Raw genomic sequence first — 57,235 nt, 5'->3', positions numbered from 1 at the left:
GCAGACGCAACTGGTCGACCTGGCCGCCGGCCAGCCGACCTCGGACAAGGCCGGTGCGGCGCTGCATGCCTCGGCCGATGGCAAGTTCCTCTACGTCAGCAACCGCGGTACCGCCAACCAACTGGTGGTGTTCGCGATCGATCCGGCTACCGGTCAGCTCAAAGAGTTGCAAAAGCGTTCGGTGGACGGCGATCACCCGCGCGAGTTCAGCCTCGACCCGAGTGGCAAATTCCTGCTGATCGCCAACCAGAAAAGCAACGAAATCGTCGTCGTCGAGCGCGATGGCAAGACCGGTCTGCTCGGAAAAACCGTGCAGAAACTGTCGATGGACGCCCCCAGCGACCTCAAGTTCATAGTGCGACAATAAGCCACAGGCCCCGGTTTTCGGGGCCTGTCTCTTTGTATTAATCGCGCTGATATCCGGTAATGCTACAAAGCATTTCAAGCGATCAACCCTCGAGCGTTAAGTTTGCTTCACAGCCCAATCGGGCAAACAAGCCAACCGCACACGAGGGTTACCGCCATGAACTTCAATCTCTTCTCCGTAATTGCCGCTTCCGCCATCTCTGCCACCGTGGTACTGCCAGCCGGTGCCAACGTTGAAATCGCCAGCAAAAAATCCCACACCCAGAGCTACACCCAGAAATACCTGCAACAAAGCGCCAACTTCTACGCCGCCCTGGATCACAAAGCCCAACACTGAAAGTCTGCAGACAAAACTCCCTTGTAGGAGCTGCCGAAGGCTGCGATCTTTTGATCTTGTTTGATCGTTCCCACGCAGAGCGTGGGAACGATCGGCAAAAGCAAAATCAAAAGATCGCAGCCTTCGGCAGCTCCTACACGTGTGAGTGTGTTTTTCGCAAACCGATAGGTTTCTTCAAACACGCAAATAGACTGGCTAAATAATCAACGAAGCTGATGTTTACTATGGAAAACCCTGAGTGGTTGCCACGGCTTTTTTGATCGATTCTGTGGACATCGAAACATGCCCACGGGAGAACACCATGGCCAGCGCAATCATTCATTCAGCCAAACGCGGCGCCTATCTGGCCATCGGTCTTTACCTGGCCGTAGTGTTGGTCGTCAGCATCGCCTCGCAGATGGAACACAGCTTCGAAGCGCCGATTCAAGTCGCCCACCCCGGCGTCCAGTTCGAAGTCAGCTCGCAAAGCGTGATGGTCGACCGGGCCGAACTCGCGGGAGTCGGCGGAGCATGAAAGGCTACAGACTTTGGGTAGTCGCCGGTTTGGCGTTTTTCACCAACGGCGCTTCATTATTGGGTATCGGTCAAGGCTCGGTGGGGGCATTGGCCCGGGCCATAGAGGCTAATCACACGATCGCGCACAACATCGAACGGGCGAATACCTTAGGGCTGATGGCAGGCAATCCGCCGGTAAAGGTTTCGGCGGATTTTCTCGGGCCTTTCGAAGTCGATTGCATGGCACTCGGCATGTGCCATGCGCTGGCTTGACCTCTGTAGGAGCTGCCGAAGGCTGCGATCTTTTGATCTTGTTTTTAAAAGATCAGAATCAAAAGATCGCAGCCTCCGGCAGCTCCTACAGTGAGTTACTTCTTCATGATCGAAGTGAAGAGCTCGGATTCGAGGAAGCGCTGCAACCAGGCCTGTAAGCGAACATAAGGCGTCTGTGCAAACCACTCGCGATCCACATGGGCAAACTGCCGAACGAAGGGCAGCAGGGCGATATCTGCCAGGCTCGGATGGTCGGCCAGAAGATAATCGCGATCGTTGAGCAGCGCTTCCAACCGCTGCAAATACACCGCGCCTTCAGCCCGATAAACCTCCATTGGCTGCTCGGGATAACGCTCGGCATACTTGTAGCGATTCAACTGCACCTTGAACCCCTGATCATTCGCCTCGATCAATTCAGCAATCCGCGAGTCGCCATCAAGCAACCAACCCTGCGGATCATTCTGCGCCAACGCCCAGCGCATGATCTCCAGGCTCTCATCAATCACCCGCCCACCCGCATCCAGCACCGGCACCGTACCCTTGGGCGAGATCGCCAGCATCTCGGCCGGTTTGGCCTTGAGGCTGACTTCAACGATCTCCACGGGCACACCCGAATAGCGCAGCGCCATTCGCGCGCGCATCGCGTACGGGCAGCGGCGGAAGGAGTACAGCGTGTTCATTTCACCTCCAGTGTGCTCAAACCATTGCCCTGACGCTGCACCTGAATCTGCACCGGAATCCGCTCGTGCATTTCCTGCACATGGGAAATCACTGCCACTTTGCGGCCCTGCGCTTGCAAGCCATCGAGCGCATCCATGGCCAGTTGCAGCGACTCCGGATCAAGGCTGCCAAAGCCTTCATCGATAAACAGCGATTCGATTTTCAGCGTGCTCGACGCCATCGATGCCAGGCCCAGCGCCAAGGCCAGCGACACCAGGAACGTCTCGCCGCCGGACAACGAATGCACCGAGCGCAGTTCGTCACCCATTTCCGTGTCCATCACCAGCAAACCGAGCATGCTGCCGCCACGTTTCAGGCGGTAGCGTTTGACCAGTTGGCGCAGTTGCACGTTGGCGTGATGCACCAGCAAGTCGAGGTTGTAAGCCTGGGCGATCTTGCGGAAGGTGTCGCCGGTGGCCGAGCCGATCAAGGCACTGAGTCGCGCCCAGCGTTGATACTCGGCATATGCCGAGGCAATCTGCTGCGCCAGTGCCTGATTGGCGTTCTGCCGGCGCTGGTCTTCGACCTGTTCGGCGCGCAATTCGGCGCACTGCTGTTCGCTGACGGTGAACTGGTTTTGCAGGTCCGCGAGGGCGCTGGCCAGTTGTTCGGCATCCAGATTGCCGTTGTGCTGCGCCTGATGATCGAGCAGACGCTGGTCACGCTCCTGCAACAGCACCTTGGCCTGTTCGATGGCTTTTTCGATGTGCTGCAAGCGCTGGCGCAGTTCGGCGACTTGCCCGTCGTCGACCCGCAACAGGTCTTCGAGGCCGCCGTCATCCAGTTCAGGATGGCGAGCGCGCCAGTCGGCAATCTTGCTGGCCAGATCCTGGTCTTCGCTTTGCAGCGCCTGCAAACGTTCCTGCTGCGCCTTGAGTTCGGCGGCGATCTGCACGAGTTGCGTGCGCACGTTCTGCAGTTCCTGCGCGGTACCGGTTTCGGCATTGCGCGCCTGCTCAACCGCTTGCTCAAGCTGCTGCTGCCAGTGTTCGGCGCTGCTGTGCTCGCCGAGCAACTGTGCAAGTTTTTGCTGGCAGGCTTGCTGTTGCTCAGTGAGCGCAGCGAATTGCTGTTCGGCGCTGAGCAACTGCTGTGCGCGGGTCTGCTGGCGATCCTGCTCCTTCTCCAGCGTCTGCTGACGTTGTTGCTGTTCGGTCTGCTCCTCCTTCTGCTGATCGACCTGCGCCAGGCGCTCGGCAATCTGCCGGTCGAGCTGCATGAAGGTCGCCGCCGGTTCCTGGCGCAAGGCCTCAAGGGTGTCGGCCGGCAGTAGACTGCCGAACGCAGTGAGTTCTTCGTCGAGGCGCTGACGGTCGCTGCTCAGCTCGCGCTGCTGATTGCTCAGGTGCTGCGCCGCTTGTTGATGCGTAGTTTCGGCCTGACGCAATTGCTGGGTCAGACGCGCGGCATCCTGTTGCAGGGTGAGCAGGGCGCTCTGGCGTTGTTCGTCCTGAGTGATGCTCTGGTTCAGTTGCTCGTTTTGCCGGGCGAGCCAGCCATCGCGCTTGTCGGCGTCCTGATTGAACAACTGCGCGGACAGCGGATGCGCGTCGAGGCTTGGCGCCAACGCTTGTTGCTGAGTGGCCAGTTGTTCCTGCTGTTGCAGTAATTCTTTTTGCTGAGCTATCACGCCACCGACTTCGGCGCGCAGTTCGATGAGTTTTTCCTTGAGCTGATCGACTACTTGCTGAGCGTTGGCCTGTTCGCTTTCGTCGTGGCGGCCGAGGCTTTGCAACAGCGCTTCGGGCTGATGATACGGATGCTCGTTGCTGCCGCAGACCGGACACGGCTGATCATCCTGCAACTGCGCGCGCAACTCTTCGACGCTGGCACTGCGCGCCAGCCGCTGACGTTCAAGCAGCTCGCGAGTGACGTTGAGGGTTTGCTCGGCAACGGTCAGCTCGGCCTTGGTTTTTATGCCGTCCTGAGTCAGCCGCTCGCGTTCCAGCTGGGCGCTGAGCTGGCGTTGTTGCAGTTCGCTGCTGCGCTTGTCGAGATCTTGCTGCGTGGCCCACAGACGCGACAGGTCTTCGAAGGCGCGCAGTTGTTTGCGGTTGTCCTGCAACAGCGTGCCGAGGAGGCCGATCTGTTCGGCGACGGCATCAGGTTCGGCGCCGGCCTCCTTGAATAGCACTTCCAGTTGCTGCTTTTGCGTGGTCAGCTCTGCGGCGCTGCGAGTGGCGTTTTCTTCGAGGCTCGCCAGTTCCGCCTGACCCTTGTTCAAGCGATTGCCGATCAACATCAACTGTTGCAGGCGATCGCGGTAGGCATTCCACGCATCACTCAGCGGTGCCAGATGGGTACTTTGCTCCAGCTCAGCGGCGATGCGTTGTAGGCGTTCGGCGACTTGGGTCTGTTTATCCAGCAAGGCTTGAATGGCATTCTGGCCCTCGGTGCAAGCCTGCTGCGCATTGAGCTTGGCTTCGGTACTTTGCGCGACATCCTTGGCCAGACGGGCGAGGGTGCTTTGCTCATCAAAGGCCTGACGCAACAGCGGCGCGTTTTCACTTTGCCGTTGCTGCGCTTCGCTCAGGGCAACTTTCGCCGCTTCCAGAGTTTGCTCCAGTTGCGTCTGGCGCTCAGTCAGTTCGGCATGTTGCCGGGTGTGCGCGGCAATTTGCGCGGCCAGTGGCGTCAGCAGGGCATCGAGTTCGCTTTTGCGGGCGAACTGATGCCGCTGCGGGCCGAGCTGCTCCAGCCGCGTCAGTTTCACCCGTTCGCCGGCCAGACTGTCCGATTGCTGCTGTGCGCTGTGCAATTGCTCGGTGGCAGCTTGCTGCGCGTCCTGCAACACACGCAAATCCTTGAGCCAGCTGTGTTGTTGCTCAAGTTGTTTGAGCTGCGCCTGCTGCAACTTCATTTGCTGTTGTGCAGCATTGAAACGCTCATCCAGCTCGGCCCGGGCTTCAGGTGCCAACGGGGTCACGCCGGTGGCCTGATCCTGCAACAGCTTGTGCGCTTCGCGGGCCTCTTTGGTCTTGTCGAAGGCGCGGCGGCCGAGGCGGGTGTACAGCGCGGTGTCGGTGAGCTTTTCCAGCAGCTCGCTGCGGTCGTTGTCGTCAGCCTTGAGGAATGCGCTGAACTCGCTCTGGGCCAGCAGCACGGCGCGGGTGAACTGTTCGAAGTTCAGGCCGAGCGCAGCTTCCAGTTGAGTTTTGTATTCGCCTTTTTGGCTGGCGAGCAGTTGATCCTGATCGATGTCGCGCAGGCTCTGACGGCTGGCCTGCAGCTTGCCGCCGGCCTTCTCGCGGGCACGGTTGGCTTCCCAGCGCGCACGGTAGCGACGGCCATCGACACCGACGAAATCCACTTCGGCATAACCTTCGCCGGTACCGCGACGCAGCAGAGTGCGCGGGTCGCCGGTGGCGATTTCACCGTCGGCATCCGGGACTTTGGCGTCACGTCCGGTGTTGTTCAGACGCGGCACAGCGCCAAACAACGCCAGGCACAACGCGTCGAGCAGGGTGCTTTTACCGGCGCCGGTCGGGCCGGTGATCGCGAACAAACCGGCGCTGGCCAATGGTTCAGCGGTGAAATCGATTTCGAACGGGCCGGCCAGCGAGGCCAGGTTCTTCAAGCGAATGGCGAGAATCTTCATGGCTGCTCGCCCTCCAGTTGTACGTCCTGCAGCAATTCGGCAAAGTCCTTCAGCGTCTGCTCATCGACCTCGTTGCCGTAGTTGTCGAGCCAGGCGCGGCTGAACAGTTCTTGCGGAGTAAGTTGGTCGAGTTCGATCAGTGCGGCGCCGTCTTCGGTACCGTCAGCTCCACGATTGCCGGCGTATTCGGCGGCGATGCGCACCAGGCGCACGGCTTTGCCTTGCAGGGCGCTTTCGACTTGATGGCGCAAATCCGGCTGCGGCTCGTCGAGGGTTACCCGTACTTCCAGCCACGGTTGACGCTGGGTTTCGGCGAGCAGGTCGATGTTCGGCAGATCGGCCAGTTGCAGCAGAATCTCGGCCAACGGTCCCGGGCCGATGCGTTGCAGATTGACCGAGCGCGGGATCAGTTTCGGCTCGACGCTGACCAGGGTTTCACCGTCGAGAATGACGTCGAGGATCTGGTGCTGATAGCCAATCTCCGAAAACGACAACGGAATCGGCGAGCCGCTATAACGAATGCGTTCTTCACCGTTGACCTTCTGCGGCTTGTGCAAATGGCCGAGGGCGACATAGCTGATGCTCGGCCCGAACAGGCTGGCGGGCAGGGCTTCGGCGTTGCCGATGATCAGGCTGCGCTCGGAGTCTTCCGACACCGAACCGCCGGCCATGTGCGCGTGGCTGATGGCGATCAGCGCCTGACCGGGTTTGCGCTTGGCGTTGGCCGCTTCGATCAGCCATTCATGCACCTGACCGATGCCGCGCAGATAGTTGTCGCCCAGATGCGCGCCAGTCACCTCCGCCGGACGCAGGAACGGCAGCGCCAGACACCACGCAGCAATTTCGCCTTGGGCATTGGGCAACGGCAGCAGCAGACGCTCGGCATCGAGTTGACCGTCATCCAGCCACAGCACCCGACCCAGCGCATGGGTGCGCAAACGGCGCATCAGCGGCGCGGGCAGTTCGATCCGCGAGCCGGAATCGTGGTTGCCGGCAATCATCACGATGGTCAGCAACGGCTGCTGTTCGTGGGCGCTGACGATGAAATCGTAGAGGCGTTCCTGGGCTTTGACCGGCGGATTGACCGTGTCGAAGATGTCCCCGGCAATCAGCAGCACATCCGGCTGCGCCAGTTGCAGTTGGCGCAGCAGCCATTCGAGGAAGCACGCATGCTCGAAATCGCGCTCCTGGCCGTGCAGGTTTTGCCCAAGGTGCCAGTCGGAGGTGTGGAACAGACGCAAGGTGGACTCCGCAACAATTAAAGAGGTGATGGCCGCGAAGAAATGAAGGGCGGCGAAAGAGGGGAGAGTTTACAGATTATTGCGGTGGGAGGGCTTGTCCGGACGGCACGCGGCCGGGCATTTCGATGAATCCCTTGATTGACGCCCAAACAGCAGCTATCTAGTATCTGGCCATCATATTGATATCACCTCGGATGCATGGAGCAAACGCAGTGCAACTGATCAACTCTATACCCCCGGTCATCGACACTGAACAATATGACGCCTGGAAGAAACAGTGGGCGAATCAGGAAGGCCTGGATATCCATTCTTACATCCATGATCAATGCCACCCGGAACAGATGCTGGTGTTTTCGACATTGTTCTTCCCGACGTTCGTCATGTCTCAAGGGGGCGTTTTTCTAGAGCGAAATTTTTCAGTAGAAACGTTCGCGCGCTGCTTGAGTCTGGCCTCTCACGACATGGCAGAGGCTGAGCGACTGTTGAATTATGTGAAGCTCTACGATGTTTTTGGTCAATACGGGGATGGCGTATCAGCCAGCATATTTCTGCAGTTGTGCGAGGTCATTGGTTTTGCCTGGCGCATGGTGCTGAAGGAAAAATTCCCGGACAAATCATTTAGTGTCGAGGTCTCGAACTCCGACGAAAATTACGGTCCGGTGATTACGTTTTATCAGGTGAAGCAATTATTGATAGTGGGTCGGCAGGCTTTCCGCCCGGAGAATCCGGACAGTGAAGATACTTTGCCCGAGGTGTGAGCAGGACCACATTGTCGGTGCCAGTATCAGGGCTACCGGGACTGAGTTATTTATATGCCCAGAGTGTGACGCCATCTGGTTTTCAATTGAGAAAATCGGCGTTGGACCTTTTATGGATTATGGTACTTACATGCAAAGCATGGGGCTTTCAATGCTGTGGGACGAGTTGGACGTCATTTCCGAAGAGCCATAGGTGGTGAATGGGATAGACCACGTTTAAATAAACGTTGTCATTCCCCGGTTCTCCAGCCTTTCCGGGGGGGGTGGAATTGCTGTTGATGAGAAATGGAAGGAAGAGTCGTTGGGCGCAAAAGACGCATTGTTTTCCGGTGAGAAGAATACTGGTTTGCTTGAGGTTTTGAGGTCTTGCTTTCCTGCTATCAACCTTGCGTTCGTGCTGGATTGGGTTCCTGAACAAGGGGAAGATATCTATTGGGTGCTGGTTGATAACTCAAGAGTAGCCATGATTGAAAGATTTGAACTGGGTGAAGGATTAGCTAATGAGTTTTGAAATCCTGCTGGAAAAAGAGCCTTTCGAGCACTTTGGAACCCAGGCCTTACGTGGATTGATACGACTGGGTGACGAAGAGGAAAACTTCTTTGCTCCGATCTCCTTCTGGGGCAGGCAGGAATACGTGAGTAGCTGGTACTCATCGCTTTGTCTCGGTCTCGAAAGGAGACAGCATTCTGTATTAGTCACTTCAATGCTTGATCCAGACTCCGCAAATTTTCTGATGGTCTGGGTTTTATACTTTGTTGGAGAGTCTGTTCACATTCAGAATAATGTGGTTTTTCTAGACTACGTTGTTTCCGGGTTCAATCTGGATGATGTTAATTCTTACGTCGGTGCACGAGAGGTCGTTAACGAAGATGGCGACAGGATTTCCGAGTGGGTCGTGCCTCTGTCGGAGGTGCTCAGTTTCAAAGAAAAGTTGAAGATGGAAGTCGATGCTTGAGCGCCGAAGAGCTACTAAACAGTCGCTTCGCGAAACGTAACAGTCAGAGTCGTACTGGAGATAAGGTTGAAGATTGAGATGAATGATTTCGAGGCGGTGAAAGACCTGATCATCCAGTTGGTGAAAGAAAAAACCGGTGATTTTGATGCCGACAGTTGGGAGGCTGATTACAAGCTGAATTGGGAGTCCGAGTTGGCGGAAAGGCTTGAGAGCGCTCTTTTCAGTATGTCTAAAATGGCCTCCGCGAGGGAGAGTGGCGATGGTGTCATGTTGACGGCGGCGCTGGTGCATTCCCGGATGAATTTCATGGACCTCGCAAATTTTTTCAGGGACATCTTTGACGATCTCGATGCACTGCTGGTAAAACCAGTCTGGCCGGATATTCCTGAAGGGTTTGATTACGGAAAAAGCGCAAATTAACGGGTCGTGCGGTTTTACCCTGATGGAATCCTGGCACAACGTTTTTCCCGTCTATGAATCCTAAATATCGGGCACATTCATGGAGCTGAAGTTTTTTTATCACTCGGCCGGTCCTCACCCTGTTTTGGGCGAGGTCTTTTATGAAATGGCGCAAGTGAGCTCGGGGCAGGAGGGGGCTCAACGCTATGAGCTTTATGTCTGCAGCGTGCTGGGCGCCGTTGCGCAAACCCCGGCCAGTTGTGATCGAATGCTTGGGTATCTGGCGGCTGTACTGGATGGCACAGAGCGATCAATTTGTGCGGGTGGAAACGACGTTGTTTTGAATATTGATACAGCGGGTGTGCAGGTTGACATTTCGATCAATGACGACTGGATCGGTCAGCCAGAAAGCAAATTCACCTTGCAGGAATGGCAAAAAATTCTTGAGGGCTGGAAACACCTTTTGGAGTTGCCCCAGGGGTCAGATGAGGTTGTGTTAGTCCAACTGCCATAGAAAATTTTGACCCTCAGCACACGCGCTGAGGAGTAGTCGTAAATTCCAAGGCATTTATGGAACTGAAATTTTATCAAACCGCCGGCGGTATCTACCCCGAAGGACAGTTGTTTCACGCGATCGTTGAAGTGAATTCTGATCAGGAAGACGCGCAACGCTACCAGCTTTATGTATGCAGTGTTCTTGATGCCATCGCACAAGTTCCGGAGGATTGTGATCGTCTGCTGGCAGCTATTTCAACAGTAGAGCGGGGCGCGCAAACCTCAGTCACTGAAGGGGGAAACGATGTTCTGCTGAATATGAGCTCCGAGGGAGTACAGGTGGATATTCTGATCAACGATGACTGGACTGGTCAGCCGCAAAGCTGGTTTACGTTGGAGGAGTGGCGCAAGATCCTGAAACAATGGAAGCATACTTTAGAGCTGCCAAAAGCTTCCGATGAGGTTGTGATACTGAAATTGCCATAGTTGAAAAATGAATCAGGGGAGAGCGGCACAGAGAGTTCTTACCGTTGAATCGAGTGACAATTTCTTGAGACATACGAGTAAATGATGGGGACAGACCACTTTTAGAAAGTACTCCGAAAACGTAGTCTGTCCCCGTTTTACTATGAGAGAAAATTGAGATGAATGATTTTGAGTCGGTGAAACAGCTGATCATCGAGCTGATGAAAGAAAAGGCGGGTAGCTTTGATGGCAATAGTTTGGAGGCCGATTACAAGCTGGACTGGGAGGTTGAACTTTCCGAAAGGTTGGGAAACGCTCTCTACAATATGTCCAGAGCGGCATCCGCCAAGGAAAATGCAGACGATGTCATGTTGAAAGTTGCGCTGATGAATTCACGTGTGGACTTCATGGATCTGGCTAATTTTTTCCGCGATATTTATGACGATCTCGATGCGCTGGTAAAAAAACCTATTTGGCCGGAAATCCCCAAAGGTTTTGTTTACGAAAAAGTTTCGGATTAAGAGGCCGCTGGCTGGGGTGTAAACGGGGGGGGTAGGATGAGTGAAGACGAAATTTATCGCCAGATCGGCCAAATTCTGATTAACACTGCTCCTGATACAGCGAGTGCGGTTATCGTTGAGGCTGAACTTTCACCCGAGGATGATCATTGTAAGTTGTTGTTTGACTATATTGATGAGAATGGAGAGAAAGATTGGTTCAGCCCAGGCAGCCCAGAGGTCGATGTTGGTATTCATGAAAACCTGATAGCGCTGAGGAATCTCTATAAAGCGCAAAACATGACATCCGGGCTACCGGTTTGGAACAGCTGTGTTATCACGTTGGATACCGTGCTGGGGAAGTTGAAAATTGATTTCAACTACATTGCGCCAGAAGAAGGTTGAGTGTTTTTTTCCTGTAAAGCCCTGGGAGATTTACTCAACGTAAATCTCCCAGGTTCAGCGCTATCTCCATGAAGTGGTGGAATCTTTTATCGTTCATGGCATCCGCAGGATTTTGTCTCATTATCATACCGATCATGATGCCGCACCCACTCCATGATCTCGTCCTCATTTCTGCCCTTGGGCGTGAGGTCGAGGTAGTTGTAGGCGCCGACCAGCATGTCCAGACTACGGGCATAGGTTGAATAGGCGGAGGATAACGGGACAGACCTCTTTTAAAAAAAACGTGGACTGTCCATGAGGGATCTTTCGTGGGTGTGACTCCAAAATCGCCATAAGGCAACTTGAACAGAAAAAGGACACTTCAGTAGCCATGCCAAAATTTGCTTGTGTATGCGGTCACGTCATTAACCTGTCTCAAGGGACGTCCGAGTGTGAAATGTCTCTGGTCGCTGAACAGAAGATAGATGAAATTGGCTATGCGCTATCAAATCGCTGGCTGTCTGAAGACGAATTCTACGAAGCGATAGACCATGGGGCTGTTACGGTTTATCGATGCCAGCAGTGCGGGCGGCTGCACGTGGACCAAGGTGGTGGACAGTTTTCTTCCTATATAAAGGAAGTGAATTAGTTGCTTGGGATTGGGCGATTGAAGTTGACAGGATGTCGAGGCCAACTGTGTCGAGCTTTTCCGCGCACACTTAAAAGAGGGGATGATTGGAACAATAAATTTCCGGAGGTCAGAGAGTGATTGCTGAAGATTTTGAACTTGTGACAGCCATTTTTCAGCTGGTTGAGGCCGGAATTGTTCACGGTTATGACGCCTTTCGATACCGCGTTGAATGGGGGGGGAACTATATGGAGGCAGACCTCGCCGTTGAAAAAAATGGCTCAGAAATCTGGGACGCTGAAACTGATTTCAACCATTCGAAAATCTATGCGCTTGTAGAAAAATTACACGAGCGTGCGGTCGCTCGCGGTGAACCCTGGAAGGCATTTGTTCTCTCCTATCGCGAAGGCGAACAAGTGAAAACGAAATTCGACTATTGATTCCGATTGTTTTCAGCCTTTTTTCCCTAAAGTAGAATCGAAAGATCGCAGCCTTCGGCAGCGCCTACACATACCCTCTGTAGGAGTTGCCGAAGGCTGCGATCTTTTGCTTTTACTTCGGATAAAGCGGCGGTAACCCGCTATCACCCACCGGATCCTGCACCCGTTCCGCCGCTGGAATCGTGCGGATCGCCCGCCACAAATCCTCACCCTGCCAATGCTGCCCCGTCTCGCTGTACAGCGCACCATTAAGCCCATCCAGCGCATCCGACAACGGCACAAACCGCGCCGCCATGTCCGCCAGTGTCTCCGGCTGCTGACGCGCCCACGCATCCAGCGCCTGCCGCGTTGCCTGTGGATCATTGGCCTGGCTCGCCCGCTTGATGTCATCCATCAACGTGCGCGGGCTCGGGCCGGTTTGGGCAGCGCGATGCACTGCCGGTTGCCAGCGCGCGCGCCACCACAGGCCGAAGCCGAGCAGGGTGGTGCAGGCGAGGATCAGCGTGCTGAGTTTCCACCACCACAACACATCGTTATCGACGGCGCTCACTTGCAGATTGCCGGCCGGGGTGTCGACTTGCAGGCTCGGGTTGTTGGCCACTTGCAGGGTGCGTGCGGGCAGGCTGCTGTGTTCCAGATGGTCTTCGAAGGTGTTCCACCAGACCACGTCCACCGTCGGCAAGTCGATGGCGCCGCTGCGACTTGGTACCAGCGCTTCGCGTTCTTCGCGGCTGCCGACAATACCGCGGTCGGTGCTCTGGTTACTCAGCACCGGTTGATCGGGGTAGCGGCGCAGGCCGTTGACGTCGGTGGCGGGCAGCGCTGGCAGTTGCGAGCTGGCGAGGCCTTCGACTTTCAACGTCAGGCTGCGTGTCAGGGAATCACCGACCTGGGTGTGCTCCGGCTCCGGGTTCCAGCTTTCGCTCAGGCTCAGGCTGCGCGCGGGCAGCCAAGGCGCGTCGACGGGATAGGTCAGCGGTTTGGGTTTGACCGTCAGGGGGATTTCGGACGAACTGACGCGCATCAGTTTGCCCGGCTTGGGGCCCTGCGCATTCGCGTCCTGAGACGGCTGCGTGTCGACCAGCGTCGCGCTGAACGTTTGCGGCGCAATGGTCAGCAAACCGCTGTGCTGCGGGTAGATCGCATAGCGCATCTCGATCACGCCGTGGCGCACACCGTTGAGGTCTTTTTCGTAGGTGCGCGTGTCGCCGAGTTGTTCGATGCGCGCATCGGCGATTTGCAGCGGCGTCAGGCTGCTGTCGTCGTAAAGCGACACCGAATGGTAGATACGCAGGGTCAGAATTGCCTGTGCCTGCACATACACGCTGGACTGATCGAGGCTGGCCTCGATGAACACCGGATCAAGGCTGTTCTTATTCTCGCGGGTGTCGCTTTCGACCACTTGTACGGTGATCGGCTGGCTCTGCGCGTCGCCCAATTGCAGCGGCGGGATCACCACGCTGCCGTTCTCTTTGGGCAGCAGGGTGATGATCCAGCGCGTGGTCGCGGGGTTGTCACCATTGAGGGTGTTGAGCTGGTTGACCTGCCGCGTGCCGCGCACTTCGAACAACGCTTCCAGCGCAGTCAGGTCGGGTTTGCCGAACTGGGTGACGTCGTTGGTTTCGAGGGTGAGTTCGACCGTCTCGCCGGAGTTCAGGCGACTGCGATCCACACTGGCGGTCAGCTCGGCCGCCTGGGCGGTGGCCGTGCAGAGCAGCAGGGGCAGCAAGAGAGCGGTGAAGCGGGTCATCGAGTGTTTTCCTGATCCTGATGTTGTTGCTGTTCGTACCAGAATTTGCGTCGCAGCAATTCGCCCGGATCATCCGGGATCTTGCCCAGCCATTGTTCCAGCGCCTGGCGTTGCTCGCCTTCGAGGTTGTCTTCACTCTGGCGCAGCGTCGGCACGGTGTCCGTCTGTTCTTCCTCGTCGCTGCCCGGCACTTCGTTGGGGCCTGGCTGCGGCGGCGTGGTCGGTGGCGGTTCGCTGGCCGATTCGCTCGGTTGCGCTTCGCTGTGGGTTTCACTTTTTACCGCCGGTGGTGGTGCGGTTGCAGGCGGTGGTTCGTCGCCGGGCAGGCTCTGTTCGGTCGATTTGTTGTCCGGTTCGGCGGGCGGCGGCGTGTTTTTCTGTTTGAGCAGGTTTTCCACCAACGCCTTGTTGGTCTGCGCCGGGCGCAAATCCGGTTGCAGTTCCAGTGCCTGTTCATAGGCGTCGATTGCCGCTTCCAGCTCACCGCTTTTCGCTAAAGCGTTGCCACGATTGTAGTGGGCGCGGGCATCGCTGCCTTCGGCGAAACGCTGAGCGGCGCCACTGTAGTCGCCGGCCTCGTACAACGCCACCCCTTGCCATTGGTGATCGTCAAAATGCTGCGCGGCTTCGGCCGGACGCTTCTGTTTGAGCAAGTGCAGGCCCTGTTGATCGGGGCGCAGCCACAAGTCCTCAAAATCAAAAGCGTAGCTCGGCTGTGGCAAGCACAGCAGCAACGGCAGGCAGAACAACCAGCCACGACGCCCGGCACACGCGGCGAGCAACAACAGCGGCAACAGCAGCCAGTAACCCTGATCTGCCCAGGTATCGAGGCGCACGGTCTGGCCATCATCGCGCAGACTGCGCGGGCCGTTGAGCAGGCCGAGCGCGCCAAGATCCGCTTCGTCGAGGCGCGCAGGGTGGTATTCGCCACCGACGCTGTTGAGGAAAGCGCTCAGGCCCGGACTGTCGAGTTGCGGCACGCGAATCGCGCCTTGTTCGTCCTTGAGGAAACTGCCGTCCTCTTGAGCGATTGGCGCACCTTCGGCGGTGCCGACGCCGAGCATCAATAACTGCGCCGATTGTCCGCTGAGTGCGCGGCGAATGCCTTGGCGTTCTTCTTCATCGAGCGATGAGCCGATCAGCAAAATCCGCCCCTGACCGAGTGCACCCTGTTTCAGCAGCGCCAGCGCTTTACTCACGGCGAGATCGGCACGGTGGCCGCTTTCCGGCATCAGCGAAGGCTTGAGCGCATCGAGCAAATTGCGACTGGTCGCCAGGTCATCCGACAGCGGCACCAGCGTGTGCGCGCTACCGGCGTAGACGACGATCGCGGTCTGCGCATCGCTGCGCGCCTGCAACAGGTCGAAGAGCTTGCGCCGCGCCTGTTCCAGTCGCGTTGGCGGCGAGTCGGTGGCGAGCATTTCCGGGGTCAGTTCCAGCACCACCACCAACGGATCGGCGGGTTTCTGGCTGGTCTGTTCGACGCGTTCCCAGCTCGGCCCGAGCAGCGCCAGGACCGTCAGCAACCACGCCACGCCGAGGGCGACCCACGGCAGTTTGCTGTCGCGACCATTGCCGCCGCTGAGCAGGGTGGCATGAAACGCTGGCGGCAAGATCATCTGCCAGCGCCCGGCACGTTTCTGTCGGTGCCAGAGTTGCCAGATCAGCCAGCCGAGCAGTGGCAGCAACAGCAGCCACCACGGACGAAACCAGTGCGGCCAGAGCGCGATCATCGGCGCCTCCGCAGACGCAGGCGCTTGAGGCGCTCGCGCCAGTCAGGCAGCGGACTTTGCAGATACAGCTCCTTGCTGAACAGGCGTTGCAGCGGGTTGTCCGGCCACAATTCCCGGGCGACCAGCAACAGGCTCAGCCATAACGCCAGCGCCAGAGGCCAGTGATACAAGGCTTGCGCCGGGCGGGCCTGGGTCGGTTGCTGGGTGACCGGCTCGAGTTGATCGAGGGTGTCCTTGATCGCTTGCAGTTCCTTGCCGTCGTGGGCGCGGAAATACTGGCCGCCGGTGACTTCGGCGATGGCTTTGAGCGCCGGTTCGTCGAGGTCCAGGCTCGGATTGACGCCGAGCAGGCCGGTTGAACCGCTGTCCTCCGGATTGGCGCCGATGCCGATCGGGTAAATCTTCACGCCTTCGCTAGCGGCCAGTTTTGCCGCCGTCAGCGGATCGATTTCGCCGCCGTTGTTCGCGCCGTCAGTGACCAGAATCAGCACGCGACTTTGCGCCGGGCGCATGCGCAGGCGTTTCAGCGCCAGACCGATGGCATCGCCGATGGCGGTGTTTTTGCCGGCAATGCCGATGCGCGCTTCGTCGAGCCAGACGCGCACGGTGTGGCGATCAAAGGTCAGCGGCGCTTGCAGATAAGCCTGACTGCCGAACAGGATCAGGCCGACACGGTCGCCATCGCGGCTTTCAAGGAAATCACCGAGCAGATGCTGCACCAGCGTCAGGCGACTGACCTCTTCGTCCTGCCACTGCATATCGGGGAAATCCATCGAGCCGGACACATCCACCGCCACCAGCAGATCACGCCCACTGGCAGCAATCGGCAGTGGTTCGCCGAGCCATTGCGGGCGCGCGGCGGCGGTCAGCAGCAACAGCCACAACAGCATGAACGGTGCTTGTTGGCGCCATGCGGGGAGATTGGCGCGAGCGCGACGGCGGGCAAGGCCTTCGAGGTCGGACAAGAAACTGACTTTCAGTGCCGGTTCGCCGCTGTCGGCCACTGGCAATACGAGGCGCATCAGCCACGGCAGCGGCACCAGCACGAAGATCCACGGCCAGGCGAACTCAAACATGTTTGCGAATCCACGTGTCGACAGCCTGGGTCAGGCCGGCGATGGCTTTGTCGTCGAGTTTGCATTCTGGTTTGTACGCGCCTTCGACCAGCACCATCCAGCGCGTCAGGCCCGCCGCCGGGCAGCGGTTGTCGAGGAACGCCAGCCATTTGCGCCCGTTGAGGGTATGGCTCTGGCTGTAGGGATAGTGGTTGCGGCACAGGCGTTTGAGCAGGCCGTTGAGTTGCTGCAGCCACGCGCCAGCCGGAGCGCCGTCGTAGGGTTTGGGCATTTGCGCCAGTTCGGCGAGGGCGGCGATGCGCACGGGGTCGAGCGGCTGTTCGGCGCGCACGATCGGGCGCTTTTTCATCGGAAAGAAACGGCGCAGACGCCACGCGGCATAACCGAGCAGCGGCAGCAACAGAAGCAGCAGCCACCAACCCGGCGCCGGCGGCCAGAAGGCGATCGGTGGCGGCGAGATCAGTGGTTGCAGTTGTTCGAGGCCGCTCATCGACCTTTCCCCGGTCGCTGCGGATTGAGGAATTCGCGCATCTGCTCGACCATTTCGCTTTGCGTGCTTAGCGGCATCAGCAGCACCCGCAGCTTTTGCGCGAGCAGTTCCCAGCGAGCGATGCGCGCTTCGGCCTGGGCGCGATAGGTCTGGCGCAGGTCGAAGTTGAGGGTGTCGAGTTCAAGCTGTGCGCCACGTTCGGCGAACCGTAGAAGGCCGGCGGCGGGCAGGGCGTGATCAAGGGGATCGGACAGCGGCAACATCAGCAGATCGCAATGGCGCGACAGGAGGCTCAGTTGCTGTTCGGCGCTGTCGGACAGCGCGCGCTCATCGCAGATGACGATCACCAGACTGCCCGGGCGCAGCACTTCACGGGCGCGGCGCAAGGCCACGCCGAACGCATCGCGATCCGGTTCACGCTCGCTGTGCAGCGACTGATTGACCTTGACCAGACGATTGAGCAATTGCAGCAGGCTCTGTTTGCTGCGCCGTGGCTTGATTTCGTAGTGCTCGTTGTCGCCGAACACCAGCCCGCCAACGCGATCGTTGTGGCCGAGCGCGGCCCAGCCGATCAACGCCGCAACTTGCGCCGCGAGCACCGATTTGAACATCAGCCCGGAACCGAAAAACAGCCGCGTGCTTTGCTCGACCATGATGAAAATCGGCCGTTCGCGTTCTTCATGGAACAGCTTGGTGTGCGGCTCTTGCGTGCGCGCCGTCACGCGCCAGTCGATGGTGCGCACGTCGTCGCCGGCCTGATAGACCCGCACTTGATCGAAGTCGACGCCGCGGCCACGGAATTTCGAGTGATGCAGGCCGATCAGCGGGCTGCGCTGACTCGGCGTGGAAAACAGCTGCACTTCACGTACGCGGTGACGCATCTCGATCAGCTCGGCGAGGCTGACGCGGATGCCCGGTTCGGACGGCAGGGAAGCGTTCATGGGGGTCAAGCGACGGCTACGACGTCGAGAATCCGCTGCACCACCCGATCCTGATCGATGCCGGCGGCTTCGGCTTCAAACGACAAAATGATGCGGTGACGCAACACATCGAACAGCACCGCCTGAATGTCTTCCGGGCTGACGAAGTCGCGACCGGCCAGCCAGGCATGAGCGCGGGCGCAGCGGTCGAGGGCAATCGAACCGCGCGGGCTGGCGCCGTAAGCGATCCACTCGGCCATTTCCGGGTCGAACTTGGCCGGGTTGCGCGTGGCCATGACCAGTTGCACGAGGTATTCCTCCACGGCGTCGGCCATGTACAGACCGAGGATTTCCTTGCGCGCGGCGAAGATTGCCTGCTGGCTGACGCGGCGCTCGGGTTTTGTTTCGCCGTTCAACGCTTCGCCACGGGCCTGCTGGAGGATGCGGCGCTCGACGGCGGCGTCCGGGAAACCGATTTTTACGTGCATCAGGAAACGATCGAGCTGGGCCTCCGGCAGCGGATACGTGCCTTCCTGCTCGATCGGGTTCTGCGTGGCCATCACCAGAAACAGCGGCGACAGCTCGTAAGTGCTGCGGCCGACACTGACCTGACGCTCGGCCATGGCTTCGAGCAGCGCCGATTGCACCTTGGCCGGGGCGCGGTTGATTTCGTCCGCCAGCACCAGGTTGTGGAAGATCGGCCCTTGCTGGAACACGAAACTGCCGGTTTCCGGGCGATAGATCTCGGTGCCGGTGATGTCGGCCGGCAGCAGGTCAGGGGTGAACTGAATGCGATGGAACTGGGCTTCGATGCCCTCGGCGAGTTCTTTGATCGCTTTGGTTTTGGCCAGACCCGGAGCGCCCTCGACCAGCATGTGACCGTCGGCGAGCAGGGCGATGAGCAAACGCTCGATGAGTTTTTCCTGGCCGAGAATCTGCGTTGAAAGAAAGGTTCGCAGCGCCAGCAGCGCTTCACGATGTTCCATCGGTGACTGTTCCTGGAAAGGGGTGGCCACGCGCGTTCGGATAACGCCGGGGCTGGGGGCGTTACTTTAATCCATCGCGGGGGGTGGCGACTAACGGCATTTTGCGCAAAGTGCGGGAAATGACTGGGGGAATTGTTGGGTTTTTGTAGTGCCGGGGGAGGGGCTGTGTTCTTCAGGGTCCCTTCGCGAGCAAGCTCGCTCCCACATTGACGGTGTACACGCAGTTCAAATGTGGGAGCGAGCTTGCTCGCGAAGAGGCCTATTCAGAAACCATCAAACTTCGTTAATGAAGGTGCCAGTCCCGTCGAGGATATTCGTCAAGGTCTCGACAACCTCATCCATATCCACCATATCCGGGTTAAAGCTGATCTCCAGTACATCATCCCCATTCAACGCATCAGCATCCGCCGCCGCAATCTCGATCTTCAGCAGCGTCGAGGTCAAAGTAATTTTTACGCCGTCGAGCGTCGAAGGCTCGCCATCCAGGGTGATCTCCAGCTCATCCTCATCCGGATAGCGGCTCATCAGGAACATGTCGCCCTTGTCGCTGTGGCAGCAGAGCATGGCCATGTTGTCTTCTTCGTCATCGCACGGGTTGACGATCAGTAGGGCGGTGGTCATTTGCATCGGGGTATTCCTAGTCGGCGCGGACAAAATGTAATTTTGCCACCCTAAAAAAGTTTTTGCTGCTATTGCTTCACGCTTTTTCTCTAGAGTTCCACCACCTTTTTAGAATGCGACATGGGATGTAATACAAGCAGCGTTGCACCATAAATGGTACAACGAGAAATGGAAATAAAGACATGGCCACGTTGTGGGCGGAAAAGAAAAAGACATTAAGTCCGAACAAATTTCCGTATTTGCCTTTGGTTGTTCCGAGGTCTGTTGATGTCAAATAAAAACACCAGATAAAAAGTGCTGAGAGAGCTACGCCTGCGAAAAGCAAGGTCAGATATCGTCTAAGTGTCATTTGATCGAACTGCGTTGAGTCGAACTTTTCCGTGAAGGCATAAAAAGTTGAGACAGCAGCGAGCAGGGGGGCAAAAAGCGCAATATAATTTGCAGTCGCTTTTGAGCTGAAAGGAAATAAGGATGACCAGAAACCAATCAGTCCGAATAGCTGATTGTCCAGAAAGTGATCAATCGCCATATCCAAGTTGGACTGAGGGTGGGCGGGAAGGATCAGGTTAATTAGAAAAATGGGCGTCGCGAACAGTCCGAATGCAATCAAAGGTAAAGGTTGATCTGGTTTTTTACTCGTCATGAACTGCACTCTTTGGAATCGAGGTTTATGCCGCTTTGGTAATCGGGGTCTGGCTAGGCGTGCTCGACCCCGACAGTGACTTTAGCGCTGATCTTTCAGTGCAGTTTCTAGGTGGTCAGAGATGAAAGCGTTTATTTTTTCTACATTATTGGCATTTAAAAGAGATGCGATTGTGGCAATCGCTACGCCAACGGCAACGATACCTATTGCGCTAGCGGCGAAACCCGGGCTGAACACTGCGAGCAATGTCGCCACCGCCGCGCCAGCACCCACGCCGAGCGCGATACTCTCAAGCTCCAGAATCAAGGGCTTCCAGTTACCGTCCCGGAAGCCAATGACCGTCTTTTCGATCACCGAATGGGCCTGAACGATTTTTCCGGTCACGCCAAACCCCTTGGCGAGCTTATTGACACTGTCCATATAGGTCGCTTTATCCAGCGCATTGAGCGCGTCCACAACCGCACGCGTATCCTGCGGACTGAGCCGCGCATTGGGATTGGTCCGCACTGTCTCGAAAGTCTGCATCGCCTCCGCATAGCTTCTGATCTTCTTCCCCGAAATATCCTTTTGAAGATCCATGACCACCTGGTGCAGATTGGCGCCATATTTCTCGAAGATGTATTTGTTCGCGTCGGCGACGAAAGCCACCGCGCGTTTGTAGTCATCAATGCGTTTGGCTTCTGCTTCGGCCGCAATTCGCTTTTTTTCGTCGTCCTGTCGTTGAGCTTCCGCCAGAGCGGCCAAATGAGCTTGTTCTGCCGCGTGTCTCTGAGCTTCTTCAGCACGTCGCGCCGCTTCGGCAGCCTGTTGTTGCGCAAGCGCCTCGGCCTGTCGACGGGCTATCTCGGCATACAGTTGTGCTTGTCTTGATTGAAGGCTGGAAATTTGCGCATTCAACAGCATCGCATCATAAGTCGCTTGCAATTTTGCATGCTGCCGAGAGGTCTGCACGTCTCTCAGCTTTTGCTGCAGTGCCGTGTTTTTCTGAAAGAGTAACTCGTTGACTGTATTGGTCGCTCTCTCCAACCATGTTTTCGGTGTTACGTCAGCCAATGGTGGCTGTCGGCTGTCTGCCAGATTGAGCTCTATTTGCAAGTTGTGCTCAAGGTTTTGTTGTTGCGCGAGATAGTCGCTTTCGATGGCCAGTGTAAATCCATGCATTGGATTACCAAGCGGATAATTCTTTAGAATGTCACCGCGAATGGAGCCTGGGTTCAGATTGATTATTTCCCATGTGCCGTCGCCATAAAATACAGTTGTCGGAAGTTCCAGTTGTCTCATGTGTTGACTCCTTTTCCTGATACAGAACCTGTTCCGTGGTTCGGTCTCATATTAATAGCGCTGCTGGCAGAAATATTCTGTAGGGTCCGGTCTTTTAGTTTTGTGAGACAATTCTTGTCGGGTTGTAAGTTTTTATAAAAGCTTTTTGGTGGTCGTTATTTTTGGTGTTTTTTTGATTTAAAAAGAGCTGCGGTAGAAATATCCTGCGATATTTTCTTATTGTTGGAGATGAAATTGCTGACGCGAAGGTAGGATTTTTTACGTGGCGGGACTGATCCGCGTCAACCGCTCGCGCTGAACCCGATGCCACGCTCAAGGTCGATAGAACGGCCTTGGGCGTTTTCGTTTCTGGATATGTAGAGGGAAAAGGTCTGCACTTGGGACGGATGTCCCGTAAATACGGGCATGTAGCCCGGCGTTTTCCGCCACGACTGCTAGTGTTTACCGGTGCCAAACCCTTGGTTTACGTGCCAATGACCGAATATGTCGCAGCACCGCAAGCAGACACATTGTCGCACCCTTTAAGCTGCGCAACGGATGAGCACCCGTAAAGGCATTGTCGGCACCGCTGGCAGTCGCTTTTGCAGATGCCCATTCAATGGAAGGTGAATGTGACCTGAGTGTCCCGTCCAGCTTCACCCACCTGTCCCCCTGTTTCCTCTGCCCGAGAATCAGGAACAGGGCGACACAAGCCCCGAAAGGGGTGTTGCACGCGACGCTTTCCATCAATAACAAGCTTAAGCGGAGTACCACAGATGGCGTTCTTCACCGCAGCCAGCAAAGCCGACTTCCAGCACCAACTGCAAGCGGCACTGGCGCAGCACATCAGTGAACAGGCACTGCCACAAGTGGCGCTGTTCGCTGAACAATTCTTCGGCATCATTTCCCTGGACGAGCTGACTCAACGTCGCCTCTCCGACCTCGCTGGCTGTACTCTTTCCGCGTGGCGCTTGCTTGAGCGCTTCGATCACGCGCAACCGCAAGTGCGCGTCTACAACCCCGATTACGAGCGTCATGGCTGGCAGTCGACCCACACCGCGGTCGAAGTCCTGCACCATGACCTGCCATTTCTGGTCGACTCGGTTCGTACCGAGCTGAACCGTCGCGGCTACAGCATCCACACCCTGCAAACCACCGTGCTCAGCGTGCGTCGTGGCAGCAAGGGCGAGTTGCTGGAAATCCTGCCGAAGGGCAGCACCGGCGAAGGCGTTCTGCATGAATCGCTGATGTATCTGGAAATCGACCGCTGCGCCAACGCGGCCGAACTGAATGTGCTGAGCAAAGAGCTGGAACAGGTTCTCGGTGAAGTCCGCGTCGCGGTCGCCGATTTCGAACCGATGAAAGCCAAGGTGCAGGACATCCTCACCCAGCTCGATAACAGCGCGTTCGCCGTTGATGCCGACGAAAAGAACGAAATCAAAAGCTTCCTGGAATGGCTGGTTGGCAACCACTTCACCTTCCTCGGCTACGAAGAATTCGTGGTCACCGATCAGGCCGATGGCGGCCACATCGAGTACGACCAGAACTCCTTCCTTGGCCTGACCAAACTGCTGCGCACCGGCCTGACCTACGAAGACCTGCGCATCGAAGACTACGCCGTTGCCTACCTGCGCGAACCGACCCTGCTGTCATTCGCCAAGGCTGCGCACCCGAGCCGTGTCCACCGTCCGGCGTACCCGGACTACGTGTCGATCCGTGAAATCGACGCTGACGGCAAAGTCATCAAGGAACACCGTTTCATGGGCCTGTACACCTCGTCGGTGTATGGCGAGAGCGTGCGGGTCATCCCGTTCATCCGCCGCAAGGTCGAAGAAATCGAAACGCGCTCCGGCTTCCAGTCCAAGGCTCACCTGGGCAAGGAACTGGCGCAGGTTCTCGAAGTGCTGCCGCGTGATGACCTGTTCCAGACCCCGGTCGACGAACTGTTCACCACCGTGATGTCGATCGTGCAGATCCAGGAACGCAACAAGATCCGCGTGTTCCTGCGCAAAGACCCGTACGGGCGTTTCTGCTACTGCCTGGCCTACGTGCCGCGCGACATCTACTCCACCGAAGTTCGTCAGAAGATCCAGCAAGTGCTGATGGAGCGCCTGAAGGCTTCCGATTGCGAATTCTGGACGTTCTTCTCCGAATCCGTGCTGGCGCGCGTGCAGTTGATCCTGCGTGTCGACCCGAAAAACCGTCTCGACATCGACCCGGTGCTGCTGGAAAAAGAAGTCGTGCAAGCCTGCCGCAGCTGGCAGGACGATTACGCCGCACTGACCGTCGAAAGCTTCGGGGAAGCCCACGGCACCAACGTGCTGGCCGACTTCCCGAAAGGCTTCCCGGCTGGCTACCGCGAGCGTTTTGCTGCGCATTCGGCCGTGGTCGACATGCAGCACCTGCTGAGCCTCAACGAAAAAAATCCGTTGGTGATGAGCTTCTACCAGCCGCTCGGTCAGGTCTCCGGCCAGCGCGAGCTGCATTGCAAGCTGTATCACGCCGACACGCCGCTGGCGCTGTCCGACGTGTTGCCGATTCTGGAAAACCTCGGCCTGCGCGTACTGGGTGAATTCCCGTACCGTCTGCGTCACACCAATGGCCGCGAGTTCTGGATTCACGACTTCGCGTTCACTGCCGCTGAAGGCCTCGACCTCGACATTCAGCAACTCAACGACACCCTGCAGGACGCGTTCGTCCACATCGTTCGCGGCGACGCCGAAAACGATGCGTTCAACCGTCTGGTACTGACCGCCGGCCTGCCATGGCGCGACGTGGCGCTGCTGCGTGCTTACGCGCGTTACCTGAAGCAGATTCGTCTGGGCTTCGACCTCGGTTATATCGCCAGCACCCTGAACAACCACACCGACATCGCTCGCGAGCTGACCCGGTTGTTCAAGACCCGCTTCTATCTGGCGCGCAAACTCAGCGACGACGATCTGGAAGACAAGCAACTGCGTCTGGAACAAGCGATTCTGACCGCACTGGACGACGTCCAGGTGCTCAACGAAGACCGCATCCTGCGTCGTTACCTCGACCTGATCAAAGCCACCCTGCGGACCAACTTCTATCAGACTGACGCCAACGGCCAGAACAAGTCGTACTTCAGCTTCAAGTTCAACCCGCACGCGATCCCTGAACTGCCGAAGCCAGTGCCGAAGTTCGAAATTTTCGTTTACTCGCCACGCGTTGAAGGCGTGCACCTGCGCTTCGGTAACGTCGCCCGTGGTGGTCTGCGCTGGTCCGACCGTGAAGAAGACTTCCGTACTGAAGTCCTCGGCCTGGTAAAAGCCCAGCAAGTGAAGAACTCGGTCATCGTGCCAGTGGGCGCGAAGGGCGGCTTCCTGCCGCGTCGCCTGCCATTGGGCGGCAGCCGTGACGAGATCGCAGCCGAGGGCATCGCCTGCTATCGCATCTTCATTTCCGGTCTGTTGGACATCACCGACAACCTGAAAGACGGCGCGCTGGTACCGCCATTGAACGTGGTTCGCCACGACGATGACGACCCGTACCTGGTGGTCGCAGCGGACAAGGGCACTGCAACCTTCTCCGACATCGCCAACGGCATCGCCATCGATTACGGCTTCTGGCTGGGTGACGCGTTTGCGTCCGGTGGTTCGGCCGGTTACGACCACAAGAAAATGGGCATTACCGCCAAAGGCGCGTGGGTCGGCGTACAACGCCACTTCCGCGAGCGCGGCATCAATGTTCAGGAAGACAGCATCACCGTAGTGGGCGTCGGCGACATGGCCGGTGACGTGTTCGGTAACGGCCTGTTGATGTCGGACAAGCTGCAACTGGTCGCGGCCTTCAACCACATGCACATCTTCATCGACCCGAACCCGAATCCGGCGACCAGCTTCGTCGAGCGTCAGCGCATGTTCGACCTGCCGCGTTCGGCCTGGACCGACTACGACACCAGCATCATGTCCGAAGGTGGCGGTATCTTCTCGCGCAGCGCGAAGAGCATCGCGATCTCCCCGCAAATGCAGGAACGCTTCGACATCAAGGCTGACAAGCTGACCCCGACCGAACTGCTGAACGCCTTGCTCAAGGCGCCGGTGGATCTGCTGTGGAACGGCGGTATCGGTACTTACGTCAAGGCCAGCACCGAAAGCCACGCCGATGTCGGCGACAAGGCCAACGACGCGCTGCGCGTGAACGGTAACGAACTGCGCTGCAAAGTCGTTGGCGAGGGCGGTAACCTCGGCATGACCCAACTGGGTCGTGTGGAGTTCGGTCTGAATGGCGGCGGTTCCAACACCGACTTCATCGACAACGCCGGTGGCGTGGACTGCTCCGACCACGAAGTGAACATCAAGATCCTGCTGAACGAAGTGGTTCAGGCCGGTGACATGACCGACAAGCAACGCAACCAGTTGCTGGCGAGCATGACCGACGAAGTCGGTAATCTGGTGCTGGGCAACAACTACAAGCAGACTCAGGCCCTGTCCCTGGCGGCGCGCCGTGCCTATGCGCGCATCGCTGAGTACAAGCGTCTGATGGGCGATCTGGAAGGCCGTGGCAAGCTGGACCGTGCCATCGAGTTCCTGCCGACCGAAGAGCAACTGGCCGAGCGTATTGCTGAAGGCCACGGTCTGACCCGTCCTGAGCTGTCCGTGCTGATCTCCTACAGCAAGATCGACCTCAAAGAGCAGCTGTTGGGCTCGCTGGTTCCGGACGACGATTACCTGACCCGCGACATGGAAACGGCGTTCCCGCCGACCCTGGTCAGCAAGTTCTCCGAAGCCATGCGTCGTCACCGTCTGAAGCGCGAAATCGTCAGCACCCAGATCGCCAACGACCTGGTCAACCACATGGGCATCACCTTCGTTCAACGACTCAAAGAGTCGACCGGCATGAGCCCGGCGAACGTCGCTGGCGCTTACGTGATCGTGCGCGACATTTTCCACCTCCCGCACTGGTTCCGTCAGATCGAAGCGCTGGACTACCAAGTCAGCGCTGACGTTCAGTTGGAACTGATGGACGAACTGATGCGTCTGGGCCGTCGCGCTACGCGCTGGTTCCTGCGTGCCCGTCGCAACGAGCAGAACGCTGCCCGTGACGTCGCGCACTTCGGTCCGCACCTGAAAGAGCTGGGTCTTAAGCTCGACGAACTGCTGAGCGGCGAAATCCGTGAAAACTGGCAGGCGCGTTATCAGGCTTACGTCGAAGCCGGTGTACCGGAATTGCTGGCGCGTATGGTCGCGGGCACCTCGCACCTGTACACGCTGCTGCCGATCATCGAAGCCTCCGACGTGACTGGCCAGAACCCTGCTGAAGTGGCCAAGGCCTACTTCGCTGTGGGCAGTGCGCTGGACATCACCTGGTACCTGCAACAGATCAGCGCGCTGCCGGTTGAAAACAACTGGCAAGCCCTGGCTCGTGAAGCGTTCCGTGACGATGTCGACTGGCAGCAACGTGCGATCACCATCTCCGTCCTGCAACAGGGCGACGGCACGCTGGATGTGGAAGCACGCCTGGCGCTGTGGATGGAACAGCACGAAAGCATGATCTCGCGCTGGCGCGCCATGTTGGTGGAAATCCGTGCGGCGAGCGGTACGGACTACGCCATGTATGCCGTGGCCAACCGGGAACTGCTGGATCTGGCGTTGAGTGGGCAGGCGGTAGTGCCTGCTGTTGCTGCGAATGCCGAGCTTGAACTGGCGTAAGTAGTGCTTGAATGAGAAAGCCCCGGCGTCGAGAGATGCTGGGGCTTTTTTATGTCTGAGGGGTTTGTAGTGTTAGGTCTGGCCCCTTCGCGAGCAGGCTCGCTCCCACATTTGGAATGCGTTCCCCTGTGGGAGCGAGCTTGCTCGCGAAGAGGCCCTTACTGTCAATACAACTTCTGACCTTGTTTACTATCAAGCATCGACACTTTATCCGCAGGCCGCGCGACTAAATTGTTGAGCGACTGGTCAAACTTCTGCAGCGCCCGAACTTGCACATCCTGCTGCTGATTAATGTCGGCAACTATCTCTTCCGACCGTTTGAAGTCCGCCCATACTGGCGTCAACTCTCTCGCCTCGGAACCTTTCGCCGTACCGATATAGTTCAACTGCGCATCATAAAAGTCGGCACTGACATCGGCCTTGATATCGGAACTGCGCGAAGTGATCAACTGACTGTGGGTGTCGACGATTGCTACCACATCCGGCCTGGCCGCACGCAGGCTTTGCATATTCGGATACACCGTCACCGAGCCGAACTGGCGTTGCAAGGATGCGTTGACCCATTCCACCGCCATGTCTGGTTTCGAGCTGGCGACGTAGGCGTCATGGATCGGTTGCACCAGCAGGCTCTGGCCAAAACCGGTGCCAGCGTTGGCCTGATAGTCGCGCAGGTATTCGCGGTTGGTCTGGGTGCTTGGGCTGTAGATCACGCCCAAGGACACGCCGGGACCGCTTTTCACTTGCGCGGCGCTGCTGCGGCCGGTGGGATGGGGGAGCAGGGTATCCAGTGAGGAAACGGCTTGCGGCGCGGTGGGTACCGAACAGGCGGACAGAGCCAAAACCGATATCGCCAGTACACTGGTGAACGCAAGTTTCATGGTGTTTCTCCCGTGAAACAACATCAGTCGGAAAGTTTGAAATGCCGTCGGCGACGACAGTTAATTCAGACTAAACCCGCCAAGCTGACAATTTGCTGTAATAAAACCAGAGCAATAGTTTGATTGGCTTTAACCCGTAGCGGCTAATTGCGCAGGGAAATAAAAAGGCGCTAATCGTCGATTTGCGCCCGTTTATTTATGGCTGATTAAACAGCCATCAGTTTTTCAGCGGGATCAACACCTGTTCATCCGGGGACAGCACCAAGAACACCAGCAACTTGGCAGGTTTGCTTTTGCTGGCATTTTTTGACACCAGATGTTCGGAGCCGGCGGGCTCGTACCAGAACTGGCCTTTCTTGTAGGTGATCGCCTGTTCACCTTTGACCTGGGAAATCACTTCACCTTCGAGCACGTAAGCCATGGCGGTGCCGTCGTGTTTGTGGGCAATGGAAGACTGGCCGGGTTTGTAGTCGACCTCGATCATCATGGCTTTTTTGCTCGGGGCGTTTTTCAGCATCTGGTCTTGCAGGACCGTGACTTTTTCCGAGGGATCGTGAGCGAAAGCGGCCGAGGTGCAAAGGCTCAGGGCGAGGGCGGCGGCGAAGAAGGGCAGGGCTTTCATGGCAGGCTACCTGTGAGGGTTGGGAGTGCAATCACAGTAGTCCGCAGGGTGGCGCATTCAAACGGCCAATATTCGGAAAGATCAGGTGACCAATCGGCGGCGCGTCAGAAAGGTTATCGGTGTGGCGGAATACGTCTTCGCGAGCAAGCTCGCTCCCACAGGGGACAGTGTTTCGGCCAATAAAAAACCCGCCTGAAAAGGCGGGTTTTTTATTGGCTAAGCGAAGATCACTCTTCGATGTTGCCCATGGCGGTGGTGTTGAAGCCACCGTCGACGTACATGATTTCACCGCTGATGCCCGACGCCAGGTCGGAGCACAGGAAGGCGCCGGCGTTGCCGACTTCGTCGATGGTGACGTTGCGACGCAGCGGGGTTTGCGCTTCGTTGGCGGCCAGCATCTTGCGGAAGTTCTTGATGCCGGAGGCTGCCAGGGTACGGATCGGGCCAGCCGATACGCAGTTGACGCGGGTGCCGTCCGGGCCCAGAGAGCCGGCCAGGTAACGCACGCCAGCTTCCAGCGAAGCCTTGGCCATGCCCATGACGTTGTAGTTCGGCATGGTGCGCTCGGCGCCCAGGTACGACAGGGTCAGCAGGCTGCCGTTGCGACCTTTCATCATTTCGCGGCCGGCTTTGGCCAGGGCCACGAAGCTGTAGGCGCTGATGTCGTGAGCGATGCGGAAACCGTCACGGGTGGTGGCTTCGGTGAAGTCGCCGTCCAGTTGGTCGCCCGGGGCGAAACCAACGGAGTGAACGATGCAGTCCAGGCCGTCCCACTTCTTGCTCAGTGCTTCGAAGACCTTGGCGATTTCTTCATCGCTGGCCACGTCGCACGGGAAGCACAGCTCAGGGCTCGAACCCCAGCCTTGGGCGAATTCTTCAACACGACCTTTCAGTTTGTCGTTCTGATAAGTGAAGGCAAGCTCAGCGCCCTCGCGATGCATGGCGGCAGCAATGCCGGATGCGATGGACAGCTTGCTGGCGACACCGACGATCAGTACGCGCTTACCGGCGAGAAAACCCATGTGTTGCTCCTCTTTCAGGTTATTGCGCAGTGGCTGGTGCCAAAAAAGCGGCTTCCAGCAACTGCTGTGTATACGGATGTTGGGGGGCGGCAAAAATACTTTGCGCGTCTCCCTGTTCGACCACTTGGCCATGCTTGACCACCATCAACTGGTGGCTCAGCGCTTTGACGACAGCCAGGTCATGGCTGATGAACAAATACGTCAGGTTGTACTTGGCTTGCAGTGAACGCAACAGCTCCACCACTTGCCGCTGCACCGTCCGGTCGAGCGCCGAAGTCGGCTCGTCCAGCAGGATCAGCGCCGGTTTCAGCACCAAGGCCCGGGCAATGGCGATTCGTTGCCGTTGCCCACCGGAAAATTCGTGGGGGTAGCGGTGCCGGGTTTCCGGATCCAGACCTACCTCCTTCAATGCCGCAATAATCGCCGCTTCTTGCTCCTCGGCGCTGCCCATCTTGTGAATCCGCAGGCCTTCGCCAACGATATCGCTGACGCACATGCGCGGGCTCAGGCTGCCAAACGGGTCCTGAAACACGACCTGCATCTCCCGCCGCAACGGGCGAACCTCGTTCTGCGTCAGGCAGTCTAGCTGCTTGCCCTCAAAGCGGATCGCGCCTTTGCTACCGATCAGCCGCAAAATCGCCAGACCCAGCGTGGATTTGCCGGAACCGCTTTCCCCCACAATCCCCAGGGTCTGACCCTGGGGCAGGCTGAAATTGATGCCGTCCACTGCCTTGACGTGATCCACCGTACGCTTGAGCAGGCCTTTCTTGATCGGGAACCAGACTTTCAGGTCCTCGACTTCAAGCAGCGGCGCGCCGATTTTATTGCTCGCCGGGCCTCCGCTGGGCTCCGCGCCGAGCAATTCGCGAGTGTACGGATGCTGCGGCGAACGGAACAGCTCTGCGCACGATGCCTGTTCGACGATGCAACCGCGCTGCATGACACATACGCGATGCGCAATTCTTCGCACGAGGTTCAAATCGTGACTGATCAGTAACAGCGACATGCCCAATCGGGCCTGCAATTGCTTGAGCAAATCGAGGATTTTCAGCTGAACGGTCACGTCCAGCGCCGTGGTCGGTTCGTCGGCAATCAGCAGTTCCGGTTCATTGGCCAAAGCCATGGCGATCATCACCCGCTGACGCTGGCCGCCGGACAATTCGTGGGGCAGGGCCTTGAGGCGCTTGTGCGGCTCGGGAATGCCGACCATCTCCAGCAGCTCCAGCGTGCGCTTGGTCGCGACTTTACCGGTCAGGCCTTTGTGGATGCCGAGCACTTCGTTGATCTGCTTCTCGATCGAGTGCAGCGGGTTCAGCGAAGTCATCGGCTCCTGAAAGATCATCGCGATGCGGTTGCCGCGAATATGCCGGATGGTCTTTTCGCTGAGGCCCAGCAGGTTTTGCCCGGCATAGTTGATGCTGCCGGCGGGATGACGGGCCATCGGGTAGGGCAGCAGGCGCAGGATCGAGTGCGCGGTCACCGATTTGCCCGAGCCGGATTCGCCCACCAGCGCCAGGGTTTCACCGCGCTTGATGTCGAAACTCACGCCTTCGACGACCCGGTGCACGCGCTCGCCGAAACCGAATTCGACGGCGAGGTCACGCACTTCGATCAGATTGTCCTGATTCATTTCACTTCCTCGGGTCGAAGGCATCGCGAGCGGACTCGCCGATAAACACCAGCAAACTCAACATCAGCGCCAGCACGGCAAAGGCACTCATGCCCAGCCACGGCGCTTGCAGGTTGGATTTGCCCTGCGCGACCAGTTCACCCAGCGACGGACTGCCGGCCGGCAAGCCGAAACCAAGGAAGTCCAGCGCGGTGAGGGTGCCGATGGCGCCGGTGAGGATGAACGGCATAAACGTCATGGTCGAGACCATCGCGTTGGGCAGGATATGGCGGAACATGATCGCGCCGTTCTGCATGCCCAGCGCCCGCGCCGCACGCACGTATTCAAGGTTACGTCCACGGAGGAACTCGGCGCGCACCACGTCGACCAGGCTCATCCACGAGAACAGCAGCATGATCCCCAGCAACCACCAGAAATTGGGCTGGACGAAACTGGCGAGAATGATCAGCAGATACAGCACCGGCAGCCCCGACCAAATCTCCAGAAAACGCTGCCCGGCCAGATCGACCCAGCCGCCATAGAAGCCCTGCAACGCACCGGCAATCACGCCGATGATCGAACTCAACACAGTCAAGGTCAGCGCAAACAGCACGGAAATGCGGAAGCCGTAAATCACCCGCGCCAGTACGTCGCGGCCCTGATCGTCGGTACCGAGCAGGTTGTCCGCCGAGGGCGGGGCCGGGGCCGGGACTTTCAGGTCGTAGTTGATGCTCTGGTAGCTGTAGGGAATCGGCGCCCACAGCACCCACGCGTCCTTGGCCTTGAGCAATTCGCGGATGTACGGGCTCTTGTAGTTGGCTTCCAGCGGGAATTCGCCGCCGAAGGTGGTTTCCGGGTAGCGTTTGATCGCCGGGAAGTACCAGTTGTTGTCGTAATGCACCACCAATGGCTTGTCGTTGGCGATCAGCTCGGCGCCGAGGCTCAGGCCGAACAGGATCAGAAACAGCCACAGCGACCACCAGCCACGCTTGTTGGCCTTGAACAGTTCGAAGCGGCGGCGGTTGAGAGGGGACAGGTTCATCTCAATGCTCCCGGCTTTCGAAGTCGATGCGCGGATCGACCAGGGTGTAGGTGAGGTCGCCGATCAGTTTCACCACCAGCCCGAGCAGGGTGAAGATGAACAGGGTACCGAACACCACCGGGTAGTCGCGGTTGATCGCCGCTTCGAAACTCATCAGCCCGAGGCCGTCGAGGGAGAAAATCACTTCCACCAGCAGAGAGCCTGTGAAGAAAATGCCGATGAACGCCGACGGGAACCCGGCAATTACCAGCAGCATGGCGTTGCGGAACACGTGGCCGTAGAGCACGCGATGACGGGTCAGGCCTTTGGCCTTGGCGGTGACCACGTATTGTTTGTTGATCTCGTCGAGGAAGCTGTTTTTCGTCAGTAGGGTCATGGTCGCAAAGTTGCCGATCACCAGTGCCGTCACCGGCAGCGCCAAGTGCCAGAAGTAATCGAGGATCTTGCCGCCCATGCTCAGTTCATCGAAGTTGTTCGAGGTCAGGCCCCTTAGCGGGAACCAGTCGAGATAACTGCCGCCGGCAAACACCACGATCAGCAGGATCGCGAAGAGGAACGCCGGGATCGCATAACCGACGATGATCGCCGAACTGGTCCAAACGTCGAAGTGGCTGCCGTGCCGCGTGGCCTTGGCGATCCCCAGCGGGATCGACACCAGGTACATGATCAGCGTGCTCCACAGCCCCAGCGAGATCGACACTGGCATCTTTTCCTTGATCAGGTCGATGACCTTGGCGTCGCGGAAAAAGCTGTCGCCGAAATCCAGCGTCGCGTAGTTCTTGACCATGATCCACAGGCGTTCCGGGGCCGATTTGTCGAACCCGTACATGTGCTCGATTTCCTTGATCAGCGCCGGATCCAGACCCTGCGCGCCGCGATAGGACGAACCGGCCACGGACACCTCGGCACCGCCGCCGGCAATCCGGCTGGTGGCGCCTTCGAAGCCTTCGAGCTTGGCGATCATCTGTTCCACCGGGCCACCGGGCGCGGCCTGAATGATCACGAAGTTGATCAGCAAGATGCCGAACAGCGTCGGGATGATCAGCAGCAGTCGCCGAAAAATATACGCCAGCATCTGATTACTCCGTGCCCACAGGGTCGGCTTGCAGTTTGGTTTCGACTTCTATCGCCGGTTTTGCGTTCGGCTTGACCCACCAGGTGTTAATCCCGATGTCGTACTTGGGCGAGACTTTCGGGTGACCGATGTGGTTCCAGTACGCCACGCGCCAGGTCTTGATGTGCCAGTTGGGCACGACGTAATAACCCCATTGCAGCACTCGATCGAGTGCACGGGCGTGGGCCACCAGGCTTTTGCGCGAGTCGGCGTTGATCAGGTTCTCGACCAGTTGATCGACGATCGGATCCTTCAAGCCCATGGTGTTGCGGCTGCTCGGTTTATCGGCGGCGGCACTCATCCAGTATTCGCGCTGTTCGTTGCCCGGCGAGTTGGACTGCGGGAAGCTGCCGACCATCAAGTCGAAATCACGCGAACGCACGCGGTTGATGTACTGCGAAACGTCGACGCGGCGGATTACCAGATCGATGCCGAGGTCGCTGAGGTTGCGCTTGAACGGCAGCAGTACGCGTTCGAATTCGGTCTGCGCGAGCAGGAACTCGATCACCACGGGTTTGCCGGTGGCGTCGACCATTTTGTCGTCGACGATCTTCCAGCCGGCTTCCTGCAGCAGTTGATAGGCCTCGCGCTGCTGGGCGCGGATCATGCCGCTGGCATCGGTCTTCGGGTTTTCGAAGGCTTCGCTGAACACTTGCGCCGGCAGTTTGCTGCGGAACGGGTCGAGGATCGCCAGTTGATCGGCATCGGGCAGGCCGGTGGCGGCCATTTCCGAGTTCTCGAAATAGCTGCGAGTGCGGAAGTAGGCACCGTTGAACAGCTGTTTATTGGTCCACTCGAAATCGAACAGCAGACCCAGCGCCTGACGCACTCGCGCGTCCTGGAACAGCGGGCGGCGCAGATTGAAGACGAAACCCTGCATGCCGGTCGGGTTGCTGTTGGCGATCTGTTCCTTGATCAGGCGACCTTCGGTGACCGCCGGAATGTTGTAGGCGTTGGCCCAGTTCTTCGCGGTCATTTCAAGCCAGTAATCGAACTGCCCGGCCTTCAGCGCTTCGAGGGCGACGGTGTTGTCGCGGTAGTAATCGGTGGTCATCGTGTCGAAATTGTAGAAGCCACGGTTGACCGGCAGGTCCTTGCCCCAGTAATCCTTGACCCGCTCGTAACGCACCGAACGGCCAGCCTTCACTTCGGCGACCTTGTACGGGCCGCTACCGAGCGGGATTTCCAGGTTGCCCTTGTTGAAATCGCGATCGGCCCACCAGTGTTTCGGCAGCACCGGTAACTGGCCGAGGATCAGTGGCAATTCGCGGTTGTTGCTGTGTTTGAACTTGAACAGCACTTTCAGCGGGTCTTCGGCGATCACTTCGGATACGTCGCTGTAGTAGCCGCGAAACATCGGCGAGCCTTCCTTGGTCAGCGTATTGAAGCTGAATACCACGTCGTCGGCGCGCACCGGGTGGCCGTCATGGAAACGTGCTTCGGGGCGCAGGTAGAAACGCACCCAGCTGTTGTCCGGGGCTTTTTCGATTTTGCCGGCGATCAGGCCGTATTCGGTGAACGGCTCGTCGAGGCTGTGTTTGGTCAGGGTGTCGTAGATCTGCCCGACGTCATCGGCTGGCACACCTTTGCTGATAAACGGGTTGAGGCTGTCGAAGCCGCCGAATCCGGCCTGACGAAAAACGCCGCCCTTGGGCGCATCGGGGTTCACGTAATCGAATTGTTTGAAATCAGCCGGGTATTTCGGCGGCTCGTTGTACAGGGTCACGGCGTGTTGCGGGGCGGCAAAGGCCAGCCCGGCGAACAGCAAGCCGCTGGCCTGGACGAGCAGGGCGCGGATGGGTTTCATCGATCTTTCTCCGAAGACTTCAGCCACCATGCGCTCAGGCCCAGGGTGTAGGGCGGCGTGGTGACGAAGGCCAACCGGTTGCGGTAGGCCAGACGGTGATAATTGAGGTACCAGTTGGGAATGCTGTAATGCTGCCAGAGCAGCACGCGGTCGAGCGCCTTGCCAGCGGCGACCTGTTCGTCGCGAGTGCGCGCGGCGAGCAATTGTTCGAGCAGGTGATCGACCACCGGGTTGGCGATGCCCGCGTAATTCTTGCTGCCCTTGACGTTCACCTGACTGGAGTGGAAGTACTGCCACTGCTCAAGGCCCGGACTTAAGGTCTGGTTGAGCGTCATCGAGATCATGTCGAAATCAAATTGATCGAGGCGCTGTTTGTACTGCGCCCGATCCACGGTGCGCAGGCGCGCGTCGATGCCGATGCTGTTGAGATTCTCGATGTAGGGCTGGTACAGGCGCTCCAGGTTCGGATTGACCAGCAACAGCTCGAATCGCAGCGGTTGGCCGTCAGCGTTTTGCAGGCGCTGACCGTTGAGCTTCCAGCCGGCTTCGGCGAGCAACGCCAATGCCTTGCGCATGGTTTCCCGGGGAATGCCGCGCCCGTCGGTTTTTGGCAGGGTGAACGGCTCGGTGAACAGCTTGGCCGGCAGTTGTTCCTTGTACGGCTTGAGCATCAGCCATTCACCCCCGACCGGCAGGCCGGAGGTTGTGAATTCACTGTTGGGGTAGTAACTGGTGGTGCGTTTGTAGGCATCGCTGAACAGTGCGCGGTTGGTCCACTCGAAATCGAACATCAGGCCCAGCGCTTCACGGGTCTTAACGTCCGAGAACGTCGCACGGCGGGTGTTCATGAACAGGCCCTGACTCTGGGTCGGGATCTGATGCGGGATCTGCGCCTTGATCACGTCGCCTCGGCGTACGGCGGGGAAGTTGTAGCCGTTGGCCCAGTTCTTCGCCTGATGCTCGATGTAGATGTCGAACTCGCCAGCCTTGAACGCTTCGAAGGCGACATCGCTGTCGCGGTAGAACTCGACTTCCATGCGATCGAAGTTGTACTTGCCGCGATTGACCGGCAAGTCCTTGCCCCAGTAATCCTTGACCCGTTCGAAGATCAACTGTCGACCCGGCGTCACCGAAGTGATGCGATAGGGGCCACTGCCCAGTGGCGGTTCGAAGGTGGTGGCCTTGAAGTCGCGGTCTTTCCAGTAATGTTGCGGCAGCACCGGTAACTCACCGAGGCGCAGGATCAGCAGCGGATTGCCCGAGCGCTTGAGCACGAAGCGGATGCGCTGTTTGTTGAGAATGTCGACCCGCAGTACTTCCTGCAACGCAGTGCGGTACAGCGGATGGCCGTCCTTGAGCAGCGTTCGATAGGAGAACGCTACGTCATAAGCGGTGATCGGCGTGCCGTCGTGAAAACGCGCCTCAGGACGCAGGTTGAAGACGACCCAGCTGCGATCTTCGCTGTACTCCACCGATTGCGCGATCAAGCCGTAGCTCGACGCCGGCTCGTCGCCGGACGGCGAATATTGACCGGTACCGACCATCAGCGGCTCGTTCAGCTCATTGATGCCGTACTGGAGGAAATTCGCTGTGGTGACCGGGCTGGTGCCCTTGAACGTGTACGGGTTGACCGTATCGAAGGTGCCGAACGCCATCACCCGCAACGTACCGCCCTTGGGCGCTTGCGGGTTGACCCAGTCGAAGTGGGTAAATCTGGCCGGGTACTTGAGCGTGCCGAACTGCGCATAACCGTGACTTTGGGTAATCGTCGCGCTTGCGGTTGAGCTCAAGGCCAGGCTGATCAGGAGCAGGAGGAGGGGACGCTTCAAGTCAGATCCGATCCAGGCGGCTTGGGCTTAGTGGGCCGTACAGTAACAGCTTGTCTGGACAGGAAAAAGATGCGGGTTAATGCGCGGTTAATCGTTTGCGCGAAGAGCCCCTCACCCTAACCCTCTCCCGGGGGGAGAGGGGACTGACCGAGTTGTTTCTTCGAGCTGCACCGACGTGCAATACCGAGTCGAACTCACGTTTTGAAAAGCCCTCGATCGGCTCCCTTTCCCCCTCGCCCCCGTGGGGAGAGGGCTGGGGTGAGGGGGATGGATCTAAAGCACACCACAAAAACATCACCAAAAAAAAGCCCCCGAAATCTCAGGGGCTCATCTGTCAGTGCGGCTGATAAACCGTGAGCATCTGCCCCGGCTTCAGTGCTTTACCCGCACCCGGATTCCAGCGCTTGAGATGCTGCATCTCAACGTTGAAGCGCTTGGCCACCACGTACAGCGTGTCGCCGCGCTTGACCTTGTACTGAGTCTGCTGCGCGCTGTCGTCTTTGCCTTTGCTCTTGCTGTTGGCCGCAACCACCGTGTTGACCCGGCCGGACTTGCGAGCCGGTGCGCGTTTGGTGGTGTCCTGCATGACCAGGGTCTGGCCGACCTTGAGGTTCTTGCCGGTCAGCTTGTTCCAGCGTTGCAGATCCTTGACTTCGACCTTGTTGGCCTTGGCAATGGAACCGAGGTTATCGCCACGCTTCACGCGATAAGCACGCTTGAGTTTTGCCACTTCGGAAGGATCGGCACCCTCGAACACCGGCTTCAGCGAGCGCGGGCTGATCAGTTCGTCAGGCCGCATGGTCTGCAAACTGGCAGTGAGCAATTGCGCCTTCGACGTTGGCACCAGCAAATGCTGAGGACCGTCGATGGTGGTGCGCTGCTTGAAGGCCGGGTTGAGCTGGAACAGTTCGTCTTCGTCGATGTTGGCCACCGCAGCAACTTTCGACAGGTCCATGCGCTGGTTGATTTCGACGACCTGGAAGTACGGTTCGTTGGCGATCGGGTTGAGGTTCACGCCGTAGGCTTCCGGCGCCAGTACCACTTGCGACAATGCCAGCAGTTTCGGCACGTACGCCTGGGTTTCCGCCGGCAGCGGCAGGTTCCAGTAGTCGGTTGGCAGGCCAAGCTTTTCGTTACGTTCGATCGCGCGGCTGACGGTACCTTCACCGGCGTTATACGCCGCCAGGGCCAGCAACCAGTCGCCGTTGAACATGTCGTGCAGGCGGGTCAGGTAGTCCATGGCTGCCGTGGTCGAAGCGGTGATATCGCGACGGCCATCATAGAAGCGGGTCTGACGCAGGTTGAAGTAACGCCCGGTGGAAGGAATGAACTGCCACAGCCCTACAGCATCGGCCCGGGAATAGGCCATCGGGTTGTAGGCGCTTTCAATCACTGGCAGCAGGGCCAGTTCCAGCGGCATGTTGCGTTCTTCGAGGCGTTCGACGATGTAATGAATATAGAGACTGCCGCGTTCGCCGGCGTTCTCGAGGAAAGAGGGATTGCTGGCGAACCACAGGCGCTGCTGCTCGATGCGCGGGTTGACGCCGAGGCCTTCCTGCAGCTGAAAGCCCTGGCGCATGCGTTCCCAGATATCCTGGGGAACCTGTGGGCTGGGCTTTTCGGTCAGCCAGATCGGCTTCTGCTTGGCTCGCGCAGCAATGTTCGGCGTATGGGTCGCTTCAGTCTGCGGAGCATGGCTGGAACAGCCCGCCAGCGTGGCGGACACAGCCACCGCGATGGCTTGCGCCAGGCGGGTCAATGCGTCTGAATTGACGGACTTACGTATGGATGACGACATTGGCTGGAAGTAAGTTCCGGGCAAAAATGTCGGGCGATTCTAGAAAGCGCACCCCCCTAGGTCAACCATTCAGAATTTTTGTATCAAGTGCTGGGTCACTTAGAACGTATCTTTCCAGGCCCGCAGAGCCGCAAATACCTCGCTCGGCGCCCGGTTTTGAGCGCCTGCCCGTTCGTCCACTTTTTGTGTAACTAATGTTTCAGTGGTGCGCAAAAACGGGTTGGTGAGTTTTTCCAGGGCCAGGGTCGAAGGCAGGGTCATCACGCCGTTTTGCCGTTGCTGGGTGACTTTTTCCAGACGGGCGGCAATGTCCGGGTTGCCCCGCTCGACGGCGGCGGCAAACTTCAGATTGCTCAGAGTGTATTCATGGGTGCAGTAGATCAGCGTATCTTCCGGTAACGCGGCGAGGCGGCTGAGCGAGTGGTGCATTTGCTCCGGCGTGCCTTCGAACAAACGTCCGCAACCGGCAGCGAACAGCGTGTCGCCGCAGAACAGCAGACCGTGGTGGTAATAGGCAATGTGTCCCAGGGTGTGACCGGGCACCGCATAGACGTCGAAGTCCCAGCCGAGCACGCTGACTGTGTCGTTATCCTTGAGCGCCACATCGCGTCCCGGAATGTTTTCGCTGGCCGGCCCGTAGACCTTGGCGCCGGTCGCCGCTTTCAGGCGTTCGACGCCGCCGACGTGATCATGATGGTGGTGGGTGATCAGGATATCGCTCAACACCCAGCCCGGATGCGCTGCAAGCCACGCCTGAACCGGCGCGGCATCGCCCGGGTCGACCACAGCGCAGCGCTGGGTGCGGTGATCCTGTAACAACCAGATGTAGTTGTCGGTGAACGCGGGCAGGGCACTGATCTGTATCATTGTCGGAATTCGCCAAGCGGGAAACATTGGCGCATCTTAGTAGTTCCTGGCGCTTTGGAGAATGCGATGAGTGATAAAGCGTTCGCACAGGCTGATCCTGACTGGCTGGCCTTGATCGGTGCAGCCCGTGAATGGCTGTCCGGCCCGCTCGGGCAATTTCTGCTCGATGAAGAGCGGCGCATGCTCGAAGACGAGTTGGGTCGGTTCTTTGGCGGTTATCTGGTGCATTACGGGCCGTCGGCCGAAACTCCGCCGGCGGCGCCGCAAGTGCAGCGAAATGTGCGCCTTGGCGCGCCGTTGCCCGGCGTCGAGATCGTCTGCGAAGAACAGGCCTGGCCGCTGAGCGAGCATGCTGCCGACGTGGTAGTGATGCAGCACGGTCTGGATTTCTGCCTGTCGCCCCATGGTTTGCTGCGTGAAGCGGCGAGCAGTGTGCGCCCCGGCGGGCATTTGCTGATCATCGGCATCAACCCGTGGAGCACCTGGGGATTGCGCCATGTTTTCGCCCACGACGCCTTGCGCCAGGCACGCTGCATCTCGCCGTCGCGGGTTGCTGACTGGCTCAATCTGCTGGGCTTCGCGCTGGAGAAACGCCGCTTCGGGTGCTATCGTCCGCCGCTCGCGTCACCCAAGTGGCAGGCCCGTCTGGCCGGCTGGGAACGCAAGGCCGGTGACTGGCAGTTGTCGGGCGGCGGCTTCTATTTACTGGTCGCGCGCAAGATCGTGGTTGGGTTGCGGCCGCTGCGTCAGGAGCGTCGCGAGCCGATGGGCAAGCTGATTCCGCTGCCCATGGCCAAGGTCAATCGCCGGCGCATCGAACCGTAAACCTTCTTTATTTGTGGTCGGGCTTGTCCCGGCCTCGGTCATTGTCGGTCCGTGATCGGCAAGACAGGCATTTTTCTGGATAGATTGGCATGAGCGAAAGCGTTGAAAGCGTCGACACCGTAGAACTGTTCACTGACGGCGCCTGCAAGGGCAATCCCGGCCCGGGCGGCTGGGGCGCCTTGCTGGTGTGCAAGGGCGTCGAAAAGGAACTGTGGGGCGGCGAAGCCAATACCACCAACAACCGCATGGAACTGCTCGGCGCGATTCGTGGCCTCGAAGCCTTGAAGCGTCCGTGTGAAGTGCTGTTGGTGACCGACTCGCAGTACGTGATGAAGGGCATCAACGAGTGGATGGCCAACTGGAAGAAGCGCGGCTGGAAAACCGCCGCGAAAGAGCCGGTAAAGAACGCTGATCTGTGGAAAGAACTGGACGAGCAGGTCAACCGCCACAAGGTCACCTGGAAATGGGTGCGTGGGCATATTGGCCATCATGGTAACGAGCGGGCGGACCAGTTGGCTAATCGTGGGGTGGATGAGGTCCGCGGTTACAAGCAGAGCTGATTTTGTCGTTACACCGTGTCGCGGCCTTCGCGAGCAGGCTCGCTCCCACAGGGAAATGCATTCCAGATCTGATGCCCTAAGTTGGAATGCATTCCAATGTGGGAGCGAGCCTGCTCGCGAAGGGCGCGACACGGTCCACCTGAAACACCCCACCGAGCGTGCTAACATCCGCGTTTTTTGCAAGATCGACCCGTTGAGAGCTGAACACTGATGGCCACCAGATCCGTTGTACTCGATACCGAAACCACCGGCATGCCGGTGACCGATGGTCACCGGATCATTGAAATCGGCTGCGTCGAACTGATCGGCCGACGCCTGACCGGCCGGCATTTTCACGTTTACCTGCAACCGGATCGCGAGAGTGATGAAGGCGCCATCGGCGTTCACGGCATCACCAACGAATTCCTGGTCGGCAAGCCGCGTTTTGCCGAAGTCGCCGATGAGTTTTTCGAGTTCATCAAAGGCGCGCAGCTGATCATCCACAACGCGGCGTTCGACGTTGGCTTCATCAACAACGAATTCGCCTTGATGGGCCAGCAGGATCGCGCTGACATCACGCAGCACTGCTCGATCCTCGACACCCTGATGATGGCCCGGGAACGTCACCCGGGGCAGCGCAACAGCCTCGATGCCTTGTGCAAACGTTATGGCGTCGACAACTCCGGCCGTGAGCTGCACGGCGCCTTGCTCGACTCGGAGATTCTCGCCGACGTCTACCTGACCATGACCGGTGGCCAGACCAGTCTGTCGCTGGCGGGCAATGCGTCTGACGGCAATGGCACCGGCGATGGCGCGGACAACTCGGCAACCGAGATTCGGCGCTTGCCGGCGGATCGTCAGCCTGCGCGGATCATTCGTGCGACGGAAGATGAACTGGCGGCGCATCTGGCGCGGTTGGAAATTATTGCCAAGTCTGCCGGTGGCCCGGCGATGTGGACGCAAATCGCCGAGGCGGACGCTCAGGCTTGAAAATCAAAAGATCGCAGCCTTCGGCAGCTCCTACATTGGAATGCGATCCTCTGTAGGAGCTGCCGAAGGCTGCGATCTTTTGTTTTTGGCGGTATGAAGCCAAGTGGCCACCCTCGCCACATTCGCCGCAACCCTCTACCCTGAGTGCATTGGCAGACATTGAGCCGCCGCCTCAGGACACTGAGCCCCATGTACAAAGATTTGAAGTTTCCGGTGTTGATCGTCCATCGCGACATCAAGGCCGACACGGTCGCCGGTGACCGTATCCGTGGCATCGCCCGGGAGTTGGAGCAGGAAGGTTTCAATATCGTTTCGGCTATCGACTACACCGAAGGGCGGTTGGTGGCGTCGACCCACCACGGCCTCGCGTGCATGCTGATTGCCGCCGAGGACGCCAGCACCAATTCCCATCTGCTGCAGAACATGGCCGAACTGATTGGTCTCGCGCGGGTGCGCGCACCGGATTTGCCAATCTTTGCCTTGGGCGAGCAAGTTACCCTGGAAAATGCCCCGGCCGATGCCATGGCCGAGCTCAATCAACTGCGCGGCATTCTCTATCTGTTTGAAGACACCGTGCCGTTTCTGGCCCGGCAAGTGGCGCGGGCGGCGCGCAAGTATCTGGACGGCTTGCTGCCGCCGTTTTTCAAAGCGTTGGTGCAGCACACCGCCGATTCCAATTATTCCTGGCACACCCCTGGCCATGGTGGTGGCGTGGCGTATCACAAGAGTCCGGTGGGGCAGGCGTTTCACCAGTTTTTTGGCGAAAACACCTTGCGTTCGGACTTGTCGGTGTCCGTGCCGGAGCTTGGCTCGCTGCTCGATCACACCGGGCCGCTCGCCGAAGCCGAAGAGCGTGCGGCGCGCAATTTCGGCGCTGATCACACCTTTTTCGTGATAAATGGCACCTCGACCGCCAACAAGATTGTCTGGCATTCGATGGTTGGCCGCGATGATCTGGTGTTGGTCGATCGCAACTGCCACAAGTCGGTGTTGCACGCGATCATCATGACCGGCGCGATTCCGTTGTACCTGTGCCCGGAGCGTAATGAACTGGGAATTATCGGCCCGATCCCACTGAGCGAATTCAGCCGCGAATCGATTCAGGCGAAGATCGATGCCAGCCCGCTGACCAAGGACCGTGCGCCAAAAGTCAAACTCGCGGTGGTCACCAACTCGACCTACGACGGCCTCTGCTACAACGCCGAACTGATCAAGCAAAACCTCGGCAACAGTGTCGAAGTACTGCATTTCGACGAAGCCTGGTACGCCTACGCGGCGTTTCACGAATTCTTCGCCGGGCGCTATGGTATGGCCACCTCGCGCAGCGCAGACAGCCCGCTGGTGTTCACCACCCATTCCACGCACAAATTGCTTGCCGCGTTTAGTCAGGCGTCGATGATTCATGTGCAGGACGGCGGCGCGCGGCAACTGGATCGCGATCGTTTCAATGAAGCGTTCATGATGCATATCTCGACGTCGCCGCAGTACAGCATCATTGCCTCGCTGGACGTTGCCTCGGCGATGATGGAAGGCCCGGCCGGGCGTTCGCTGTTGCAGGAAACCTTCGATGAAGCGCTGAGCTTCCGCCGCGCGCTGGCCAATCTGCGCCAGCATATCGACGCTGATGACTGGTGGTTTTCGATCTGGCAGCCGCCGGGTGTCGAGGGCATTGACCGCGTACAGACGGAGGACTGGCTGCTGCAACCGCAGGCCGACTGGCACGGTTTTGGTGAAGTCAGTGACGATTACGTCCTGCTCGATCCGATCAAGGTCACGCTGGTAATGCCGGGGCTGAACGCCGGCGGTGCACTGAGCGAGAAGGGCATCCCGGCGGCGGTGGTCAGCAAGTTTCTGTGGGAGCGTGGCCTGGTTGTTGAAAAAACCGGTCTGTATTCATTTCTGGTGTTGTTCTCCATGGGCATCACCAAGGGCAAATGGAGCACGCTGCTCACCGAGTTGCTGGAATTCAAACGCAGTTACGATGCCAACGTGCGTCTGGAAACCTGCCTGCCGTGCGTGGCACAAGAAGACACCGCGCGTTATCGCGGCATGGGCCTGCGCGATTTGTGTGATCAACTGCACGCCTGCTATCGCAGCAACGCCACGGCCAAACACCTTAAACGCATGTACACCGTGCTACCGGAAATTGCTATGAAACCGGCTCATGCCTACGATCATCTGGTACGTGGTGAAGTCGAAGCGGTGCCCATCGATGAGCTCGAAGGACGCATTGCCGCAGTGATGCTGGTGCCGTATCCGCCGGGGATTCCGCTGATCATGCCCGGCGAACGCTTTACCGAATCGACGCGCTCGATCATTGATTACCTGAAATTTGCTCGCACGTTCGATAGCAGCTTCCCCGGTTTTGTCGTGGATGTGCATGGATTGCAGCACGAAGACGAAGGCAATGGACGGCAATACACCGTCGATTGCGTCAAGGAATGAGGACATTTCCCAGTATGCAACCGGTCATGAATCCGAAATACCCAGGGCTGTCGGTGCGTGTCGCCGATGAAGGCTTTGCGCCGTATATCTGGGGCAGCGACTTCAGTTTCGAAGTCGCCGCCTATGGCGCGGCCGTGATTGGCCAGCCGGTCGAGCAATGGCGGGTGACGCCGATCATCCCGTACCGCAAGTGTTACGGCATCGATCCGGAGGAGTTCAGCGCCTTTCACAACGCGCCGGACAGCGCGATTTTCATGGCCTATCTCGACGATGAGCCGGTTGGCCATCTGGTGATCAGCACCAACTGGAACGGCTTCGCGCATATCGACGAGCTGGCGGTGCACGCGCCGGCTCGTCGGCATGGTGTGGCCAAGGCGTTGCTCGATGTCGCGCAGTTCTGGAGCCGCAAGAAAAAGCTGCCGGGGATCATGCTCGAAACCCAGAACAACAACCTCGGCGCCTGTCGGTTGTATGAGCGCTGCGGCTACGTGATTGGTGGCGTGGACCAGTTGCGCTATCGCGGCATTGATCCGAACACCGCCGAAGTGGCGCTGTTCTGGTACCGATTGTTCGATAATCCACTGGAAAACCCGCTCAGTTCGACAGCATCGCCTCGGCTTGTTCCGTGACGATGGCGAGCAGGGTCTGAATCGCCGCTGACGGCGCGGCGTGCTTGAAGGTCAGGGCGTACAGGCTGATCGGCACCGCTGGCGACAGCGGGCAGACATCCAGCCCGGCAGAGCGTGCGCCCAATGCAGTGAACGGGTCGACGATGGCCAGGCCTTCGCCGGCCTCGACCATGCTGCGCATCATCTGATGGGTTTGCACGCGGGTCTGGATGCTTGGCGCCGGGCGCAAGGCCTGCAGCTTGTTTTCCAGCGCCGGGCTCAGCGGGTCCTGACCTTCTAGGCCGACCATCGCCTGGCCAGCGAGATCCTGCAAAGAAATGTATTTCTGCTTCGGTTGCAACCAACCGTGGGGCGCGAGCAATTGCAGCTTGCCCTGGGCCAGTGGCCGGCAATCAATGTCGGGGTGTTCGGGATCGTGCAGGCTCAAGCCCAGATCGCTCTCGCGCAGCAACAGGCTGCGGACGATGTCGCGGGTCGGCGCGCTGAGCAGGCTGCACGGCGCATCCGGCAGACGTCGGCGCAGGGCGGCGAGACTTTGCGGGAGTAACTGTTGCGCCAGCGGCGGGGTGCCGATGATGCGCAGTGGCGGGGCGAGGTATTGCTTGAGGCTGCTGGCCAACCGTTGCACGGGTTCCAGAGCTTCATAAACGTGGGCGATTTCCACCTGCAACGCCCGTGCTTCGGGCGTCGATTGCAGGCGTCCGCGCACGCTGGCGAACAGCATGAACCCCAACTGACTCTCGGCTTCGCGCAAACGCTCTTCGACCTCGCCCACCGGCAACTGCAGCCATTCGGCGGCGGTGCCCAGGTGACCGGTCTGCAAGAGCGCCTGAATCACTTCGATATGACGTAAACGCATGCGTGAAGTCCATGTTCAGCAGGTGGGGTCAGTGGCTGAATCCTACCCCAAGTCTGCGCATATGACTTCTGCTCATAACGGCCAGTTATGAAGCGATGGTTGGCTCGGGTTCGCGGATCAGGGTGATGCCGGACTGAACCAGTTCGAATGTCTGGTCATCGATCTTTTTAATGCGATCGCCAATGGCCAGTCGGTAAATCGGCTCCGAGCCAGTGAGACCGTCGTCCGACGGGGTGGATTCCTGGAACTCATGCACGGAATAAACGCGGCCTTCCGCATCTCTTGCATGGAACTGACCGACGAGTACTGCTGCCATCTGCTTAGAACCTCTGGAGATAAAACGCTTGATTTGCGGCTTGGTAGACCGCCATCAAGGCCTGTAAGTTTTCCTACAGGAAAAAAATAATCAGCGCGCGGGAATTTCCCATTGTGTGCTGGTGGAATCGTCACCGGATCATCTATAACTACTGGCTCCTCCCACGGACCATCGAGAGTCTTCCATGAGCAATGTCTACAACGTCGCTGTAGTGGTCGGTAGCCTGCGTAAAGCATCGATCAATCGCAAGGTCGCCCTGGCACTGGCGGAGCTGGCACCGGCGAACCTCAAACTTGAGATTGTCGAAATTGGCGATCTGCCACTTTACAACGAAGACATCGACGGTGATTCACCGCCGGCAGCCTACAGCACTTTCCGGGAAAAAGTGGGTTCATCCGACGCGGTGCTGTTTGTCACGCCCGAATACAACCGTTCGGTGCCGGCGCCGTTGAAAAACGCCATTGACGTCGGTTCGCGGCCTTATGGCAAAGCTGTCTGGAGTGGTAAGCCGGGCGCGGTGATCAGTGTATCGCCCGGCGCTATCGGTGGTTTCGGCGCGAACCAGCATCTGCGCCAGTCGTTCGTATTTCTCAATGTGCCGTGCATGCAGCAGCCAGAAGCGTACCTGGGCGGCGCGGGTTCGGCGTTTGATGAGGCGGGAAAATTGAGCGAATCGGTGAAACCTTTTCTGCAGAGTTTTATCAATGCGTACGGACAATTCGTAGAACAACACAAGAAGTAACCTGTACACGGAACAATGTAGGAGTGAGCCTGCTCGCGATAGCGGTGTGTCAGTCGACCAATTGGTAACTGACAGTCCGCTATCGCGAGCAGGCTCACTCCTACAGGTTTTGTGTTGGCTTCATAACCCCATTTCAATTTAAGGCTGTTGCGGATGCTCGCTGCGTCACTGATTTTCCTGCTGACCATTACCCTTGTGATCTGGCAGCCCAAAGGCCTCGGCGTCGGCTGGAGTGCGACGCTTGGCGCGGTGCTGGCGCTGATCTTCGGCGTTGTGCACCTGAGCGATATCCCGCTGGTGTGGCAGATCATCTGGAATGCCACCGGCACCTTCGTCGCGCTGATCATCATCAGTCTGTTGCTCGACGAAGCCGGGTTCTTCAACTGGGCCGCGCTGCATGTGGCGCGCTGGGGACGCGGCAGTGGGCGCAAGCTTTTTGCCTTCATGGTGCTGCTCGGCGCGCTGGTGTCGGCGTTGTTTGCCAATGACGGCGCGGCGCTGATCCTCACCCCGATCGTGATTTCGATGTTGCTCGCGCTACGGTTTTCCCCGGCGGCGACGCTGGCCTTCGTCATGGGCGCGGGGTTTATCGCGGACACCGCGAGCCTGCCGCTGGTGGTGTCGAACCTGGTCAACATCGTTTCGGCGGACTTCTTTCACATCGGCTTCAACCGCTATGCAGCGGTGATGGTGCCGGTCAACTTCGTCAGCGTCGCGGCGACGCTGGGCATGCTGCTGTGGTTTTTCCGCCGCGACATTCCATCGACGTATGACCCTGAGCAACTTGAGCATCCAGAAACCGCGATCCATGACAAAGCCACGTTTTATACCGGCTGGGCGGTGTTGGTGATTCTGCTGATCGGTTGTTTTGCGCTGGAGCCGCTGGGCATTCCGATCAGTGCGATATCCGCCGTGTGCGCCGCACTGCTGCTGGGCATCGCCGCTCGCGGTCACAAGATTTCCACGCGCAAGGTGATGAAAGAAGCGCCGTGGCAGATCGTGATTTTCTCGCTCGGCATGTATTTGGTGGTCTACGGCCTGCGCAATGCCGGGCTGACCGGGTATCTGGCCGGTTGGCTGGATGTCTTCGCCGGTCATGGCGTCTGGGGTGCGGCAATGGGCACCGGGGTGCTGACGGCGTTGCTGTCGTCGATCATGAACAACTTGCCGACGGTGTTGATTGGCTTGTTGTCGATCGATGCCAGTCAGGCCAGCGGAGTGGTCAAGGAGGCGATGATTTATGCCAACGTGATTGGCAGTGATCTGGGGCCGAAGATCACGCCGATTGGCAGTCTGGCCACGTTGTTGTGGCTGCATGTGCTGGAGCGCAAGGGGATTCACATTGGCTGGGGCTATTACTTCCGGGTCGGGATTGTGTTGACGGTGCCGGTGTTGTTGGTGACGTTGGCGGCTTTGGCTTTGCGGCTTTCCCTATAGACCGAGGTGACCCTATCGCGAGCAGGCTCACTCCTACAGGGGAACGCATTCCAATGTAGGAGTGAGCCTGCTCGCGATAGGGCCGGTACAAACGCCACAAAAACTTCAGGCCTGACCGGGTACATTCGGCCAAAGATCGGAGACCAGAAACAACCGCTCAGCCTCTTCCCATTCCCCCTGCGAATTCTCGATCAGGCGCACCATCAGCTGTGCCGGTGCCAGCGGCTCGAGGTCTTCCAGCCACATCCGTAAATGCTCCAATGTCCAGGTCTGATCCGCCGGGTAATGCGCCGGCGCCAGCCATGCATGGCGGGGCAGGGGTTGCCAGCGTCCGGCCGGACGTTGCGCAACAAATGCCGGCCAATCCTTTTGATGCAACCAGCTCCCGCGTAAATGCTGCGGATGCGCACCGTTCGGTGATTCAGCCTGCCCGGGCCACGGGTACAGCAAATAACCACCCAGCCACAGCTGCGCGCTGAACACCTCGATATCCAGCGCCGCCAGCACTTCGCGGCTTTCCGGACGCGCGGAGATCGGCAGTTGATGCTCGGCCAGATGCGCTAGTTTGCGATCCAGCCGATCATGACAACCCGGGCCTAGCCACTGCGCGGGATCACGACCGTCGCCATTTTGCGGGCCCAGATAAAGCTTGATCGCCAGTTCCAGGTGATGCACGCCGTCGCGGTCACGCAACAGCATGTCCAGCTCGCCGAGGGTGTGGCCCTCGCGGCGGATCGGCAGGTTGGCGGCGATCAGTTCAATGCCCGGCGCATGCTCCACGGCAAACTGCCACAGCCGTTCGTAATACAAGCCCAGACGCCGCGTGCGCGCCTGCGACAGCCAATGCAATAAGCCATAACTGTCGCGGTCGAGCTGGCGCAACCAGTGCTCCAGTCGCTGCGGGTCATGCACCCAATCGCTGCCCGCCAGCGGATGGCGCTGCGGCCACGGCGTGGTAGCAAGCATCGGCGGGGCGAGGATCACCCACGCCAGATCGCGCACTTCCGGATGGCGTAATTGGTGAGGCAACTGAAGCAAGTCGGGAAATAGGATCATCTTGCGAGCATAGCCGTAAACACGAGCACACCCTTGAGGCTGAAAGGATTTTGTCTAACCGGCGCTTTCGCCCATAATCGGGTTTTTCGCGTTTTCGATTGTCCGCAGAGGTCCCATGGAGCAATTTCGTAATATCGGCATCATCGGTCGCCTGGGCAGTTCCCAGGTGCTGGATACCGTCCGCCGACTGAAACGGTTTCTGCTCGATCGTCACCTGCATGTGATCCTCGAAGACACCATCGCCGAAGTCCTGCCGGGCCACGGCCTGCAGACCTCGTCGCGCAAGATGCTCGGCGAAGTCTGCGACATGGTCATCGTCGTCGGCGGTGACGGCAGCCTGCTCGGCGCCGCGCGGGCATTGGCCAAACACAATATTCCGGTGCTGGGGATCAACCGTGGCAGCCTCGGGTTTCTCACCGATATTCGCCCGGACGAGCTGGAAGTCGAAGTCGCCAAAGTGCTCGACGGCCACTATCTGGTGGAAAACCGCTTCCTGCTGCAAGCCGAAGTGCGCCGCCATGCTGAGGCCATCGGCCAGGGCGATGCGCTCAACGATGTGGTGCTGCACCCCGGCAAATCGACGCGGATGATCGAGTTCGAGTTGTACATCGACGGCCAGTTCGTCTGCAGCCAGAAGGCCGATGGCCTGATCGTCGCCACGCCGACCGGTTCCACCGCGTACGCGCTGTCCGCCGGCGGGCCGATCATGCATCCCAAACTCGATGCCATTGTGATCGTGCCGATGTACCCCCATATGTTGTCAAGCAGGCCAATTGTGGTCGATGGCAACAGTGAGCTGAAAATCGTCGTGTCGAAAAACATGCAGATTTACCCGCAAGTCTCCTGCGATGGGCAGAACCATTTCACCTGCGCGCCGGGCGACACCATCACCGTCAGCAAGAAAGCGCAGAAGCTGCGCCTGATTCACCCGCTTGATCACAACTACTACGAAGTCTGCCGCACCAAGCTCGGCTGGGGCAGCAAGCTGGGCGGTGGAGGCGACTGATGCTCGATCCCGCGCGCAGTTATGACCTGATTGGTGACGTGCACGGATGCGCCCTGACCCTCGAACACTTGCTCGACCGCCTCGGTTATCACAAGCAGGGCGGGGTCTGGCGGCATCCATCGCGCATGGCCGTGTTCGTCGGCGACATCATCGACCGAGGCCCGCGCATTCGCGAGGCGCTGCACATCGTCCACGACATGGTCGAGGCCGGCCAGGCCTTGTGCATCATGGGCAACCACGAATTCAACGCCCTCGGCTGGAGCACGCCGGCGCCGCCGGGCAGCGGCAAGCAGTTCGTCCGCGAACACACGCCGCGCCATGCGCGTCTGCTGCACGAAACCCTGACCCAGTTCGAAGACCATCCAGGCGACTGGCATGATTTCCAGCGCTGGTTCTATGAGCTGCCGCTGTTTGTCGACGCCGGACGTTTCCGCGTCGTGCATGCCTGTTGGGATGCCGGACTGATCGAACCGTTGCGCGCGCTGTTCCCCAACGGCTGCATCGATGAACACTTCCTGCAGGCCTCGGCGGTGCCGGACAGTTTCGCCTGCACCGTGTTCGACCGCCTGTTGCGCGGCACCGACATGCGTCTGCCGGATGGTCTGACCATGACCAGCGGCGATGGCCTGGTGCGTTCGTTCTTCCGCACCAAGTTCTGGGAAGACGATCCGAAGACCTACGGCGATATCGTCTTCCAGCCCGATGCGCTGCCCGATCCGGTGGCGCAGAAGCCGCTGACCTCCAGCGAAAAAAATAACCTGCTGCGCTACGGTGTCGACGAGCCGTTGCTGTTCGTCGGCCACTACTGGCGCAGCGGCAAACCGGCGCCGATCCGCCCGAACCTCGCGTGTCTGGATTACAGCGCGGTGCTCTACGGCAAACTGGTGGCCTATCGTCTGGATCAGGAAACACGTCTGGATCCGCATAAATTTGTCTGGGTCGATGTCGAGCGGCCGGAGGTGCTGCAATGAGTGCGGTAGCGGTATTGCGACTGCCGTTGGCAGTCGATCTGAGCGGTTTCGTCAAACTGCTGCAACGCATGCAAGTGCCGCATCGCGTCAGCGAAGAGGCGGGCGAACAAGTGCTGTGGGCACCGGCGGAAATCAGCGAAGACGTGCGCTCGCTGTACGAGCGCTTCCCGGCAGGTGATCCCGATCAGCAAATGGACATTCCCGTCGCGCCGACCTTCAAGCGGCCGAGCTTCACCGAGCAACTGAAATACGCCAAGGCCACCGGGTTCATCCTGTTGTTGTGCCTGATCGTTGGCGGGCTGACCTACCTCGGTGAGAACCTGCAAACGCTGCGCTGGCTGACCTTCCTCGATTTTCAGGTAGTTGGCGAGTACATCCATTTCACGCCGTTAGCCGACAGTCTGGCGGCGGGGCAGTGGTGGCGGCTGGTCACACCGATGCTGATCCACTTCGGCATCCTCCATCTGGCCATGAACGGCATGTGGTACTGGGAACTGGGGCGGCGCATCGAGTCGCGTCAGGGCAGCATCAACCTGATCGGGCTGACGCTGCTGTTCAGCCTCGTTTCCAACTACGCGCAGTTTGTCTGGAGCGGCGCGACCTTGTTCGGCGGGCTGTCCGGCGTACTTTACGGCTTGCTCGGGCACTGCTGGATCTTCCAGCTGCTGGCGCCGAACCCGGCCTATCGCCTGCCGCGTGGCGTGCTGGTGATGATGCTGGTGTGGTTGCTGGTGTGCATGTCGGGGCTGATCTCGGTAATCGGCTTCGGCGAAATCGCCAACGCCGCGCATGTCAGCGGGTTACTCATCGGATGCTTCACCGGTTTGTTGGGCGGTTTGTATAACCGCCGTAAACTGGCCGCCTAAAATTTTTCTGTAGATAAAGAGCACGGAGACCCTGATGTCCTCTTTTAACGACATGATCAACAACATCACCCCGGACATCTACGAGAGCCTGAAGCTGGCCGTGGAAATCGGCAAATGGTCCGACGGTGGCAAGCTCACCGCCGAGCAGCGCGAGCTGTCGTTGCAGGCGATGATCGCCTGGGAAATCCAGAACCTGCCTGAAGACCAGCGCACCGGTTACATGGGCCCGCAGGAATGTGCATCGAAGTCGATCGAAGTGCCGAACATCCTGTTCAAGTCGGATGCCATCCATTGATCGAGATTGGCCGCGGTGCAATCAGCAAAATGTCGGCGCGCCTGGACGGGCCGAATGTGCAATACGCGTTTCGTCTGGATGACGTCGAGGTGCCGGTCAACCCGTTGATCGGCACCACGGTGCGTCTGGAGTACCTGGGGGCGATTCACTGCACCCATTGTGGGCGTAAAACCAAGACCAGTTTCAGTCAGGGCTATTGCTACCCGTGCATGACCAAACTGGCGCAGTGCGACCTGTGCATCATGAGCCCGGAGCGCTGCCACTATGACGCCGGCACGTGCCGCGATCCTGCGTGGGGCGAGCAGTTCTGCATGACCGATCACGTGGTTTACCTGTCCAACTCGTCTGGCATCAAGGTTGGCATCACCCGTGCAACGCAACTGCCGACCCGCTGGATCGATCAGGGCGCGTGTCAGGCCTTGCCGATCATGCGCGTTTCGACGCGGCAGCAGTCGGGCTTCGTCGAAGATTTGTTCCGCAGCCAAGTGGCCGACAAGACCAACTGGCGCGCGTTGCTCAAGGGCGATGCGGTGGCGGTCAATCTGGCACAAGTGCGCGATCAACTGTTCGACAGTTGCGCTGAAGGTCTGCAAGGCCTGCAAGAGCGATTCGGCCTGCAGGCGATTCAGACCATTGCCGATGTCGAACCGCTGGAAATCCGCTATCCGGTCGAGCAATACCCGGCCAAAATCGTCAGCTTCAACCTGGACAAGAACCCGATTGCCGAAGGCACGTTGTTGGGGATCAAAGGCCAGTACCTGATCTTCGATACCGGCGTGATCAATATTCGCAAGTACACGGCTTATCAGCTCGCCGTGCATCAATAAGGACCCCAGCATGCGCACCGAACAACCGAAGATGATTTACCTGAAGGACTATCAGGCGCCCGAGTACCTGATTGACGAAACACACCTGACCTTCGAGTTGTTCGAGGATCACAGCCTGGTGCACGCGCAGTTGGTGATGCGCCGCAACCCGGCACGTGGCCCGGGCCTGCCGCCGCTGGTGCTCGATGGCCAGCAGTTGGAGTTGTTGTCGGTGACGCTGGCTGATAAAGAGCTTGGCGCTGCTGACTATGAATTGTCCGAGAATCATCTGACCCTGCAGCCGACCGCCGAAACGTTCACAGTCGACACCAGCGTCAGGATCCACCCGGAAACCAACACCGCGCTGGAAGGCCTGTACAAATCCGGCACGATGTTCTGCACCCAGTGCGAGGCCGAAGGTTTCCGCAAGATCACTTACTACCTTGACCGCCCGGACGTGATGAGCAAGTTCACCACCACCGTGGTCGCCGAACAGCACAGCTATCCAGTGCTGCTCTCCAACGGCAACCCGATCGCCTCGGGCCCGGGCGAAGACGGCCGGCACTGGGCGACGTGGGAAGACCCGTTCATGAAACCGGCGTACCTGTTTGCGCTGGTGGCCGGTGACTTGTGGTGCGTTGAAGACAGCTTCACCACCATGACCAACCGCGATGTTGCACTGCGCATTTACGTCGAGCCGGAAAACATCGACAAGTGCCAGCACGCGATGAACAGCCTGAAGAAGTCGATGCGCTGGGACGAAGAGGTTTACGGTCGCGAGTACGATCTGGACATCTTCATGATCGTCGCGGTCAACGACTTCAACATGGGCGCGATGGAGAACAAAGGCCTCAACATCTTCAACTCCAGCGCCGTACTGGCCCGCGCCGAAACCGCGACCGACGCCGCACACCAGCGCGTTGAAGCGATCGTTGCTCACGAATACTTCCACAACTGGTCGGGCAACCGCGTGACCTGCCGCGACTGGTTCCAGCTGTCGCTGAAGGAAGGTTTCACCGTGTTCCGTGATTCCGGCTTCTCCGCCGACATGAACTCGGCCACGGTCAAGCGCATTCAGGACGTCGCCTACCTGCGTACCCACCAGTTCGCCGAAGATGCCGGCCCGATGGCTCACGCTGTGCGCCCGGACAGCTTTATCGAAATCTCCAACTTCTACACCCTGACTGTTTATGAGAAGGGTTCGGAAGTGGTCGGCATGATCCATACCTTGCTCGGCGCTGAAGGTTTCCGTAAGGGCAGCGATCTGTACTTTGAACGTCATGACGGCCAAGCCGTGACGTGCGACGACTTCATCAAGGCGATGGAAGATGCCAACGGCGTCGACCTGACCCAGTTCAAGCGCTGGTACAGCCAGGCCGGCACACCGCGTCTGGCGGTGAGCGAGTCTTACGACGCTGCCGCGAAAACCTACAGCCTGACCTTCCGCCAGAGCTGCCCGGAAACCCCGGACAAAGTTGAAAAACTGCCGTTCGTGATTCCGGTCGAGTTGGGCCTGCTCGACAGCAAGGGCAACGAAATTGCCCTGCGTCTGAGCGGCGAAGCGTCGGCGCAAGGCACCACCCGCGTGATCTCGGTGACCGAAGCCGAGCAGACCTTCACTTTCGTTGACATCGCTGAACAGCCGCTGCCTTCGCTGCTGCGTGGTTTCTCGGCGCCGGTGAAACTGAGCTTCCCGTACAACCGCGATCAGTTGATGTTCCTGATGCAACACGACAGCGACGGCTTCAACCGCTGGGATGCCGGTCAGCAACTGTCAGTGCAAGTGCTGCAAGAGCTGATTGGCCAGCAGCAGAAGGGCGAAAGCCTGAAGCTCGATCCGCGTTTGGTTTCAGCGTTGCGCACGGTGCTGTCGGATGAGTCGCTGGATCAGGCGATGGTCGCGGAAATGCTCTCGCTGCCGGGTGAGGCGTACCTCACTGAAATCAGCGAAGTGGCTGATGTCGATGCCATTCACATCGCCCGTGAGTTCGCTCGTCAGCAACTGGCGGAAGGTTTGTTCGAAGCCCTTTGGCTGCGTTATCAAGCCAATCGTGATCTGTCGAAAAAGACCCCGTATGTGGCCGAGGCCGAGCACTTTGCTCGTCGCGCGCTGCAGAACATTGCGCTGTCGTACCTGATGCTCAGCGGCAAGCCGGAAGTACTGGCGGCGGCGCTGGAGCAATTCGAAAGCGCCGACAACATGACCGAGCGCTTGACGGCGCTGGCGGTGTTGGTCAACTCGCCGTTCGAAGAGCAGAAAGCACTGGCACTGGCCAGTTTCGCCGAGCACTTCAAGGACAATCCTCTGGTCATGGATCAGTGGTTCAGCGTGCAGGCCGGCAGTACTTTGCCAGGCGGTCTGGAGCGCGTGAAAGCGTTGATGCAGCACCCGGCGTTCAACATCAAGAACCCGAACAAGGTGCGTGCACTGGTCGGTGCATTTGCCGGACAGAACCTGATCAACTTCCACGCGGCGGACGGTTCCGGTTATCGCTTCCTCGCGGATCTGGTGATCGAGCTGAACGGCTTCAACCCCCAGATCGCATCGCGGCAGTTGGCGCCGCTGACCCGCTGGCGCAAATATGACGATGCGCGTCAGGCCTTGATGAAGGGCGAGCTGGAGCGGATTCGGGCGTCGGGGCAGCTGTCGAGTGATGTGTATGAGGTGGTGAGCAAGAGCCTGGCTTGATGGGCCCCTCACCCTAACCCTCTCCCAGTGGGAGAGGGGACTGACCGAGGTGAATGTTCGAGTTACGCCGACCTGAAAGTCCGGAGTCGAACTCAGGTTTTGAACAGCACGAAGATCGGCCCCCTTTCCCCCTCGCCCCCCTGGGGGAGAGGGCTGGGGTGAGGGGGTAAGATGTAAGCCTCACCACAAAGCCCAAGCCATATACATAAAAAACGCCGCATTAATAATGCGGCGTTTTTATTGACCGAAAGTTACTTCAGGTCGAAACGATCCAGATTTGTCACCTTCGTCCACGCCGCAACAAAGTCCTTAACGAACTGCTCCTTCGCATCCGAACTGGCATACACCTCAGCCAACGCCCGCAGTTGCGCATTGGAACCAAACACCAGATCCACCCGCGTCGCCGTCCACTTCACGCTGCCGGTTTTACGGTCGCGCCCCTCGAACTCATCCGCATCCCTTGAAGTCGGCTTCCACTCCACGCCCATGTCCAGCAGGTTGGTGAAGAAGTCGTTGGTCAGCGCTTCAGTTTGCGATGTGAACACACCATGACGGGTCTGCCCGACGTTGGTATTCAACACCCGCAAACCACCCAGCAACACAGTCATTTCCGGTGCGGTGAGCGTCAGCAGTTGAGCCTTGTCGATCAATAACGCTTCGGCCGACACGGTGTATTTGCCTTTGCTGTAGTTGCGGAAACCATCGGCAATCGGCTCAAGGAAGCCAAAGGAGTCGACGTCGGTTTGCTCCTGAGTGGCATCCGTGCGTCCGGGATTAAACGGCACGCTGATCGAGTGCCCGGCGTTTTTCGCCGCTTGCTCAATCCCGGCATTCCCTGCCAACACGATCAGGTCTGCCAGCGAGACTTTCTTGCCAGCGCCGCCATTGAACTCGCCCTGAATGCCCTCAAGGGTTTGCAGCACTTTGGCCAGTTGCTCAGGCTGATTGGCCTGCCAGAATTTTTGCGGTGCCA

53 protein-coding genes and 1 pseudogene (2 of these 54 running past the window's edge) are annotated in these 57,235 nt (G+C 58.7%); 27 read left to right on the top strand and 27 right to left on the bottom strand.

Annotated elements, in window-relative coordinates:
- From ACI514_RS13480 to ACI514_RS13465, 4 genes are all read left to right on the top strand, one after another.
- Positions 1–367, top strand: the final stretch of a protein-coding gene (locus tag ACI514_RS13480; protein WP_405124041.1) for a lactonase family protein. 809 nt of this gene lie to the left of the window's left edge; the window shows 367 of its 1,176 coding nt (coding positions 810–1,176); the start codon falls outside the window, past its left edge; it ends in the stop codon at positions 365–367.
- A gap of 156 nt (positions 368–523) precedes the next feature.
- Entirely contained in the window at positions 524–703 is a 180-nt protein-coding gene (locus ACI514_RS13475; protein WP_026000548.1) for a hypothetical protein, read from the top strand.
- A gap of 301 nt (positions 704–1,004) precedes the next feature.
- Positions 1,005–1,217, top strand: coding sequence for a hypothetical protein (locus ACI514_RS13470; RefSeq protein WP_405124040.1), 213 nt, complete (start codon positions 1,005–1,007; stop codon positions 1,215–1,217).
- Positions 1,214–1,471, top strand: coding sequence for a hypothetical protein (locus tag ACI514_RS13465; RefSeq protein ID WP_160057441.1), 258 nt, complete (start codon positions 1,214–1,216; stop codon positions 1,469–1,471). Before ACI514_RS13470 ends, ACI514_RS13465 begins: the two co-directional genes overlap by 4 nt.
- 95 nt (positions 1,472–1,566) lie before the next feature.
- On the opposite strand, the gene ACI514_RS13460 is transcribed toward ACI514_RS13465, so the two are convergent.
- From ACI514_RS13460 to ACI514_RS13450, 3 genes are read right to left on the bottom strand one after another with little or no spacing between them, the layout of a single operon-like run.
- Positions 1,567–2,151: a glutathione S-transferase gene (locus ACI514_RS13460; protein ID WP_405124039.1), complete on the bottom strand. Its 585-nt coding sequence runs from the start codon at positions 2,149–2,151 to the stop codon at positions 1,567–1,569.
- Complete coding sequence (locus ACI514_RS13455) at positions 2,148–5,789, bottom strand: SbcC/MukB-like Walker B domain-containing protein (RefSeq protein WP_405124038.1); 3,642 nt, start codon at positions 5,787–5,789, stop codon at positions 2,148–2,150. Before ACI514_RS13455 ends, ACI514_RS13460 begins: the two co-directional genes overlap by 4 nt.
- Positions 5,786–7,030 carry an exonuclease SbcCD subunit D C-terminal domain-containing protein gene (locus tag ACI514_RS13450; RefSeq protein ID WP_405124037.1) on the bottom strand — a complete coding sequence of 415 codons (1,245 nt, stop codon included), beginning with the start codon at positions 7,028–7,030 and terminating at the stop codon, positions 5,786–5,788. Before ACI514_RS13450 ends, ACI514_RS13455 begins: the two co-directional genes overlap by 4 nt.
- Before the next feature lie 212 nt (positions 7,031–7,242).
- On the opposite strand from ACI514_RS13450, the gene ACI514_RS13445 reads away from it, so the two are divergent.
- The 8 genes from ACI514_RS13445 to ACI514_RS13410 all read left to right on the top strand — a co-directional run bounded on the left by ACI514_RS13445 (position 7,243) and on the right by ACI514_RS13410 (position 11,005).
- Positions 7,243–7,788, top strand: coding sequence for a hypothetical protein (locus ACI514_RS13445; RefSeq protein ID WP_178121144.1), 546 nt, complete (start codon positions 7,243–7,245; stop codon positions 7,786–7,788).
- A gap of 301 nt (positions 7,789–8,089) precedes the next feature.
- Positions 8,090–8,299, top strand: coding sequence for a hypothetical protein (locus ACI514_RS13440; RefSeq protein WP_405124036.1), 210 nt, complete (start codon positions 8,090–8,092; stop codon positions 8,297–8,299).
- On the top strand, positions 8,289–8,744 hold the full coding sequence (locus ACI514_RS13435) for a hypothetical protein (protein ID WP_160057446.1): 456 nt from the start codon (positions 8,289–8,291) through the stop codon (positions 8,742–8,744). The genes ACI514_RS13440 and ACI514_RS13435 overlap by 11 nt, the downstream gene beginning before the upstream one ends.
- Before the next feature lie 66 nt (positions 8,745–8,810).
- Positions 8,811–9,164, top strand: a complete 354-nt coding sequence (locus ACI514_RS13430) for a hypothetical protein (protein ID WP_174244444.1) — start codon at positions 8,811–8,813, stop codon at positions 9,162–9,164.
- A 79-nt stretch (positions 9,165–9,243) separates the two neighbouring features.
- Positions 9,244–9,657: a hypothetical protein gene (locus ACI514_RS13425; protein WP_095122884.1), complete on the top strand. Its 414-nt coding sequence runs from the start codon at positions 9,244–9,246 to the stop codon at positions 9,655–9,657.
- A 56-nt stretch (positions 9,658–9,713) separates the two neighbouring features.
- A complete protein-coding gene (locus ACI514_RS13420) occupies positions 9,714–10,124 on the top strand; it encodes a hypothetical protein (RefSeq protein WP_405124035.1) in 411 nt (136 codons plus the stop codon).
- A gap of 158 nt (positions 10,125–10,282) precedes the next feature.
- On the top strand, positions 10,283–10,624 hold the full coding sequence (locus ACI514_RS13415; RefSeq protein ID WP_095122880.1) for a hypothetical protein: 342 nt from the start codon (positions 10,283–10,285) through the stop codon (positions 10,622–10,624).
- Positions 10,625–10,660: 36 nt separating this feature from the next.
- A complete protein-coding gene (locus tag ACI514_RS13410) occupies positions 10,661–11,005 on the top strand; it encodes an immunity protein YezG family protein (protein ID WP_405124034.1) in 345 nt (114 codons plus the stop codon).
- A gap of 86 nt (positions 11,006–11,091) precedes the next feature.
- Here ACI514_RS13410 and ACI514_RS13405 read toward each other — a convergent pair.
- Positions 11,092–11,250, bottom strand: a pseudogene (locus ACI514_RS13405) (DUF899 family protein); the annotation flags it as partial.
- A gap of 499 nt (positions 11,251–11,749) precedes the next feature.
- On the opposite strand from ACI514_RS13405, the gene ACI514_RS13400 reads away from it, so the two are divergent.
- Positions 11,750–12,052, top strand: a complete 303-nt coding sequence (locus tag ACI514_RS13400) for a hypothetical protein (protein WP_160057449.1) — start codon at positions 11,750–11,752, stop codon at positions 12,050–12,052.
- A gap of 112 nt (positions 12,053–12,164) precedes the next feature.
- Here the strand turns inward: ACI514_RS13400 and ACI514_RS13395 are convergent, their stop codons facing one another.
- The 9 genes from ACI514_RS13395 to ACI514_RS13355 all read right to left on the bottom strand — a co-directional run bounded on the left by ACI514_RS13395 (position 12,165) and on the right by ACI514_RS13355 (position 21,552).
- Positions 12,165–13,802 carry a BatD family protein gene (locus ACI514_RS13395; protein ID WP_160057450.1) on the bottom strand — a complete coding sequence of 546 codons (1,638 nt, stop codon included), beginning with the start codon at positions 13,800–13,802 and terminating at the stop codon, positions 12,165–12,167.
- On the bottom strand, positions 13,799–15,535 hold the full coding sequence (locus ACI514_RS13390; RefSeq protein WP_160057451.1) for a VWA domain-containing protein: 1,737 nt from the start codon (positions 15,533–15,535) through the stop codon (positions 13,799–13,801). Before ACI514_RS13390 ends, ACI514_RS13395 begins: the two co-directional genes overlap by 4 nt.
- Complete coding sequence (locus ACI514_RS13385; RefSeq protein ID WP_405124033.1) at positions 15,532–16,611, bottom strand: vWA domain-containing protein; 1,080 nt, start codon at positions 16,609–16,611, stop codon at positions 15,532–15,534. The genes ACI514_RS13390 and ACI514_RS13385 overlap by 4 nt, the downstream gene beginning before the upstream one ends.
- Complete coding sequence (locus ACI514_RS13380) at positions 16,604–17,101, bottom strand: DUF4381 domain-containing protein (protein WP_160057453.1); 498 nt, start codon at positions 17,099–17,101, stop codon at positions 16,604–16,606. Before ACI514_RS13380 ends, ACI514_RS13385 begins: the two co-directional genes overlap by 8 nt.
- Positions 17,098–18,042, bottom strand: coding sequence for a DUF58 domain-containing protein (locus tag ACI514_RS13375; RefSeq protein WP_160057454.1), 945 nt, complete (start codon positions 18,040–18,042; stop codon positions 17,098–17,100). The genes ACI514_RS13380 and ACI514_RS13375 overlap by 4 nt, the downstream gene beginning before the upstream one ends.
- Before the next feature lie 5 nt (positions 18,043–18,047).
- Complete coding sequence (locus ACI514_RS13370; protein WP_007913915.1) at positions 18,048–19,007, bottom strand: MoxR family ATPase; 960 nt, start codon at positions 19,005–19,007, stop codon at positions 18,048–18,050.
- A 273-nt stretch (positions 19,008–19,280) separates the two neighbouring features.
- The gene (locus tag ACI514_RS13365) at positions 19,281–19,634 is read right to left on the bottom strand and encodes a hypothetical protein (RefSeq protein WP_160057455.1); all 354 of its coding nucleotides are present in this window, start codon (positions 19,632–19,634) and stop codon (positions 19,281–19,283) included.
- Positions 19,635–19,704: 70 nt separating this feature from the next.
- Positions 19,705–20,271, bottom strand: coding sequence for a hypothetical protein (locus tag ACI514_RS13360; protein ID WP_095122866.1), 567 nt, complete (start codon positions 20,269–20,271; stop codon positions 19,705–19,707).
- Positions 20,272–20,352: 81 nt separating this feature from the next.
- Positions 20,353–21,552: a colicin-like pore-forming protein gene (locus tag ACI514_RS13355; protein ID WP_405124032.1), complete on the bottom strand. Its 1,200-nt coding sequence runs from the start codon at positions 21,550–21,552 to the stop codon at positions 20,353–20,355.
- Between the two features lie 755 nt (positions 21,553–22,307).
- Between ACI514_RS13355 and ACI514_RS13350 the strand changes: the two genes are divergently transcribed.
- Positions 22,308–27,203 (top strand): NAD-glutamate dehydrogenase, encoded by a 4,896-nt coding sequence (locus ACI514_RS13350; protein ID WP_160057457.1) that lies wholly within the window; start codon positions 22,308–22,310, stop codon positions 27,201–27,203.
- Between the two features lie 164 nt (positions 27,204–27,367).
- Here the strand turns inward: ACI514_RS13350 and ACI514_RS13345 are convergent, their stop codons facing one another.
- The 10 genes from ACI514_RS13345 to gloB form a co-directional block, all read right to left on the bottom strand.
- Entirely contained in the window at positions 27,368–28,081 is a 714-nt protein-coding gene (locus ACI514_RS13345; protein WP_160057458.1) for an ATPase, read from the bottom strand.
- A 217-nt stretch (positions 28,082–28,298) separates the two neighbouring features.
- The gene (locus ACI514_RS13340) at positions 28,299–28,703 is read right to left on the bottom strand and encodes a cupin domain-containing protein (protein ID WP_405124031.1); all 405 of its coding nucleotides are present in this window, start codon (positions 28,701–28,703) and stop codon (positions 28,299–28,301) included.
- A 227-nt stretch (positions 28,704–28,930) separates the two neighbouring features.
- On the bottom strand, positions 28,931–29,725 hold the full coding sequence (fabI, locus tag ACI514_RS13335) for an enoyl-ACP reductase FabI (RefSeq protein WP_007910591.1): 795 nt from the start codon (positions 29,723–29,725) through the stop codon (positions 28,931–28,933).
- Between the two features lie 19 nt (positions 29,726–29,744).
- Positions 29,745–31,355 carry an ABC transporter ATP-binding protein gene (locus ACI514_RS13330; protein WP_405124030.1) on the bottom strand — a complete coding sequence of 537 codons (1,611 nt, stop codon included), beginning with the start codon at positions 31,353–31,355 and terminating at the stop codon, positions 29,745–29,747.
- A gap of 1 nt (position 31,356) precedes the next feature.
- The gene (locus tag ACI514_RS13325; RefSeq protein ID WP_064587187.1) at positions 31,357–32,376 is read right to left on the bottom strand and encodes an ABC transporter permease; all 1,020 of its coding nucleotides are present in this window, start codon (positions 32,374–32,376) and stop codon (positions 31,357–31,359) included.
- Between the two features lies 1 nt (position 32,377).
- Positions 32,378–33,451: a microcin C ABC transporter permease YejB gene (locus ACI514_RS13320; RefSeq protein ID WP_150650480.1), complete on the bottom strand. Its 1,074-nt coding sequence runs from the start codon at positions 33,449–33,451 to the stop codon at positions 32,378–32,380.
- A 4-nt stretch (positions 33,452–33,455) separates the two neighbouring features.
- The gene (locus ACI514_RS13315) at positions 33,456–35,297 is read right to left on the bottom strand and encodes an extracellular solute-binding protein (RefSeq protein ID WP_405124029.1); all 1,842 of its coding nucleotides are present in this window, start codon (positions 35,295–35,297) and stop codon (positions 33,456–33,458) included.
- Positions 35,294–37,126 (bottom strand): extracellular solute-binding protein, encoded by a 1,833-nt coding sequence (locus ACI514_RS13310; protein WP_405124028.1) that lies wholly within the window; start codon positions 37,124–37,126, stop codon positions 35,294–35,296. The genes ACI514_RS13315 and ACI514_RS13310 overlap by 4 nt, the downstream gene beginning before the upstream one ends.
- A 334-nt stretch (positions 37,127–37,460) precedes the next feature.
- Entirely contained in the window at positions 37,461–38,924 is a 1,464-nt protein-coding gene (locus ACI514_RS13305; RefSeq protein WP_038366034.1) for a transglycosylase SLT domain-containing protein, read from the bottom strand.
- 99 nt (positions 38,925–39,023) lie between these two features.
- Positions 39,024–39,791 (bottom strand): hydroxyacylglutathione hydrolase, encoded by a 768-nt coding sequence (gloB, locus tag ACI514_RS13300; protein ID WP_405124027.1) that lies wholly within the window; start codon positions 39,789–39,791, stop codon positions 39,024–39,026.
- A 66-nt stretch (positions 39,792–39,857) separates the two neighbouring features.
- Between gloB and ACI514_RS13295 the strand changes: the two genes are divergently transcribed.
- The 5 genes from ACI514_RS13295 to ACI514_RS13275 all read left to right on the top strand — a co-directional run bounded on the left by ACI514_RS13295 (position 39,858) and on the right by ACI514_RS13275 (position 45,219).
- Entirely contained in the window at positions 39,858–40,616 is a 759-nt protein-coding gene (locus ACI514_RS13295) for a class I SAM-dependent methyltransferase (RefSeq protein WP_007910573.1), read from the top strand.
- Positions 40,617–40,705: 89 nt separating this feature from the next.
- Positions 40,706–41,176 (top strand): ribonuclease HI, encoded by a 471-nt coding sequence (rnhA, locus tag ACI514_RS13290; protein ID WP_007910572.1) that lies wholly within the window; start codon positions 40,706–40,708, stop codon positions 41,174–41,176.
- Between the two features lie 210 nt (positions 41,177–41,386).
- The gene (gene dnaQ / locus ACI514_RS13285; protein ID WP_160057464.1) at positions 41,387–42,145 is read left to right on the top strand and encodes a DNA polymerase III subunit epsilon; all 759 of its coding nucleotides are present in this window, start codon (positions 41,387–41,389) and stop codon (positions 42,143–42,145) included.
- Positions 42,146–42,334: 189 nt separating this feature from the next.
- The gene (locus ACI514_RS13280) at positions 42,335–44,590 is read left to right on the top strand and encodes an Orn/Lys/Arg decarboxylase N-terminal domain-containing protein (protein WP_405124026.1); all 2,256 of its coding nucleotides are present in this window, start codon (positions 42,335–42,337) and stop codon (positions 44,588–44,590) included.
- A 14-nt stretch (positions 44,591–44,604) separates the two neighbouring features.
- The gene (locus ACI514_RS13275; protein ID WP_160057466.1) at positions 44,605–45,219 is read left to right on the top strand and encodes a GNAT family N-acetyltransferase; all 615 of its coding nucleotides are present in this window, start codon (positions 44,605–44,607) and stop codon (positions 45,217–45,219) included.
- On the opposite strand, the gene ACI514_RS13270 is transcribed toward ACI514_RS13275, so the two are convergent.
- Positions 45,185–46,078: a LysR family transcriptional regulator gene (locus ACI514_RS13270; RefSeq protein ID WP_405124025.1), complete on the bottom strand. Its 894-nt coding sequence runs from the start codon at positions 46,076–46,078 to the stop codon at positions 45,185–45,187. The genes ACI514_RS13275 and ACI514_RS13270 overlap by 35 nt on opposite strands.
- A gap of 85 nt (positions 46,079–46,163) precedes the next feature.
- Complete coding sequence (locus ACI514_RS13265) at positions 46,164–46,394, bottom strand: hypothetical protein (RefSeq protein WP_160057468.1); 231 nt, start codon at positions 46,392–46,394, stop codon at positions 46,164–46,166.
- 184 nt (positions 46,395–46,578) lie between these two features.
- Here ACI514_RS13265 and ACI514_RS13260 point away from each other — a divergent pair, with 184 nt between their 5' ends.
- Together ACI514_RS13260 and ACI514_RS13255 are read left to right on the top strand one after the other, a co-directional pair.
- Positions 46,579–47,136, top strand: a complete 558-nt coding sequence (locus ACI514_RS13260) for an NADPH-dependent FMN reductase (protein WP_007910565.1) — start codon at positions 46,579–46,581, stop codon at positions 47,134–47,136.
- Between the two features lie 153 nt (positions 47,137–47,289).
- Positions 47,290–48,573, top strand: a complete 1,284-nt coding sequence (locus tag ACI514_RS13255) for an arsenic transporter (protein ID WP_160057469.1) — start codon at positions 47,290–47,292, stop codon at positions 48,571–48,573.
- A 105-nt stretch (positions 48,574–48,678) separates the two neighbouring features.
- Here the strand turns inward: ACI514_RS13255 and ACI514_RS13250 are convergent, their stop codons facing one another.
- Entirely contained in the window at positions 48,679–49,629 is a 951-nt protein-coding gene (locus ACI514_RS13250; RefSeq protein WP_405124024.1) for a DUF1853 family protein, read from the bottom strand.
- 115 nt (positions 49,630–49,744) lie between these two features.
- Here ACI514_RS13250 and ACI514_RS13245 point away from each other — a divergent pair, with 115 nt between their 5' ends.
- The 6 genes from ACI514_RS13245 to pepN are packed head-to-tail and all read left to right on the top strand — an operon-like array spanning position 49,745 to position 56,262.
- Positions 49,745–50,635 (top strand): NAD(+) kinase, encoded by an 891-nt coding sequence (locus ACI514_RS13245; protein WP_003224174.1) that lies wholly within the window; start codon positions 49,745–49,747, stop codon positions 50,633–50,635.
- Entirely contained in the window at positions 50,635–51,606 is a 972-nt protein-coding gene (locus ACI514_RS13240) for a metallophosphoesterase (protein WP_093430727.1), read from the top strand. Before ACI514_RS13245 ends, ACI514_RS13240 begins: the two co-directional genes overlap by 1 nt.
- Positions 51,603–52,472: a rhomboid family intramembrane serine protease gene (locus tag ACI514_RS13235; RefSeq protein WP_405124023.1), complete on the top strand. Its 870-nt coding sequence runs from the start codon at positions 51,603–51,605 to the stop codon at positions 52,470–52,472. Before ACI514_RS13240 ends, ACI514_RS13235 begins: the two co-directional genes overlap by 4 nt.
- A 34-nt stretch (positions 52,473–52,506) precedes the next feature.
- Positions 52,507–52,767 (top strand): YeaC family protein, encoded by a 261-nt coding sequence (locus tag ACI514_RS13230; protein WP_007919229.1) that lies wholly within the window; start codon positions 52,507–52,509, stop codon positions 52,765–52,767.
- Positions 52,764–53,594 carry a DUF2797 domain-containing protein gene (locus ACI514_RS13225; protein WP_160057472.1) on the top strand — a complete coding sequence of 277 codons (831 nt, stop codon included), beginning with the start codon at positions 52,764–52,766 and terminating at the stop codon, positions 53,592–53,594. Before ACI514_RS13230 ends, ACI514_RS13225 begins: the two co-directional genes overlap by 4 nt.
- A gap of 10 nt (positions 53,595–53,604) precedes the next feature.
- On the top strand, positions 53,605–56,262 hold the full coding sequence (gene pepN / locus ACI514_RS13220; protein WP_160057473.1) for an aminopeptidase N: 2,658 nt from the start codon (positions 53,605–53,607) through the stop codon (positions 56,260–56,262).
- 251 nt (positions 56,263–56,513) lie between these two features.
- Here pepN and katG read toward each other — a convergent pair whose 3' ends face one another.
- Positions 56,514–57,235 carry the final stretch of a catalase/peroxidase HPI gene (gene katG, locus ACI514_RS13215; RefSeq protein WP_405124022.1) on the bottom strand. The gene runs 1,546 nt beyond the window's last position, so the window shows 722 of its 2,268 coding nt (coding positions 1,547–2,268); its start codon lies beyond the right edge, outside the window; its stop codon occupies positions 56,514–56,516.

It is taken from the genome of Pseudomonas sp. M20 (assembly GCF_045037865.1).
Lineage (GTDB): Bacteria > Pseudomonadota > Gammaproteobacteria > Pseudomonadales > Pseudomonadaceae > Aquipseudomonas.
This window is presented reverse-complemented; position numbering and strand designations above follow the sequence as displayed.

Bases quoted from the DNA above. Each gene is read 5' to 3' on its own strand.
- ACI514_RS13250 (WP_405124024.1), bottom strand. From the start codon at position 49,629: ATGATCCTATTTCCCGACTTGCTTCAGTTGCCTCACCAATTACGCCAT.
- ACI514_RS13470 (WP_405124040.1), top strand. From the start codon at position 1,005: ATGGCCAGCGCAATCATTCATTCAGCCAAACGCGGCGCCTATCTGGCC.
- pepN (WP_160057473.1), top strand. From the start codon at position 53,605: ATGCGCACCGAACAACCGAAGATGATTTACCTGAAGGACTATCAGGCG.
- ACI514_RS13260 (WP_007910565.1), top strand. From the start codon at position 46,579: ATGAGCAATGTCTACAACGTCGCTGTAGTGGTCGGTAGCCTGCGTAAA.
- ACI514_RS13275 (WP_160057466.1), top strand. From the start codon at position 44,605: ATGCAACCGGTCATGAATCCGAAATACCCAGGGCTGTCGGTGCGTGTC.
- ACI514_RS13410 (WP_405124034.1), top strand. From the start codon at position 10,661: ATGAGTGAAGACGAAATTTATCGCCAGATCGGCCAAATTCTGATTAAC.
- ACI514_RS13270 (WP_405124025.1), bottom strand. From the start codon at position 46,078: ATGCGTTTACGTCATATCGAAGTGATTCAGGCGCTCTTGCAGACCGGT.
- ACI514_RS13240 (WP_093430727.1), top strand. From the start codon at position 50,635: ATGCTCGATCCCGCGCGCAGTTATGACCTGATTGGTGACGTGCACGGA.
- fabI (WP_007910591.1), bottom strand. From the start codon at position 29,725: ATGGGTTTTCTCGCCGGTAAGCGCGTACTGATCGTCGGTGTCGCCAGC.
- gloB (WP_405124027.1), bottom strand. From the start codon at position 39,791: ATGATACAGATCAGTGCCCTGCCCGCGTTCACCGACAACTACATCTGG.
- ACI514_RS13390 (WP_160057451.1), bottom strand. From the start codon at position 15,535: ATGATCGCGCTCTGGCCGCACTGGTTTCGTCCGTGGTGGCTGCTGTTG.
- ACI514_RS13230 (WP_007919229.1), top strand. From the start codon at position 52,507: ATGTCCTCTTTTAACGACATGATCAACAACATCACCCCGGACATCTAC.
- rnhA (WP_007910572.1), top strand. From the start codon at position 40,706: ATGAGCGAAAGCGTTGAAAGCGTCGACACCGTAGAACTGTTCACTGAC.
- ACI514_RS13460 (WP_405124039.1), bottom strand. From the start codon at position 2,151: ATGAACACGCTGTACTCCTTCCGCCGCTGCCCGTACGCGATGCGCGCG.
- ACI514_RS13265 (WP_160057468.1), bottom strand. From the start codon at position 46,394: ATGGCAGCAGTACTCGTCGGTCAGTTCCATGCAAGAGATGCGGAAGGC.
- ACI514_RS13350 (WP_160057457.1), top strand. From the start codon at position 22,308: ATGGCGTTCTTCACCGCAGCCAGCAAAGCCGACTTCCAGCACCAACTG.
- ACI514_RS13345 (WP_160057458.1), bottom strand. From the start codon at position 28,081: ATGAAACTTGCGTTCACCAGTGTACTGGCGATATCGGTTTTGGCTCTG.
- ACI514_RS13360 (WP_095122866.1), bottom strand. From the start codon at position 20,271: ATGACGAGTAAAAAACCAGATCAACCTTTACCTTTGATTGCATTCGGA.
- ACI514_RS13330 (WP_405124030.1), bottom strand. From the start codon at position 31,355: ATGAATCAGGACAATCTGATCGAAGTGCGTGACCTCGCCGTCGAATTC.
- ACI514_RS13245 (WP_003224174.1), top strand. From the start codon at position 49,745: ATGGAGCAATTTCGTAATATCGGCATCATCGGTCGCCTGGGCAGTTCC.
- ACI514_RS13280 (WP_405124026.1), top strand. From the start codon at position 42,335: ATGTACAAAGATTTGAAGTTTCCGGTGTTGATCGTCCATCGCGACATC.
- ACI514_RS13370 (WP_007913915.1), bottom strand. From the start codon at position 19,007: ATGGAACATCGTGAAGCGCTGCTGGCGCTGCGAACCTTTCTTTCAACG.
- ACI514_RS13475 (WP_026000548.1), top strand. From the start codon at position 524: ATGAACTTCAATCTCTTCTCCGTAATTGCCGCTTCCGCCATCTCTGCC.
- ACI514_RS13380 (WP_160057453.1), bottom strand. From the start codon at position 17,101: ATGAGCGGCCTCGAACAACTGCAACCACTGATCTCGCCGCCACCGATC.
- ACI514_RS13455 (WP_405124038.1), bottom strand. From the start codon at position 5,789: ATGAAGATTCTCGCCATTCGCTTGAAGAACCTGGCCTCGCTGGCCGGC.
- dnaQ (WP_160057464.1), top strand. From the start codon at position 41,387: ATGGCCACCAGATCCGTTGTACTCGATACCGAAACCACCGGCATGCCG.
- ACI514_RS13340 (WP_405124031.1), bottom strand. From the start codon at position 28,703: ATGAAAGCCCTGCCCTTCTTCGCCGCCGCCCTCGCCCTGAGCCTTTGC.
- ACI514_RS13355 (WP_405124032.1), bottom strand. From the start codon at position 21,552: ATGAGACAACTGGAACTTCCGACAACTGTATTTTATGGCGACGGCACA.
- ACI514_RS13295 (WP_007910573.1), top strand. From the start codon at position 39,858: ATGAGTGATAAAGCGTTCGCACAGGCTGATCCTGACTGGCTGGCCTTG.
- ACI514_RS13365 (WP_160057455.1), bottom strand. From the start codon at position 19,634: ATGCAAATGACCACCGCCCTACTGATCGTCAACCCGTGCGATGACGAA.
- ACI514_RS13425 (WP_095122884.1), top strand. From the start codon at position 9,244: ATGGAGCTGAAGTTTTTTTATCACTCGGCCGGTCCTCACCCTGTTTTG.
- ACI514_RS13375 (WP_160057454.1), bottom strand. From the start codon at position 18,042: ATGAACGCTTCCCTGCCGTCCGAACCGGGCATCCGCGTCAGCCTCGCC.
- ACI514_RS13315 (WP_405124029.1), bottom strand. From the start codon at position 35,297: ATGAAACCCATCCGCGCCCTGCTCGTCCAGGCCAGCGGCTTGCTGTTC.
- ACI514_RS13320 (WP_150650480.1), bottom strand. From the start codon at position 33,451: ATGCTGGCGTATATTTTTCGGCGACTGCTGCTGATCATCCCGACGCTG.
- ACI514_RS13420 (WP_405124035.1), top strand. From the start codon at position 9,714: ATGGAACTGAAATTTTATCAAACCGCCGGCGGTATCTACCCCGAAGGA.
- ACI514_RS13235 (WP_405124023.1), top strand. From the start codon at position 51,603: ATGAGTGCGGTAGCGGTATTGCGACTGCCGTTGGCAGTCGATCTGAGC.
- ACI514_RS13465 (WP_160057441.1), top strand. From the start codon at position 1,214: ATGAAAGGCTACAGACTTTGGGTAGTCGCCGGTTTGGCGTTTTTCACC.
- ACI514_RS13395 (WP_160057450.1), bottom strand. From the start codon at position 13,802: ATGACCCGCTTCACCGCTCTCTTGCTGCCCCTGCTGCTCTGCACGGCC.
- ACI514_RS13385 (WP_405124033.1), bottom strand. From the start codon at position 16,611: ATGTTTGAGTTCGCCTGGCCGTGGATCTTCGTGCTGGTGCCGCTGCCG.
- ACI514_RS13305 (WP_038366034.1), bottom strand. From the start codon at position 38,924: ATGTCGTCATCCATACGTAAGTCCGTCAATTCAGACGCATTGACCCGC.
- ACI514_RS13325 (WP_064587187.1), bottom strand. From the start codon at position 32,376: ATGAACCTGTCCCCTCTCAACCGCCGCCGCTTCGAACTGTTCAAGGCC.
- ACI514_RS13255 (WP_160057469.1), top strand. From the start codon at position 47,290: ATGCTCGCTGCGTCACTGATTTTCCTGCTGACCATTACCCTTGTGATC.
- ACI514_RS13435 (WP_160057446.1), top strand. From the start codon at position 8,289: ATGAGTTTTGAAATCCTGCTGGAAAAAGAGCCTTTCGAGCACTTTGGA.
- ACI514_RS13415 (WP_095122880.1), top strand. From the start codon at position 10,283: ATGAATGATTTTGAGTCGGTGAAACAGCTGATCATCGAGCTGATGAAA.